A 56,737-nucleotide genomic window follows, 5' to 3' on the forward strand; every position below is an offset into this window, starting at 1 on the left:
GTGGTGGATTACGCGGTGCTCGTGGCGTCCGCGGTGCTCTACGCGGTGGGGATCGTCGCGCAGAGCGTCGCCGCGCGGCGGGCGGGGAACCGGCCGGGCGCGGGACTGGGCCTGCTGGCCCGGCTGGCCGCCGATCGCCTGTACCTGCTGGGTTTCGCCGGCCAGGTCGGCGGGTTCGCGCTCGCGTTCTTCGCGCGCGCTTCGCTGCCGCTGTACCTGGTCCAGGCCGCGTCGTCGTCGGCCATCGGGCTGGCGACGGCGTTCGGCGTCGTCGTCCTCGGCTGGCGGATCCGCACCGGCGAGGCGCTGACGCTGGTGCTGCTGGCTTCCGGCCTCGTCGTGCTGGCGGGCTCGTCGTCGGCCTCGATCGCCACGGACCTGCCGCCCGCCGGGGTGGCGACGCTGGCGCTCGTGGTGCTCGGCACGGGCTTGGCCATGATCCCCGCGGGCCGGGCCGGGACGTTCCTGCCGGCCGCGGTCCTGTCCGGCGTCGCGTTCGCCGTCGTGGCGGTCGCCAGCCGCACGCTCGCCCACCTCGATCTCCTTGCCCTGCCGGGGAATCCGCTGACCTGGCTGATGCTGGTGGCCGCGGTGCTCGGGCAGGCCTCGATGGCCACCGCCCTGCAGCGCGGGCCGGCCGCCGCGGTCGTGGCCACCGCCGACGCGACGACGATCGTGCTGGCGTCGGTCACCGGGATCGCCGCCCTCGGCGACCACGTCGTCGGCGGGCAGGGGCCGTGGGTCGCCGCCGGGCTCGCCGTCGTCGTGTGCGGCGTCCTGCTGCTCGGCGTGCAGTCGCGGGCCGCGGCACCCGTGCTCGCCGGGGAAGCCGCGTGAGGCCGCGTCCGCTCGCGAGCGTCTCGGTCGACCTCGACAACCTGTGGGCCTACCTCAAGACCCACGGTGACCCGGGCTGGCGGGACCGGCCCAGTTTCCTGCCGTCCGCGGTGCCGCGGCTGCTGGAGATCCTCGGCGAACAGGGGCTCACGACGACCGTCTTCGTCGTGGGCGCCGACGTCGTCCGCGAAGACGGCGCCAAGGCGGTCGCCGAGATCGCCGCGGCCGGGCACGAGGTGGCGAACCACTCGTTCGGCCACGAACCCTGGCTGCACCGCTATTCCCGCGAGCGGCTCGAGGACGAGCTGCGCCGCACCGAAGACGCGGTCGTCGCCGCGGGCGCGCCCCGGCCGAGCGGCTTCCGCGGCCCCGGCTACAGCGTCACCCGCGAGCTGGTCGAGCTGCTCGCCGAACGCGGCTACGCCTACGACGCCAGCACCCTGCCGACGTGGGTCGGCCCGCTGGCCCGCGCCTACCACAACCGCACGGCCCGGAGTGCGGAAGAAGGCGCCGACGAGCTGTTCGGCGGCTTCTCCCGCGTGCTGGCGCCGGTGCACGCCTACCGCTGGCAGACGAGCACAGGTCGCGGGCCGGTCGAGCTGCCGGTGACGACGATGCCGCTGCTGCGCACGCCGATCCACGGCTCCTACCTCCTGCAGCTGCACGGGATCTCACCGCGGCTGGCCCGCGGCTACCTCCGGACGGCGCTGCGGCTCTGCCGCCTCCGCGGGGTCTCGCCGTCGCTGCTGCTGCACCCCACCGACGTCCTCGGCGCCGCCGACGCCCCCGGGATGGAGTTCTTCCCGGGCATGGCGGTGCCGGGCGCGCAGAAGGTGGCGTGGCTGGGCTGGGTGCTTTCCGCGCTGCGCGAGCACTTCGACGTCGTCGGCACCGGAGAGTACGTCCGGCGGACGGTCGTGCGGCGCACTCGGCCGGTGACCAGGCTGGACGCGGGGAGATGACCACGTTCGCGGTCGTCAGACCCGCCACGCGCGAGGCCCTGCTGCTGCGGGTCCTCGCGTGTGCGACCGTGGCGCTGGCGCCGGTCGAGGGCTACCTGACGGCCGTGCAGAGCCAGCTCGGCAAGGTCGCGCCCGCCCTGCTCACCGCAGTCTGGCTGGTGGTGCGGATCCGCCGGCGGCAGCCACCGCGCCCGACGCCGCTGCACGCGGTCCTCGCGCTGCTGGCCGTCGTGCTGGCGGCAACGGCGTCCCGGCACGCGGCGGGCGGGTTCACCGCCGAGTACACGTTGCGGTGGCTGCCGTTCCTGGTGGTCACGGCGGTGCTCGCGGACGTGGCGAGCCGCGAGGTACCGATCCGCTGGTTACTGCTGGCGGCGGCCGCGGGCGCCACGGTCGCGGGCGCGGGCGCCCTGTACAGCCTGGTCGCCGAAGGCGAGGCCCGCGCGAGCGGACCGCAACCGGACCCGAACGACCTGGCGTACTTCCTCGTCGCGGCGGTCCCCCTGCTCGCGGCGCTGCACCACCGGGGCCGCGGCGCCATCCCGACCGCCGAGGCTCCCCGGCTCGCCGCGCTGCACCGCCGGGGCCGCGGCGTGATCCTGACCGCCGCCGGCATCATCCTCGTGGCCGGCGCGACCGCGACGTTCTCCCGCGGTGGCGCGCTGGGCCTGGCCGCCGCGGTCGGGTGGCTGCTGCTGCGGCGCGTGCTGCCGTGGCGGGTGGTCGGCGTCGCGGCCGCGGCCGTCGCCGGGCTGGGTGTCGCCGCCCTGCTGTTCGCCGGGCCGCAGCTGGACCGGGCGTTGCAGGAGAAGAGCTTCATCGCTGCGTCCAATGTGGACACCCGGGAGCTGCGCTGGCAGGCGGCGGCCCGGATGCTGACCGCTCACCCGGTGCTCGGCGTCGGCCCCGGCGGGTTCCGCGAGCACTACGCCGCCGAGTCGCACAACGCCGAGGTCGACGAGCAGACCCCGGTGGCGCACAACATGTACCTCGAGGTCGCCGCGGAACTCGGCCTGCCCGGGTTCGCGCTGTTCGCCGGGGTGGTCGGCGTCGCCGCGGTGGCGAGCGAGCGGACGGTCCGGCGGGCCGGGCCCGGGCCGCAGCGGACGGAGGCGGTCGCGATCCAGGCGTCGCTGCTCGCCGTGCTGGTCACCTCGACGTTCCTGTCCGAGCAGTACTACCTGCCGTTGTGGTCGCTGGCCGCGCTCGCCGCCGCGGCCGAAAGCCGGAATTGCCGAGAAGGAGAGGGAAGCGCCGATGCGGGTGCTGCACGTGATCAGTGAAATGGGGGCGGGCGGGGCGGAAACGCTCGTGGCCGGCATGGTGGCCCGCGGCGAGGAGTACGGCTGGGTGTCCGCGGTCGCCAGCGGCGGCGGCTTCCGCGCCGACGCGCTGGCCGCGGACGGCACGCCGACGTTCCCCGTTCCGCTCGCCCGCCGCAGCAAGGCCGGCGTGCTGAAGGCGGCGTGGGCGACCCGCCGCGCGATCGCCCGGTTCCGGCCCGACGTCGTGCTGGCCCACAACGTCGGCGCGAGCCTGGTGACGCGGCTGGCCGGACGGCGGCCGGTCACGGTCTTCCACGGCGTCGCCGACGCGGACCACCCGGCCGCGGCGCGGATCCTGCGTCGCACGTCCGCCCAGGTCGTCGCGGTCTCGGCGGCCACCGCGGACCGGCTGGCGGCGGCGGGCCTCGCGCGGCCGGTGGTGATCCCGAACGCCGTGTTCCCGCGGACGCCGGTGTTCGGCCGCGCGGAGATCCGCGCGTCCCTCGGCGTCCCGGAGCGGACTCCGGTCGCGCTCTGCCTGGCCCGGCTGGAGCCGCAGAAGCGCCACGACGTGCTGCTGGACGCGTGGGCCGCGGTCGACGGCGACGCCGTGCTGTGGCTGGCCGGCGACGGCAGCCTGCGGGGCGAACTGGAACGCCGGGCGCAGGCGCTGGGCCGCCGGGTGGAGTTCCTCGGGACGCGCGCGGACGTGCCGGACCTGCTCGCCGCGGCCGACGTCACGGTGCTGACGAGCGACTGGGAGGGCCTGCCGCTGGCGGTCCTGGAGTCGATGGCGGCCGGGCGGCCGGTGGTCGCGACGGACACCGGCGGCATCGGCGCGGTGCTGGCCGGCGGCGGCGGGATCGTGGTGCCCCGGGCGGACCCGGCCGCGACGGCCGCGGCACTGAACCGGCTCCTGTTCGACCCGGCGGAACGGGAAACCGTTGGCAGGTCGGGAATCCAGGCGGTCGAACGCGACTACGACCCGCACACGCTCATGAAGTCCTACGACGAGTTGCTCCGAGGTGCCCGATGAAGTCTGTTGTCTCGAGCGTCGCCGCGGCGCTGCTGGTGGGTGCGCTCGTGCTGCTCGCCGGCTTGACGCGCGGCGAGGAGTACCAGGGCCGGGTGAGCCTGCTCGCCGGCCCCGCCGCGGCGGACGGCGCGCCTTACGGCGAAGTCGTGTCGCTGGCGTTGCCGGCGCTGGTCGAGCTGGCCCGCAGCCCGTCGGTGCTCGCGGCGGCGGCGCCGGCGTCCGGGTATTCGCCCGACGAGCTGGCCGGGCACGTGTCGGTCGAGCTGGTCCCGGCCTCGGGCCTGGCCCGGGTGTCGGTGCGCGCGGCCTCGGCAGCGCAGGCCGGCGCGACAGCGATGGCACTGGGCAAGGCGATGATCGACGCGGACCTGCTCGCACCGGCCGGGAAACTGCGGACCCTCGACTCCCGCCCCGAGGTGATCACGGTGGCCCCGGACGCCCCCCTGGTGACGGGGCTGGCCCTGGTCGGAGCGGTCGCGGCCGGCCTGGCGACGGCGTCGGTCCGCCGCCTGACCCCGGGCGGCACGGGCCCCCTGCGCCGCGCACTGGCCGCGGCGGGAGTGCACCGTCCGGTGGCGGTGCTGCGCGAGCCGGACCCGTCCACACCGGACAGCCTGGCGGTGCTGTGCCGCGCGGCGGGCCACCCGGTCCGGGTGCTGCCGGTGACCCCGGACCTGACCGAGACGGCGGCCAAGCTGGCGGCGGGGCTGCCGGAGGAGCACGGAGCGGGCACGTCGGTGGTGGCGGTGACCACGGGCGGCCGCAACCAGAAGGCCCTGACCGCAACGGTGAGCGTGCTGCCGGCGGACGCGGTGCTGGTGGCGGTGGTGCTGGCATGAAGCTCGGACACCGCACGGCCCCGGCCACAGCCGGCTCCCGCGGCGCAAGCCACGGCGCCGACCCCGCCGCCGACTCCGACCCCACCACCCCAACCACAACCGCAGCCGACTCCGGCCCCACCACCCCGAAACACCGTGCCGGCCCCGGCCGGCGGCCGACCCTCCTCACCCGCGACTCCGGCCTGTCCCCCAAGCAGCGGCTCGTCCTCCTCCTGGCCACCCTCGCCGGCGCCGCGAGTGCCTGGCACGCCCTCAAACCCTCCTGGCAGGTCCCGCTCCCGACCCCCGCGGTCCTCGGTGAGGAGCGGTTGCAGGACTTCCGCGACGCCCTCTACTTCCCCATCCGCGAATTCCTCGACGGCGGCAACCCCTACGACCCCGCCGCGATGTTCGCGCACTGGCCCGTCCGGCAGGACTTCAACCTCTACCAGCCCTACCACCTCCTGCTGCACGCGCCGTTCGCGCTGCCCGGGTACCGCGTCGGCGCCGTCTCCTTCACCCTCTTCTCGCTCCTCCTGCTCGTCGCGCTCGCCGCGCTGACCGCCCACGCCGTCCGGCGGTACGTCCCGGTTCCGTTCGCCGTCGTCACCGCCGTCGTCGCGGCGCTGCTGGTGACCAGCCAGGTCGGGAAGGCGCAGCTCTACGTCGGCCAGGTCAACCCGCTGATCGCGCTCGGCGCGGCCGGCGCCCTCCTCGCCCGGCGCGACCGGCCCGGCTGGGCGGCCGTCGCGCTCGCGCTCGCGTGGCTGAAGCCGCAGTACGGCTTCCCGCTGGCCGTCCTGCTGTTCGCCCGTGGCTCGCGGCGGGTCGCCCTCACCGGCACCGCGATCGCCGCGGCGGCCAGCCTGCCCGTCGTCGTGCTCCTCGTCGTGCGCAGCGGCGGCGTCGGGCCCTTCCTCGACGTCATCGTCGCGAACCTCGCGCACGCGCGCGGCACGTCCTACGGCGCGGTGGATTCCGTTACGGCGCAACGCATCGACGTCGCCGCGGTGTTCTTCCGCGTCACCGGCTGGGTGCCCGACGGCGCCGAGTTGGCGGTATTGGCCGGGGTGCTGGTGACGAGCGCGCTGCTCGCCCGGCGCACCACCGAACCGGTCGCCGACCTGCTGACCGTGCTCGCCGTCGTGGTCTGTGTCGTGCACCAGCCCGGCGACGTGCTCATCGCCGTGCCCGCGATGGCCGCCGTGGCCGCGCTGTGGTGGCGTCGCCGGGGCGAGGCCGGGTGGACCGCGGCCGGGTTGGCCGTCCTCGCGCTCGCCGTCCCGTTCGCGCATCTGTACACAGTGGACTCGCTGTTCGGTCCGCGGACATCGGTCACTGTGGACGGTGCTGCGGTGGTCGTCGCGTGGGGCCTCGCCGTGGTCGCCGCGAGGCGGGTCGCGTGACGACCGCGCTCGGGACCCGCGCGGTCCGCGGCTCGCTGTGGCTGGGCGTGGTCAACCTCGTCAGCAAGAGCAGCCAGATGCTGGTGACGCTGGTGCTGGCCGCCCTGCTGACCGAGGGCCAGCTCGGTGCCGTCGCACTGGCGGTGGCGCTGGTGAACCTCGGCCAGGTCGTCCAGTCGATCGGCGTCTACGACGTCATCGGCCGCACCGCCCGCGACCCGCGCCGGACGGCGGGCACGGTGCTCACGCTGAGCGTCGGCGCCGGGCTCGTCCTGGCGGTCGCGCTGGTGGCGGCGGCCGGCCCGCTCACGGCGTTGCTCGGCACCCCGGACGCCGCCGGGCTGGTCCGGCTCGCCGCGCTCGGCCTGCCGTTTTCGGCCGCGGGCGGGGTGCAGATGGGGCTGATGCACCGCGAGCTGGACTTCCGGCGACGCCTCCTGCCCGACGGCGGCAGCGCGGTGCTGGGCGCGGCGCTGACGGTCGTGCTCGCCGCGTGCGGCGCCGGCCCGCTGTCGCTGGTGCTCGGCCTGCTGGCCACGGCGGTGTCGCAGCCGCTGCTGGGAGCACTGGCCCGCGGCGGCGTCCGGCCGTGCTGGGACACCACCGCGGCCCGGGAGGTGCTGCGCTGGGTGGCGGTGGTCGGCCCGGCGGCGGTCGTGGGCGCGCTGCTGGTCAACGTCGACTACTTCGCGGTGGGCCACGTGCTCGGCCCGGACGCGGTCGGCGTGTATTCGCTGGCGTACCGGCTCGCCTGGGTGCCGTACATCATGGTGGCGGTCGTGCTCGGCGCGGTGGCGTTCCCGGTGTTCACCCGGCTGCAGCGCGAAGGCGCGCCACTCGGCGGGGCGGTCACCCGGTTTACCCGCGCGGTCCTCGTGGTGACGGCCGGGCTGTACCTGGCACTCGCGGTCCTGGCGGACCACGTGGTGCTGCTGGGCACGCGCTGGGCGGCCGCGGCCGCGCCGCTGGTGCTGCTGTCCGGCTACGGCGTCGGGATCTGCCTGCTGCAGATCTGGTACCAGGCGGTGAAGGCGACCGGCCACGTACGACGATATCTGGCCCTGGAGACGACGCACCTGGCGTTGCTCGCGGCGGGACTGGTGGCGCTGACCCACGCGGGAATCGGGACGGTCGCCCTGGTGCAGTGCGCGGCAGCGTGGCTGGTGGTGCCGCTGGCCTGGCGGGTACTGGCCGGGCTCGGGGTGGCGCCGTCGCCGGCGGAGCTGGGCGGGATGGTGGTTCGCGTCGCGCTGGCTTGCGCGGCGGGCGCGGTGCCGGCGGTGCTGCTGGAGCGGTGGTTCGGGGCGACGCTGCCGGGGGTGCTCGCCGAGGCGGCGGTCCTGGTCGCCGGGTACGCGGGGGCGACGGTGCTGCTGCAGCGAACCGCGCTCGCCGAACTGCGCCGGGGCGGCCTGCGGTGAACCCGCCCAGCCCACCACCACCGTTCTCGCGCACCCGCAGAGGCCGCCGATGAAGTCCGTCCACCCCCACCGCGGAGGCCGTCCGTGAAGCTCGTCCACGTCTCCCAGCCGGTCACCGCGGGCGTCGCCGTCGTCGTCCTCGAACTGGCCCTTGCCCAGCGGGATCGCGGGTGGTCCGTCACCGTCGTCTGCCCGCCCTCCGGCTGGCTCGCCGATCGCGCCCGCGACGCCGGCATCGAAGTACGCGGCTGGAGAGCCGGCCGCGCACCCGGCCCCGGCTCGCTCGCCGAAGCGCTGCGGCTGCGCCGGATCCTCGCCGACCTCGATCCCGATGTCGTGCACCTCCACAGCTCGAAGGCCGGGCTCGCCGGGCGGCTCGCCGTCGGCGGTGGCCGGCCGACCGTGTTCCAACCCCACATGTGGTCCTTCGAGTCCGCGAGGGGGCCCCTGCGCCGCGCTTGCGCCGCGTGGGAGCGCATCGCGTCGCGGTGGACCGACCTGCTCGTGTGCGTCAGCGACGACGAACTGGCCGCCGGCCGGGCCGCCGGGGTGACCGCCGAGGCGGAAGTCGTCTGCAACGGCGTCGACACCACCCGCTTCATCCCCGGCGACCGGACGGCCGCGCGGCGGCGGCTCGGGCTGCCCGAACACGCGCCGATCGCCGTCTGCCTCGGGCGGCTGGCCGAGTTCAAGGGCCAGGACCAGCTGCTGTCGGCGTGGCCGGAGGTGCTGCGGCGGATACCCGGCGCGCAGCTCGTCCTCGCCGGCGACGGGCCCATGGGTCCGGTCTAGCGCGAGCGGCACCCCGTGGCGGGCCACGCGTCCGTGCACTGGCCGGGCCACACCGACGAGCCGGCCGCCTGGTACGCCGCCGCGGACGTCGTCGTCCTGCCTTCCCGCGCCGAAGGCATGGCGCTGGTGCCGCTGGAAGCGATGGCGTGCGCGCGGCCGGTCGTCGGGTTCGACGTCGGCGGGGTGCGCCAGAGCGTCGCGGACGCCGGCGCCGTGCTGCCGCCCGGTGACCTCGGCCGGCTCGCCGACGCCGTCGCCGCGCGCCTCGCCGACCCCGCGCTGGCCCGGCGCGAAGGCGAACGCGGCCGCCGCCGCGCGGAACTGTCCTTCGACCGGGGGCGGATGACCGACCAGATCGCCGCCCTCGTCGACAAACTCACCCCGTCGGAGCGCCTCTCGTGACCCGCATCGCCTATCTGCTCACCCAGGACCGCGGTGGCCCGGTCGACGTCACCGTGCGGCTGGCCGCCACCCTCGCCGCCGACGGCCACGACGTCCGCGTCTTCGGCCCCGTCCCCGCGCGGGGTGCCGCGCTGCTCGAAGGCCGGCACGAGGAACTGGCGGTGTCGGACAAGGAAGACCTCGCCGCGGCGGGCCGCGCGCGGGCGGCGCTCCGGGCGTGGCAGCCGGACGTCGTGCACGCCCAGGACCGCCGGGCGGGGCTGGTGATCACCGGCCTGCGGTTCGCGCGCGGCCCGCGTCCCGCATTGGTCCAGACCTATCACGGCGTACCCGACGACGTCGCCGAGCCGTGGTTCCGCGGGGAGCGCCGGGCGGCCGGGCCCTCGGCGTACACGCGGACGGTGCTGGCCGCGGACGCCGTCGTCGCCCGCGTCCTGGACCGGACGGTCGTGCCGGCGTCGGCGATGGGGGACTTCCTGCACCGTCGGCTGCGGGTGCCCGCGCGGCGGCTGGTGCACGTCGACAACTGCGTCGCCGCCGCCGACCCGGCTCCGCCTCGGGGTCCGGTGCGGCACCTCGTCTTCGCCGGGCTTCTGGTGGAGCGCAAGGGAGTGCTCGGCCTGCTGGCGGCGTTGTCGCTCCCGGGCGTCCTGCCGGCGGACGCGCGGCTGACGGTGATCGGCGACGGCCCGGAGCGGGCGGCCGCGGAACGGGCCGCGCGGCAGCCGCCGCTGGCCGGGCGTGTGACGTTCCTCGGGTTCCGGCCGGACGTCCCGACCCTGCTCGCCGAGGCGGACGCGCTGGTCCTGCCGTCCACAATGGAGCAACAGCCGCTGGTGGTGGCCGAAGCGATGGCCGCGGGCAAGCCGGTACTGGCCACGGCCACCGGCGGCGTCCCCGCCATGCTCGACGTCCCGGGCGCCCCGGCGTTCCTGGCCCCGCCGGGCGACGTCCCGGCGCTCGCCGACCGGCTACGGGCCCTGTTCGCCGAACCGGATCCGGGCCGGCTGGGCCGTCTCCTGGCGGAACGCGCCCGCGCCCGCTACCGCCCGGACGCCTGCGCCCGCCGTCACCTGGCCCTCTACGACCAGCTGACGACCTCGTGTCGTCCCGCCAATCACGGGTGACGACCCTTCAATCACGCGAGATGACCCTCCGGTCACGCGGCTGCACGTGATCCGGGCCGGAACTCGCGTGATTGGAGCCGGGACTCGCGTGATTGAAGGCAGAACTCGCGTGATTGAAGGCAGAACTCGCGTGATTGAAGGCAGAACTCGCGTGATCAGAGGGTCATCACCCGTGATTGGGGGGTCGACACGGGTCAGCGGGCCCAGAGGCGGCCGATGCGGAGCTCGTCGCGGGTTACCCGCTTCACTAGTTGCTTGGGGTCGACCAGGATGACCGCGTCCGCCGCTTCCACCGTGAGCGGGGGTGGGGGCGCGGTCGACGTGGGCGAAGCCGAAGTCGACGGCGAAGCCGTGGGAGAAAGCGTGGGGGTGGGGGTGGGGGTGGGGGGTGGGGTGCCGGGGCGGACCAGGCCTTCGGGGGCGACCACCGTCTGGGTGGCCGCCGTCGTGTTGACCGCGACCCAGCCGTGGGTGAACGTGCGGGTCCACACGCCGTTCGGCAGCCTGCTCGCCGCGTCGACCGCTTCGCCGAGGCCGCTGTCCTGCAGGGTGGACCACTCCGGGTCGCGGTAGTCGTCCGTCGTCGCGCGGGTCCAGCACGTCTGGGGGCCCGCCAGCAGGGCCGCGCTCGCGTAGCCGGACCGCTCCTCGCGCGCGTTGTGCGTCCGCGTCACCAGCAGCAGCCACGACTCGCCGAGGGCGGCCTGCGCGCGCAGCTCCTGGAACTCGTTGCCGCGGAACGTCAGCAGCCCGCCCGTGCCGCCGTTCTCGCGGAACCCGAAGTTCTCCTCCATCGCGCCGCCGAAGCGGGAGTGGGCGGTCCACCGGCCCGGCACCAGGTGCGTCTCGGACACGTTGGGCACCAGGATCTTGTCCGAGTTCGTGAGGGCGTCGCCGGCCTTGGCCAGGAACGCGTCCAGGCCGTCGCGGAGCTTGCGGTCGGTCTCCGCCACGTTCGCCGTGCCCGCCAGCACCGCCGGCGAGTAGTGGCTCAGTGAGTTGAAGTCGTTGTCCGCCAGTACGCCGTCCCAGCCCTCGCGCTTGACCTCGGCGACGACGGCGTCGGTCCAGGCCTGCTGGTAGTCCGGGTTCCACACGGCCATCTGCCAGTGCTTCGGGTACCCCTGCCACTCGATCCGCCGCCCCTTGGTGTCCAGGGCGAACCAGTCCGGGTGGTGCTCCTGCGCGGCGACGTAGCCGATCCCGCTCGGCAGGAACACCGCGTCCTGGCCGCCGTCGACCGCGCCCGGGTAGTTGCGCGTGCTCGACAAGTCCTTGTACACCAGCACCTTCACCCGCGGGTTGAGCTGGCGCAGGCGGCGCATGGCCGTGCCCTGGTCGGCGTTGAGCACGACGACCTGGTACCGCTTGGCCGCCAGCTCGATGTCCCGCGACGTCGGCGGCTCGCCGATCCCGTACCACCACGCGCACGGGGCGAGGGGCTTCGGCGACGGCGCCGAGATCTCCTGCGCCGAGCTGGCGACGCAGCCGGTCAGGCAGCTCGCCGCCAGCACGGCCGCGGACGTCCAGGACACCACCGGGTGCCGTCGGATCAGCGTTGCCTTCGGCACAGCAGTTCTCCCACCGTGAGGATGATGATCTTGACGTCGAGCCACAACGACCAGTTCGCGATGTAGTAGTTGTCGTAGCGCGCGCGGTCGGCGATCGAAGTGTCCCCGCGCAGGCCGTGCACCTGCGCCAGCCCGGTCAGCCCGGTCGGCACCCGGTGCCGGGCCCAGTACAGCTCGTGGACGGCGGAGAACTCGTGCACGAACACCGGCCGCTCCGGCCGCGGGCCGACCAGCGCCATGTCGCCGCGCACCACGTTCCACAGCTGCGGCAGTTCGTCCAAAGAGGACCGGCGCAGGAAGCGGCCGACCGGGCCGACCCGGTGGTCCCCCACCACCGACCAGCGCGTCTGCGAATCGTCGACGGCGGCCTGCCGCACGCTGCGCAGCTTGAAGAGCACGAAGGTGCCGCCGTCCATGCCGACCCGCACCTGCCGGAAGAAGACCGGGAACCCGCTCTCCACCGCGACCGCCAGCGCGCAGACCGCGATGACCGGCGCGAGGACGACGAGCGCGGCCGCGGCCAGCGCCGTCTCGACCGCGCGCTTGACCCACCAGCTCGGACGACGGGTCGGCGCGCCGCCGAGCCACACCAGCGGGTAGCTGCGGAGCCGGTCGACGCCCGGGCCGTCCGGGCACAGCTCGAACAGGTGCGGCAGCACCAGGGTGACGCAGCCGAGGCGGTGGGCGGTGATGGCGGCGTCGACGATCGCGCCGTCGCCCTCGTCGGCGGGGGCGAGGATCACCGTGCCCGCGCGCAGCCGCGCGACGGCTTCGGCGAGGTCGCCGTCGATCCGCTCGACCGGCAGGCCGGCGGGCGCCGGCTCCGGGCCGGAGGCCGCGATGCCGACCGGCAGCAGCCCGAACTCCGGGTGCTCCAGCATGGTCCGCACGAGCTCGCCGCCGATCCGGCCGGAGCCGACGACGACGGCCCGGTCGCACCGCCGCAGCCGGCGGCGGCCCCAGCGGCCGACCGCGAACACCGCCGGGCGGACGGCCTCGCTCAGCACGGCGAAGCACAGCACCAGTTCCTGCATCCGCGCGGTGTCGTCGCCGTCCATCCCGGCCACCAGCCCGGCGCCGGTGACGAGCGCGAACGCCAGCGCGGTCGCGGTGACCGAGCGCGGGAGGTCCTGCAGCCAGGACAGCCAGAGGCGGCGGCGGTGGACGCGGCCGGCCACGCGGGCGCCGGCGAGGGCCACGGCGGTCACCACGGCGCACGCCGGACCGGGCCCGGTCCGCAGCACCGCGGCCAGCCAGGCGGCGCCGTCGACGGCGGCGAGCAGCACGGCCACGGCGTTGACCCGGGCGAGGAGCGGCCGGGAGCGGACGGCGGCGCGCGGCCGGTCGCCCGGGCGCACCCGCCGCTGCGCCGGCACCGTTTCGGTGACGACCGATTCTCTGAGTTCAGTCACCGGTCTCGACCTCTGCTTGACATGAGGATTCCATTCTCGCTTTCTTCACGACTCAGCCATTCGAGGCAACACCGGCTCGATCGAGTGAATTTTCCTGTGCAGCCCCGCAAATCCACCCGATCGGGGCGATCGACCGACCCGATCCGGTGATTTCTGGAAACACCAAGTAGTTCTGATGGCGCGCATCCTTCCGGGGGACTTCCGAGGCCACTAAAGAAACCACACAACATAGCCGAGTAAGACTCGACGGCCCCACCAAACCCGAGTCCGACCGGGTGACGGGCAAAGACGAGGAAAACCAGACGAGGGGAACCGTGGCGCGCGAAGAAACCACCCTGGCCACACTGTCCGAACCGGACCGCACCGAACCGGATCCCACTGAACCGGATCTCCCGAGGGAACGGACCGGCGGACGGGCGCACGTCGTGCTGCCCGCGTTCAACGAAGAAGCGTCCCTGCCGCCGCTGCTGCACCGGCTCGCCGACGTGGCCCGCACCGAGCAGGTCACCGTCTGGGTCGTCGACGACGGCTCCGCGGACGCCACGGTCGCCGTGGCCGAGGCGGGCTACGGCGGGCTCGACGTCCGCGTCGTGCGGCACCTGGTGAACCTCGGGCTCGGCCGCGCGGTGCAGTCCGGGCTCCGGGCGGCGCTGGAAGCCGCGAGCCCCGACGACATCGTCGTGGTGATGGACGCCGACGACACGCACGACCCGTCCCTGATCCGCGCGCTGCACGCGGAGATCACCGCCGGCGCCGACGTCGCCATCTGCTCGCGGTTCGTCCCCGGCGGTGACGACCGGACCGCCCCGTTCGGGCGGCGGCTGCTCTCCCGCGGCGCGGCCCAGCTGTTCCACCGCGCCCTCGACGTCGACGGCGTCCGGGACTTCACCAGCGGCTACCGCGCCTACCGGGCGTCGCTGCTGGCGCGCGCGTCGGCGCACTGGGGCGAGCGGCTCATCGAGGAGCAGGGCTTCGCCTGCATGGTGGAGCTGCTGCTCAAGCTGCGCCACTGCCGCCCGGTGATCACCGAGGTCCCGCTGGCCCTGCGGTACGACCGCAAGCAGGGACCCAGCAAGCTGAAGCTGCGGCGGACCGTCGTGCAATACCTGAAACTGCTCGCCCGCGACCGGCTCAGCCCGGCGCCCTACCGGAAGCTGTGACCCGGTGACCTCTCCCGACTCCCCGCACGTCGCCGTGATCGGCGGCGGCATCTGCGGCCTCGCCGCCGCACACCGCCTCGCCCACCGCGGCACCCGCGTGACCCTGCTGGAGAGCAGCGACCAGCTCGGCGGCCTCGGCACGTTCTTCGCCCACGAAGACCGGTGGATCGAACGCTTCTACCACTGCATCATGCCGTCGGACGCGAGCCTGCTGGCGCTGCTCGGCGAACTCGGCCTGCGGGATGCGGTGCGGTGGCGCGAAACCACGATGGGCATGGTCGTCGACGGCCGTCACCACGCGTTCAACTCCGCGCTCGACCTGCTCCGGTTTTCGCCGCTGCGGCTGCCCAACCGGGTGCGCTTCGGCGTCGTTTCGCTGCTGCTGCGCCGGTTGGGGCGGGGCCGCGACCTCGACACGCTGCGCACCGAGGACTGGCTGCGCGGCCTCTACGGCGACGTCGTCTGGGAAAAGCTGTTCGCGCCGATGTTCGGCTCGAAGTTCGGCCCCGCTTTCGGGGACGTTCCCGCGCTGTACCTGTGGCAGCGGCTGGGCCGCGAGCGCAACGTCGCCACCCGCGGCTACCCGGACGGCGGATACAAGACGATCATCGACGCGCTGCGGGCGTCGATCGAGCGGGCCGGCGGCGTGGTGCGCACCTCGGCGCCCGTCCGGCGGCTGAGCAGCACCGGCGACCGCTCGGTCCTCGCGGTGGCCGACGGCGAGGTCATCGAAGCCCGTCACGTCGTCTCCACCGTGCCGCTGCCCCAGCTGCGGCGCATCGCCGACGACGCGCTCGCCGCCCGGTTGCCGCGGACCGACCTGCCCTACCAGGGCGTGGTCAACGCCGTGTTCTTCCTGCGGCAGCCGGTCACCGAGCACTACTGGACGCCGGTGCTGCACTCGGGCACCGAGTTCGACGGGGTCGTCGCGATGTCGGCGCTGGCCGGCCCGCACGACGGCCGCCACCTCGTCTACGTCATGCACTACACCGACCGGGAGTCGCCGCTGTACCGGGACGACGACACCGCGATCGCGGCCCGCTGGTCGGCGCAGCTGCGCGGCCTGTACCCGCAGCTCGGCGCCGACGGCATCGAGGAGGTGCGGGTGTTCAAGGCGCCGTTCGTGGAACCGGTGTACCCGCTCGGTTACCTGGCCGCGCGGCCGTCGGTGACCGTGGGCGGCACCGGCCTGCTGCTGGCCACCACCGCCCACGTCTACCCGGACGTCACGAGCTGGAATTCGAGCGTCGGCCTGGCGAACTCCGTCGTCGACGCGCTGGCGGTTCAGCCCGCGGCCGCCCCGGCGCGCTGATCGAGCAGGGCGTCCAGCGCCGTCACGATGCGGGCGGTGGCGGACCCGTCGCCGTACGGTGACGGGACGTGGCGGAGGCGCTCGCGGTGGCCGGCGACGTCGTCGAGCCACCGGGCGACCTCCGCGCCGATCGCCGGGCCCGGCAGCACCCGCGTCCCGAACGTCCCGGCGATCTCGGGGCGCTCGGTGCTGCGCCGGACCACCACGACCGGTCGCTTGAGGACACTCGCTTCCTCCTGGATGCCCCCGGAATCCGACACGAGCACCGCGGCTTCCGCGGCCAGCGCGAGGAACGCCGGGTAGGCCTGCGGCTCCAGTTCGACGAGCGGGGCGAGCAGGGGCCGCAGCCCGAACCGCTCGACGCTCTTGGCCGTGCGCGGGTGCAGCGGGAACACCACCGGCAGCGGCAGCCGGCCCAGCTCGTGCAGGATCACCGCCAGCCGCCCGGCGTCGTCGACGTTCTCCGGGCGGTGGATCGTGGCCAGCACGAACCGGTCCCGCTCGAGCCCGCGGGCGGCCAGCACGGCCTGCCTGTCCTCTGTGGACGGCAGCGCGGCCTGCAGCGCTTCGACGACGGTGTTGCCGGTGACGGCGATCCGTTCGGCGGGCACGTTTTCGGCCAGCAGCTGCGCGCGGTTGAGCTCGGTCGGCGCGCAGCACAGGTCGGCGAGGTGGTCGATCAGCACGCGGTTGTGCTCTTCGGGCATCGCGCGGTCGTGGCTGCGCAGCCCGGCTTCGACGTGCACCAGCGGGAGGTCGTGCGCGTTGGCGGCCAGCGCGCCGGCGAGCGCGGACGTCGTGTCGCCCTGGACGACCACCGCCCGGCCGGGCCGGTCGGCCAGTACCTCGTCGACCGCGCTGATCGTCCGGCCGAGCTGGCCGCCGCGACGGCCGGCGCCCACCCCGAGTTCGTGGAACCGGTCGGACGGCGGCAGGTCCGCGCGGATGCGGGAGTACAGCGACCGGTCGTAGTGCTGTCCCGTGTAGACGACAGCGCAGTCTTCGCCGAACGCCCGCATCAGCGGGGCGAGCTTGATCAGTTCCGGCCGCGTGCCGCAGACCAGCGTGATTCCCCCGGTTCCGGCGGGGTGCACCGCCGGGGAACTGGCACGGAGATCTGCGGTGGTCGTCGACATGCGGTGCGGTCCTTTCGGGCGATGAGTTCGCCGCACGCTACTGACCGGAACCGCGAAACCGGTGGCGACTCAGTCGATCGTGTGACAATGCGGTGTCGCACCGGGGAAATGCGGACGCCCTAGAATGGGCCGTCGGAATACCGGACAGGACGGCCCCGCTCTTGCTCAAGAAATTCGCGGCACTGGCGCTCGTGGCGCTGGCGGCCACCGTTTCCGCTTCCGCTCCCCGTGCCGACGCGGCGCCGAACCTGCTGCTCCCCGACCTCCGCCAGGCGCCGCCGGGGTGCGCCGGCGGCAGTTCCGGCGAAGTGCTCCTGTGCACCGCCTGGGACGTCTGCCCGGTGATCGAGCCCGCGGCCCCCAACGGCCGCTGCGTCGCGCCGTCGGTGGCGAAGGCCGTCCGGCTCCGGTTCACCAGCGCGGAAGAGAACATCGGCGACGGACCGCTGCTGCTGTACGGCCGCCGCGACAGCACGAACCAGCCGACGATGGCGGTCCGCCAGGCGCTGCGCAACGGCACGGACGGCTCGATCCCGGGCAGCTACGCGGCGGCGCAGCGCGCGACCGGGGCGTTCACCTACTACGAGCCGGCGCTCGCCCACCAGCACTGGCACCTGATGAACTTCGAGCACTTCGCGCTGGTGTCCCGGCAGGGCAAGACGGTGGTCACCGACCGCAAGAACGGCTTCTGCCTCGGCGACCGGTTCCAGGTCCACGACGTCGGCCGGTGGCCGCACGTCCCGGGCGACACCGGAACCGACGCCGAGCTCGCCGCGAAGCTGCGCGACAACATGTGCCGCCACCACGAGCCCACGGCGCTGGAGGTGATGGAGGGCATCTCGGTCGGCTCGGGCGACGACTACAAGTACACGGTGGACTTCCAGTGGCTGGACATCACGCACGTCCCGAACGGCACGTACGACCTGGTGAACACGGTGAACGCGGACCGGACGCTGGTGGAGACGGACTACCGCAACAACTCTTCGGCGGTGGCGCTGTCGATCGCGTGGCCGCAGGGGGTGCCGGGCGCGGACGGGACGATCCCGGCGGCGCCGATCGTGCGGTTCCTGCGCAGCTGCCCCGGCCAGCCCCGCTGCGCCTGAGCCGGCCGCCCTACCAGGGGCGGCCCGCCGCGAGCCGCGCGGTGAAGCCCGTCTCGTCGCGGTGCAGGGTCACCCCGCTGCAGATCTGGTGGGCGATCCAGAGTCCGCGGCCGCCGATCGTCCGGTCCGCCGGCAGGAGGCCCGCGAACGGGTCGGCGGGGCCTTCTCCCGTGTCGTGCACCGTCACCACCATCTGCCCGGCGCCCGCCCAGATCCGGACGCGCACCGGCGGCCGGCCGTGGCGGAGTGCGTTGTCCACGATCTCGCTGACCGCCAGCACCAGGTCGTCGACCTCGGCCGCCGTCAGGTCCGGCGGGGCCGTCGCCAGCACCGCGCGGCGGGCGTCCCCCGGGCGCGGGTCGGCGAGCTCGGCCAGCGGTGCCTTGCCCTCGATCGGGAACGGCGTCATCGGCCGGGGGTCGGTCAGGAAGGACCGCGGGTCGACGTAGCCGGTGTTCGTGCGGTGGCCGCCGGGGGTGGCGACGAACGGGTGGGTGCGGGTGACGTCGTCGAGGACGTGGCTCGGGGTGGTCCGCGTGTCGTAGGCGCACACGCTGCGCAGCGGGAACTCGTCGTAGGCGTGGTTGACCGCGGCCTCGTAGCGGGCCCACCAGTCCCACGACGTGTCGATCTCCACCCGCGGGAGCTCGCCGAAGACCCGGATCCCGGCGGCGCCGCCGGCGACGAAGCCGGCCAGCAGCTCGCGGTAGGACTTGATCGCCGCCGCGGGCCGGGCGTAGAGGTCGCGCGTCGTCAGGTAGTCGACCCGCGCGGACGACGGCAGGGCAGCGCGCACCAGCTCGGCGTGTTCCGGCTCCATCGACACGAGCGTCGGCTCGCCCGCGGCGAGCCCGCCTTCGAGGAACGGCACGGCGACGGCGAGCAGTTCCTCGTCACAGCCGTAGCGGACGGCGGCGTGGTCGTGGCCCCGGCTCATGCGGCACGCTCCACGCGCACGCCGGTCAGGTCCAGCAGCTCGACGAGCCGGGCGGGGGTGGCCAGCCGCGTCCGCAGGACCACCGTGGTGGCGTGCCGCTCGGCGTAGCCTGCCAGCGCGACCAGGCTGCGGTGGTCGGCGAAATCGAGGCCGGCGGCGTCGAGGACGACCTCGCCGCCCTCGGCACGCAGGCCGGCGCGCTCCAGTGCCTGCGGCCAGAGCTCGCGGGAGTCCAGGTCGAGCTCGCCGCCGAGCGCCGCGGCGCTGCCGTCCCGCGCGTGTCCGTGCAGGTGGAAGGGGGCCCCGCCGTCGTGGGCGGTGGGGTGCATGCACGCGAGCTGCGCGACGACGTCGCCACCGAGCTCGGCCACGTCGTAGCCGCACATGGCCGACATCGGATGGGCGGCCATGTAGTGGTCGACCAGGTGCTCGTAGCGGGCAAAGGCGTCCACCTGGGCCGGCGTGCGCACGAGCGACGTCGCGTCGGCGGCGACCCGCAACCCGGTGAACCCGGCGGCCAGCGCTTCGGACGTCGCGGCGGCGTAGAGCTCGACCTGCCCGGCGGGATCGACGACGGCACCGGTGGTGTAGGTGGCATCGACGGAGGCGACCTGGACCGCACCGCGTTCCAGGCCTTCGTCGCACCGCTCGTCGGCCCGCAGCTGCCCGGTCAGCACGGCCTCGTCACCAGGAGCGACGTAGAGCACCCGTTCCCCGGCGGCGAGCCCCTCGGCCAGGAACTCCTGCGCCCGGCTGACGAATTCGCCGCGGCGCCGGTAACCGCGGCACACGTGGTCGCGAGCCGGCGAAGACGGTGGGCGTTCCCGCTCGGTCGGCATCGGCACGGATCGAGCCTACGCCGCCGTGGCGGGGTGCGGCCGTTCCGCCCGCGCCGCGGGGTCGCGTTCACGACGCGGCGGCGCGGGCGGCCGGGCCGGGTCGCGGCGCTTCCACCCGCACAGCCGGGCCGGGTCGCGGCCCTCCCGCCCGCGCCGCGGGGCCGCCTCACTCCCGCGCCGCCGGGCCGGGTCGCGGCGCTTCCACCCGCACGGCCGGACCGGGTCGCGGCCCTCCCGCCCGCGCCGCGGGGCCGCCTCACTCCCGCGCCGCCGGGCCGGGTCGCGGCGCTTCCACCCACGCCACCCGGCCGGGCCACAGCCCTCCCGCCCGCGCCGCGGGGCCGCCTCACGGCGCCTCGACCCGCAGTCCCGGGTCGCGCACCTCCGCGGCCGGCTTCGCGCACACGCAGAACAGGTTGCCCTCCGGGTCCGCGAGCACCACCCAGTCGTCCGCCGGGTCGTCGTCGACGTGGCGGACGAACCGTGCGCCCAAGCCGATCAGGCGGTCGACCTCCTGCTGCTGGTTGTCCGTGTACAGGTCGAGGTGCATCTGGTCGCGGGCCGAGACCGGCGCTGCCGAGCGCTGCAGGGACAGGTTGACGTGCCGGCCGCGCAGCAGGCGGAAGTCGGCTGCCGCGGAGGTCGGCTCCAGGTCCAAAGCCGCGCTCCAGAAGCGTGTCATCGTGTCCAGCTCCGTGCAGTTGATCACCATGCTGCCCAGCCTGATCGCCATGACCACCCGGCTACCCGCTCCGCCCGGCGCCGAACCCGCGGGCTACCCCCGCCGGTGCAGGTACGCGGCTATCCGGACGCGCAGGGCGCGGACGTCGGCGAGTGCCACCGTGAAGGAACCGGCCTCGGGCGGGTCGCACGGCCCGGCGACGTGGACCAGGCCGTCCTCCGGGTCGTGACGGGGCTCCGCCCAGGCCGGGTCGCCGTCGAGCGTCAGGCGGCCCGCCCTGGCCCGCGCCGTCCAGTACGTCGGCAGCTTCATCACCTCGCCGAGCGCCTTAGCGAAGCCCGGGAGGTCCTCCTCGCGCAGGGCCAGCCCGCGCCCGTCCCGGGCCCGGGACGCCGCCGCCGTGACGTGCGTGAAGGTGGCCTCGTCGCCGGACGTCCGAATCGTCCACTGGGGCAATTCGGTCAATGTGGGCACGCTTGCTCCTCGTCTCGCCGACCCCAGGCGCGCCCATCCTAGTTGATCAGCGTCACCTGCCCAGTGCGAAACTCGGGTGCGGCGGCTGGTTGTACGCCGTGTTCTGCCAGGCCACCGCCTCGCGGTACTGGCGGTCCTGCATCAGCGACACGTGCGAAATGCTCGTCGGGTCCGTGGTCGAATAGATCCGCAGTGCCCGGTTGTCCGACGTCGGCCAGACGACCTCCTCGCGCCAGTCGCCGAACAGGTCGGCCTGCAGGGACGGCGTGTTCTTCGTGCCGTTGTTCGCGTGCACGCCGGACGCCGTCAGCAGCCGCGTGTCGCCGCCGGTGCCGTACTTGTCGATGTGCGTGCCGTCCAGCAGCTCGCGCTGGGCGTCGCCGTCCCAGTAGACGACGAAGTTCGCCGACGACGGCTTGCGCCCGATGTTCTGGCCGCTGGTGTTCAACAGTCCGGACACCGCGGACGACCACGACTCGGCACCGGGGCTGCCGGCGTAGATGTCGTCCGACACCCCGCGGCCGTTGTCGCAGTTGCAGGAACCGTTCTGCCAGATGATCTGCCCGGTCCGTGCGTCGGCCATCCAGGCGGCCGGCTTCGACTTGTCTTCGTCCACTTTGAACTCTTCGAGCCCGGCCCGGCTCGGGATCAGGTCGCCGACGTGCATGGCGTCGCCGTGGCCGTTGCGGGTGTTCCACAGTGGACTGCCGTTGTCGTCGATCGCCATGGCGCCGAAGACGATCTCGTCGCGGCCGTCGCCGTCGGCGTCGGCGATGGCCAGCTGGTGGTTGCCCTGGCCGGCGTACTGAGAGCCGGCCGAGTTCGAGTCGAACGTCCACCGCCGGGTCAGCGCGCCGTTCCGGAAGTCCCAGGCCGCGATCACGGTCCGGGTGTAGTAGCCGCGGCTCATGACGAGGCTCGGCCGGGACCCGTCCAGGTAGGCCGTCCCGGCGAGGAACCGGTCGACGCGGTTGCCGTAGCTGTCGCCCCACGACGACACCGTGCCGCGCGGCGGGTCGTAGTTCACCGTGGACAGGACGGCGCCGGTCTGGCCGTTGAACATCGTCAGGAACTCCGGGCCCGAGAGCACGTACCCGCTGGAGTTGCGGTAGTCGGCGTTCGCGTTGCCGATGACCTGGCCGGTGCCCGAGCGGGTGCCGTCCGCGGTCTTCATCGCGACCTCGGCCCGGCCGTCGCCGTCGTAGTCGAAGACCTGGAACTGCGTGTAGTGCGCGCCGGCCCGGATGTTGCGGCCGAGGTCGATCCGCCAGAGGCGGGTGCCGTCGAGCCGGTAGGCGTCGACGTAGACGTTGCCGGTGTAGCCGGACTGCGAGTTGTCCTTCGCGTTGGTCGGGTCCCACTTCAGCACGAGCTCGTACTGGCCGTCGCCGTCCAGGTCGCCGGCGCTGGCGTCGTTGGCGGTGTAGGTGTAGCCCTCACCGGACGGCGTCGTGCCCCCGGACGGCGGCTGGATCGGGACGTCCCGGGTGTTCGCGGCGAGACCGCTGGTCAGCGTCAGCGACTCCTCCGCCGCGAAGGCGGACATCCGCTCGGTCCCGCCGGCCACCGCGCGCACGGTGTACCGGGCGCCCGCCGGCGCGCCCGCGTCGACGAAGCTCGTCGGGCCGCTGACCGGCGCCGACGTCACCCGGGTGCCGTCGCGGTAGACGTTGAACGCCACGCCGGCCGGGTCGTCGGCGAGCAGCCGCCAGCCGACGGTGTTGCCCTGTGCGGTGTGGACGCTGACCACCCCGCGGTTCAGCCTGTCGAGCTGGGGCGCGGCGGCCGCGCCGGTGGCCGGGGCGGGCACCAGGGCCGCCGCGGCCAGCACGGCGAGGAGGACCGTTCGCTGCCTGAGTGACATGAGGACTCCTTTGTCCCGGACGAGCACTGTGCTTGGTGGTCAGCCTGCGGTGCAGGCGCTGCCGTTGAGCGTGAACGCCGTCGGCGCCGGGTTGCTGCCGCCGTACGTGCCGTTGAAGCCGATGCCGGTGGAGGCGTTCGGGGCCAGCGCGCCGTTCCAGCTCAGGTTCTTGGCCGTCACGGCCCCGCCGGACTGGGCGAAGGTGGCACCCCAGCCGGGCAGCGTCACCTGCTGGCCACCGGCGAAGGTGAAGGCCAGCGTCCAGCCGGTGAGCGCGCTCGTGCCCGTGTTCGTGATGGTGACGTTGGCGGTGAACCCGTTGCCGCCACCCCAGTTCGACGCGGAGTAGGCCACCTTGCACGAACCGGACCCGCCGCCCGCGCTCGTCGTCGCCGTCGCGACGCCCGAGGCGGCCGAGGTGTTCCCGGCGGCGTCCCGGGCCCGCACCTGGTACCGGTAGGTGCTCGACGCGGCCAGCCCGCTGTCGGTGTACGACGTCGTCGCGGTCGAGCCGACCACGGCGAACGTGCCCCCGCTCGCGCCCGGCGCACGCAGGACGTCGTAGCCGGTGACGCCGACGTTGTCGGTCGACGCGGCCCAGCTCAGCGTGGCACCGCTCGACGTCACCCCCGACACGGCCGGCGTGCCGGGGACGGACGGCGCCTGGGTGTCGACCTGGCCGCCACCGAAGATGGTGGCTTCCTTCGAGGTCTGGCGGACTCCGTTGGCACCGTTGAGGAACCGCTCGCCCCACGGCGTCAGGCTCGCCGGGTCGAAGTTGTTCGTCATGTCGAGGTAGCCGACGTCGCTGCTGTTGCCGCTCCACGACCAGCCGAGGTAGCCGAGGCCGCGGGCCTGCGCCTGGGCCATGATCGTGTCCTCGTCCGGGTTGCCGTCGCTGTGCATGTTCCCGAACTCGCCGACGACCAGCGGCAGCCCGGCGGTGCGGAAGACGTCGAAGTAGGCGTTGATCTCGGCGGCGGTGTCGTAGACGCCGTACATGTGGATGGAGAACACCGTGTTGCGCTGCGGGTCGGCGGTGAACACCGTGGCCGCGTTGTCGCGCATGATGTTCTGCCAGTCCTGGCCCCACATCGGCGCGTCGGCCATCAGCAGGTGCTGCAGCCCGGCCGCGCGCAGCCTGCTGATCGCGCTGCTCGTGGCGCTCGCCCAGGTCGCGCTCACCTGCTGGTTGTTGCCGAACGGCTCGTTGCCCAGGTTGATGACGACGTAGTTCTCCTGGCCCTTGAGCGCGTTCGCGACGCTGATCCAGTAACTGGCCGCCTGGTCGAGGGTGGCGGCGCCGCTCTGCTCGCCGTAGCCGGTGGTGTCGTGCACCTCGAGGACGCAGATCAGCCGGTTCTGCTTGCACAGCCCGATGGCGCTGGTGACCTCGGCGGCCGGCGTCGGGCCCCACCGCTGCCCGCTGCCGAGGACGACCCGGACCGTGTTGGCGCCGAAGGACTTGATGTCGGCGAAGGCGCGGTTCTGGCTCGGGTACCAGACGTAGGCGTGGTTCACCCCGCGCATCACGAACGGCGAGCCGTTGGCCTCCAGGATCCGCGTGCCGTCGACGTGCAGGCCGGTCGCCGCGGGCGTGTCCGGGCCGAGCGCCGCCACCAGGGCGGGGTACCAGCGGCCTTCGATCTTCTGGATGCCGGTGGTGGTGTTCGGGTGGACGCCGTCGGTCGTGTCGGCCGCGGTGTCGAACCCGGTCCACTGGTCGACGACGGTGATCGGCGACGCGGCCGTGGAGTTCGCCTGCGCCCAGCCGGGGATGGCGTTGTTCAGGTCGACCACCCGCTGACCGCAGGCGGCGCAGTTGCCCGGGTTCATCGGGATGATCTTCGCGACGATCAGCTTGGTCGCCGGGTTGGCGGCCCGCATCTGGCCCAGCAGCGTGGTGTAGGCGCCCAGGATCGTGCTCGCCGGGATGTTGTTCCAGACGTCGTTGGTGCCCAGGTGCATCAGGACGATGTCCGGGTGCGTCGCCGCCAGCCAGCCGGGCAGCTGGTTGTCCCGGGCGATCCCGGTCGCCAGGAACCCGCCGTGGCCTTCGTTTTCGCCGTCGTAGGTGAAGCCGCAGCCCTGCGCGGGCAACGTGCCGACGAAGTCGACGTCGGTGTGGCCGGTGTCCTGCAGGTGTTTCCACAGCAGCGCCCGCCAGCAGCCGGGCGACCCGGTGATGGAGTCGCCCAGCGCCATGACCCGCGCGGGCGCGGCCGCCTGGGCCGCGGCCGGGGCCACGACGGCACCCGCGACCAGCAGCAGGCCGGCCACGAGCACGCGGAGGAATCGCCAGTTCATTACCGACCTCCTGGAGAACCACTCGACAGGAAAGTTTCAGGCTGGGAGCGCTCCCACGGTAACACGGGAGACACCGGGCGGACATCGGTCGCCAGGACAGAAACCGGTCAACCTGCTTAACGTTAAGCTGCCCGTGCCGGATCGCGAGAAAGCGTTTTCTGGAAAGGTCGTGAGTGTACTCACGGCCGGCCCACCCGCCTGGCCCGCCGCGGACGGCGGCTCGACTCGCGGACCACCAGCTCCGGCGTGAACACCACGTGCCGGTGCTCGTGCTCGGACGGCGACTGCGATTCGGCGAGGAGCAGGGCCGCCGCCGTGCGGCCGATCTCGTGCCGCGGCTGGCGGACCGAGGTCAGCGGCACCGCGGCGGCCGCGGCGAAGTCGATGTCGTCGTAGCCCACGATCGCCAGGTCCTCCGGGACCCGCACCCCCGCGCGGACCGTGGCCTGGAGCAGGCCCAGCGCCAGCAGGTCGTTCACGCAGAAGACGGCGTCCGGCCGCACCGCCCTGGCCAGCAGCTGCTCGCCGGCCCGCAGGCCGCACGCCACGTTGAGGGCCGGGACTCCCAGCACCTCGAGGACCTCGGGCGGGCGGCCGGCCAGCCGGATCGCGTCCCGGGCACCGCGGTGGCGCTCGGCCGACTGGTGCAGGCCGGCCGGGCCGGTGACCACCACGATCCGCGCGCACCCCTCGGCCAGCAGGTGCGTGACCGCGAGCTCGCCGCCCTGGCGGTCGTCCACGGCGACCGAGCACAGGTCCTCCTCGGCCGTCGGGTGGTCGAGCAGGACCACCGAGATCCCCCGCTCCCGCAGCCACCGCACCGGCACCGGCCCGGACGCCACCGGCGTGATCAGCACCCCGTGCACCCGCTGCGCGGCCAGCAGCTCGACGTGCCCGCGTTCCTTGGCGACGGATTCGCCGCTGTTGCAGAGGATCACCGCGTGCCCGGCCTCGCTCGCCGCCTCTTCGACGCCGCGGGCGACGTCGGTGAAGAACGGGTTGCCGACGTCGAGCACGACCAGGCCGATCGTGCGGGCGGTGCCGGACCGCAGCTGGCGGGCCGGCTCGTTGCGGACGTACCCCAGCGCGTCGATGGCGGCGAGGACCCGCGCGCGGGTGGCGGCGGCGACCACGTCGGGGCGGTTGAGCACGTTGGACACCGTGCCGACCGACACCTCGGCCCGGACGGCGACGTCCCGGATCCCCACCGGCGGCTTCACCGGACGGCCACCGCGACCGCGGCCAGCACCAGCAGCCCCGGCGCCACGACCACGAAGCCCGGCGCCTGGACCACGACGACCGCCACCACCACGATCGCGACGACCAGCCCGAGGCTGCCACGCCAGTCCGAGACCGTCCCCCGCCCGGCGTCGGCCAGCACCGCCGGCCAGTGCCGGTCCGGCCGCCACGCCGCCGCGGCCCGCAGGCCGGCCGCCATCAGCGCGGCGAGCACCAGCCCCAGCACGGCCCCGAACACCCGGCCGCCGGGCAGCCCGCCCAGCACCGCGAGGACGTCGACGGCCCCGACCACCAGCAGGCCCGCGGGAGCCAGCAGCGCCACCGGGTGGGCGAGGGCAGCGCGGAACAGCCGGGCGAACCGGCGCACGGACGGCGTCCGGCCGTCCGCGGCGACCTCGGCGAGCAGGACCGAGCCGGCGGCCGCCGCGGCCAAGGACGTCATGACGAACACCGAGGCGGCGCAGGCCAGGAGGCCGACGAAGAGCACCTCGGCCAGCAGCGTCAGCGAGCGGTACTGCGTCTTCATCCCTTCAGCCCCGACGTCGCCACGCCCTCGACCAGGTAGCGCTGGAAGGCGAAGAAGAACAGCCCGATCGGCAGCAGCGCGAGCACCGACATGGCGAACATCGGGCCGAACGCCGACTCGCTCGTCTGGTCGACGAAGATCTGCAGCGCGAGCGGCAGCGTGAACTGCCCGGGATCGTTGAGGTAGATCAGCTGCGAGAAGAAGTCGTTCCAGGTCCAGATGAACGTGAAGATGGCGGTGGTGATCAAGGCCGGCCGAAGCAGGGGCGCGATCACGTACCGGAACGTCCGCACCGGCCCGCAGCCGTCGATCGTCGCGGCCTCGTCCAGCTCCCCGGGCAGGGCGCGGATGAACTGGACCATCAGGAAGACGAAGAACGCGTCGGTGGCCAGGAACTTCGGCAGCACCAGCGGCCAGAACGTGTTGACCATCCCCAGCTTCTGGAAGATCACGTACTGCGGGATGAGCACCACGTGCTGCGGCAGCATGATCGTCGAGAGCATGAACCCGAACATCGGCCCGCGGCCCCGGAAGTGCAGCCGGGCGAAGGCGTACGCGGCCAGCGAGCACGAAACGACGTTGCCGAGCACCGCGCCGACCGAGATCACCAGCGAATTGCCGAAGTAGTGCCAGACGCCGTACCCGGCCACCCCGGCGAACACCTGCGTGTAGTTGTCGCCGGTGGCGTGCACGGGCAGCAGGGACAGCCCGGCCAGCACCTCCTCGGCGGGCTTGAACGACGCCGAAACCAGCCACACGACCGGGTACAGCAGCACCACGAGGATGAGCACCATCAGCGCGTGCCACCCCCACGACCGGCGGGTCACCGGCCCTCCCCCGCGTAGAAGACCCACCGGCGCGAGCCGCGGAACAGCAGCGCGGTGAGCACGCCGATCACCACCAGCAGCACCCAGGCCATCGCCGAGGCGAAGCCCATCCGGAAGTCGGTGAACCCACGCTGGTAGAGGTAGAGCGTGTAGAGCAGGGTCGAGTCGCTGGGCCCGCCACGGCCGCTGCTGACGACGAACGCGCCGGTGAACGACTGGAAACTGTGGATGGTCTCCAGCACCAGGTTGAACAGCAGCACCGGGGACAGCATCGGCAGCGTCACCGACCGGAAGCGGCGGACCGGGCCCGCCCCGTCGAGCTCCGCCGCCTCGTACAGCTCCTTCGGGATCTGCTTGAGCCCGGCCAGGAAGATGACCATCGGCGCGCCGAACTGCCAGACGGCCAGCGCGATCACGGCGAGCAGGGCGAACTGCGGCTGGTCGACCCAGCCGCCGGTGTCGAGGCCGAACGCGGCCAGCACGCGGTCGGCCGTGCCGCCGGTCGAGAACATCGCGCGCCACACCAGGGCGAGGCTCACGCTCGCGCCGAGCAGCGAAGGCGCGTAGAACGCGGAGCGGTACAGCCCGGCGCCGCGGTGCGCGCGGTTGAGCAGCATCGCGACGGCCAGTGCCAGCCCGAGCTTGAGCGGCACCGAGACGCCGACGTACTGCGCGGTGACGCCGGCGGCGTGCCAGAACCGGTCGTCGCGGGTGAACATCGTCGTGTAGTTGTCGAGGCCGACCCAGCGCGGCGCGTCGAACAGGTCGTAGTCGGTGAACGACAGGTACAGCGACGCGAGCATCGGGCCGATCGTCAGCACCAGCACGCCGAGCAGCCACGGCGACAGGAACAGGTACCCGGTGCCCTGGCCGGCGCGGCGACGGCGGGACGCGGCCGGCTCCCGCGTCGCCGGCCTCTCCAGCACAGCCTGTGTCATGCGCTCCTCCGTCAGGATCCGAGTGACTGCTGCGCCGCCTGCACCACGCGCGCGGCCCCGTCGGCGACACTCGTCCGGCCGAAGATCACGTCGTCGTACACGCGCTGGAAGTCGCGCTTGACCGCCGCGGATCCGGTCGGCCACAGGCCGGTCGCCGGGCCGATCCGGTCGGCGACGGACTTCTCGTAGTCGCACACGGCCTTCGTGGCGGCCTGGGCCGCGCCGCAGACCTGCTCGCGGATCGCCGTGTTCGGCGGCAGCCCGCGGGCCACGCCCAGCAGCTTCCCGGCTTCCGGGTTGTTGACCAGGAAGCTCAGCAGCTTGGCGGCGGCTTCCTTGTGCGCCGAGCGCGACGCCACGGCGAAGGTGACCGGTGGCATCGCCGCCATGCCCGACGCCGGCCCGTCGGACGGCAGCGGTGCCGCCTTGATCCCCGGGCCGTAGCTGGAGAGGTACGCGCTGAGGCTGGAGTCGTAGTTGATCTCCGACCCGGCGCGCTTGGTGACCAGGCCCGAGTTCGGCATCGAGCCGTCCATCTTCGTGGTGACCTCGGGCGCGGTGACGGCCTTGGCCGCCCGCAGGCCGCCGGTCAGCGTCCAGAACTGCGTCAGGTCGGCGGCGGTGAACCCGAGCTTGCCGTCCTCGGTGTAGAGCTGCTTGCCGTGCTGGTGCAGCCAGACCTCGAACCAGTCGATCGCCCAGCCGAAGTCGGTCGTGCCAGCCACCCCGGTCGCGGCCACCTTGCGCAGGCCATCGCCGAACTGCGTCCACGTCCAGCCCTTGCCCGGCCCGGACGGCGGCTCGACGCCCGCCTTGGTGAAGATCGCGGGGTCGTAGGCGAGCATCTGCGTGGTCTGGCCGCCGGGCACGGCGTACTGCCTGCCTTCGATCTTGCCGCCGGCCAGCAGCTCGGGCGCGATCCCGGTGACGTCGATCGTCTTGCCCACGAAGGAGCTCAGGTCCTCCAGCACGTGCCGGTGCTGGTACTCGCCGAGCGTCGCACGGTCCAGCTGGACCAGGTCGGGGGACGCGCCGCCGGCGACCTGGGTGGACAGCTTCTGGAAGTAGGCGTCGTACGCGGCGTACTCCGTCTGGACCGTGATGCCCGGGTTGTCCTTCATGAACAGCTCCACCGCGGCCTTGGTGACCTTGGCGCGGTCTTCGTTGCCCCACCACACGAAGCGGATCGTCGTGGGCCCCGCCGCGGCACCGCCGCCACCGCACCCCGTGACCAGCCCCGCCAGCGTGACCGCCACGGCCGCCACCAGGCCGGCGCGCATCCGTCCGTTCATCGGATTTCCCTTCTGCAGACCAGCACCGGGCGAGCTCACCGGAATTTCGGTCTTGAATCGGTTCAAGCACGGTAAGTCCGCGCCGCGGGCGGCGTCAACCAGCAATGATCCCGGCGAAAGTACCGATACTTTCGAATCGGTCGAACGGATTCGGCCGTTCATCCGATGATCGAGAAAGCGCTTACTCACGGACTGGACTGTTCGGGTCGGGCGGGTTGACAGACGCGGAAACGTCTGGTTTGAATCGGTTCATCGAGCTGATCCGGAGGCCGGCGATGTCCCCGCAGTTCCCCCTTTCCCGACGTGTCTTCCTCGGCGGAGTCTCGGCACTGGCCGCCACCGCCGTCACTCCCCCCGCGGCCGCGACGGCGGCGACCCCCACGGCGTCCGGCGGCGAGGTGCGCCTGCACTGGCTGGACGGCAGGCCCGCCGCTCCCGTGGGCTGCGCCTTCGGTGTCCCCTGGCCACGGGGAACGCTGGCCAGGACCGTCCCGCTGGCCCTGCACGCCGGTGACGGCTCGCCAGTGCCCGTGCAGTCGTGGCCGCTGGCGTACTGGCCGGACGGCTCGGTCAAGTGGACCGGCCACGCCGTGACGTCGGCCGCCGGCGCGGACGGCTTCGCGCTGGCACCCGGGACACCCGCGCCGCCACCGGTTCCGGTCACCGTGCGCCGGTCACCGCGCGAAATCGTGGTGACCAACGGAACGGTCGAGCTGAAACTCGCGACGACCGGCACGGTCGCCGTGCCGTCGCTCTCGCGCGGCGGGCGCGTCGTGGCCCGTGACGGCGAGCTCGTGCTGCGGCTGCAGGACCAGCCGGACGACGACTCCCGGGCACCCCGCCGCGAGGACTGGAGCGGCGTCGTCGAACGCGCCGAGGTCGAGCAGGCGGGCCCGGTGCGCGCGGTGGTGAAGCTGACCGGCCGGTACCGGCGCGACCGCGGCCGCGGCACCCGCGCGATCCTGCCCTGGACGCTGCGGGTCTACCTCGGCGCGGGCGACGACTCCCTGCGCGTCGTGCACAGTTTCCGCTGGGACGCCGACGAAAACCACGATTTCGTCCGCGGGCTCGGCCTGCGGTTCGCGGTGCCGCTGACCGACGAGCCGCACAACCGGCACGTCCGCTTCGGCACGGCGGCCGGCGGCGTCTGGGGCGAGCCCGTCCGGGTGCTCACCGGCCTGCGCCGCGACCCCGGCACGGCGGTCCGCAAGGCCCAGACCGACGGCACCGCCACGCCGCCGGTCGCGCAGTGGGGCCAGCAGGTGCGGGACGGCTACCGGAAACTGGCGCTGTGGAACGACTTCACGCTGTTCCAGGAGTCCGCCCGCCACTTCGCCGTGTGGAAACGCACGAGCGCCGCGGGCAGCTGGCTCACGCACGCGGGCCACGGCGACCGCGCGTCCGGCTTCGGCTACGTCGGCGGCCCGGCCGGCGGGCTGGGCTTCGGGCTGCGCGACTTCTGGCAGCGTGCCCCGCGCTCCCTGGACATCCGGGGCGCGGCCACGGACACGGCGTCGGTGACGCTCTGGTCGTACTCCCCGCTGGCGCCCGCGATGGACCTGCGCACCTACGACACCGTCGCGCACGGGCTGGACCTGTCCTACGAGGACGTCCAAGAAGGCTTCGCGACCCCACAGGGCATGGTGCGCTCGGCCGAACTGCGGCTGTGGGCCCTGCCGGCCACGCCGGCCCGGGACACCATCGCCGCGCTGTCGGCGACGTTGACCGCGCCGCCGCAGCTCGTCACCGATCCGGCGACCTACCACGCGGCCGGGGTGTTCGGCCGGTGGAGCCTGCCGGACCGCAGTACCCCGGCCCGCGCGGCCCTCGAAGACGGGATCGCGCGGGAAATCGCCTTCTACGCCGACCAGGTCGACGAGCGCGAGTGGTACGGGTTCTGGCACTACGGCGACGTCATGCACACCTACGACGCCGACCGCCACGAATGGCGTTACGACGTCGGCGGGTACGCGTGGGACAACGCCGAACTCGGCACGGACGCGCTGCTCTGGTACGCCTTCCTGCGCTCGGGCGACCCCCGGACGTTCCGGCTGGCACACGCGATGACCCAGCACGTGTCCGAAGTGGACACCCACCACGGCGGCCGGTTCGCCGGGCTGGGGTCGCGGCACGCCGTCGTGCACTGGGGCGACGGCGCCAAGGAGGCGCGGGTCGGCGAGTCGTTCACCAAGCGGTTCTCCTACTACCTCACAGCCGACGAGCTGCTGGGCGACCTGATCCGGTCGTCGCTGCAGGTGGACGAGACGCTGCGCACGGTCGACCCGCTGCGCGCGGTCCTGCCGCCGCAGACCAAGGCGCCGGCCCGCGTCCGCATCGGACCGGACTGGTACGCGCTGGTCAGCAACTGGCTGACGGAGTGGGAACGCACCGGCGACGTCCGCTGGCGCGACCGGATCGTCACCGGTATGGAGGACATCGCCACGTTCCCGGCCGGGCTCTTCACCGGGGAAGCGGGCGGCGCGGTCGGCTTCGACCCGGCGACCGGCCACCTCGTCAACCTGGAGAAGGGCGACTTCGAGGGCGGCTACAACCTGTCGATGGCCTTCCTCGGCGAGCAGATCCTCTGGGAAACCCTCGACCTGGTCGACGTCCCGGAGTTCCGCCGGACCTACCTGGACTTCGCCCGCTACGCCCAGGCACCGTCGGCCGAGAAGATCGCCCGGTACGGCCGCGACTTCAACCCCGGGCTGTTCAAGACGATCTACTCCCGCGTCACGGCCTGGGCGGGCGAACAGCTCGGCGACGCGAGCCTGCGCAAACGCGGCTGGGACCAGTTCACGAGTGACCCGGCGGGAAAGCCGTGGCCGCCCGCGGAACGCGTCACCGGCTCCGCGGTGGCGAGTCCGGTGACGGAGATCCCCACGCGGACCACGACGAACCCGGCGGGCGACTTCGCCACGTTCGCCACCAACGACTTCGCCCAGCGGAACCTGGCCACCATCGCCCTGCTCGCCATCGCCCCGGAGGAAGCGCCGTGAAGCTCGTCGGGCTCGCCCTGGCCGCCGTGCTCGTGCTCGGCGCGGCCCCGGCGGACGCGTCCCCGCGCTGGACCGTGTGCGACGGCTCGTGCTCGTTCGACGTGCCGCCGGGCGACTACGAGATCGAGGCGCTCCTGACCGGGCAGACCGGTCTGGACGTCGAAGCCCGCCGGATCGCGCTCGCCCCGGTGAACACCCGGCCCGGCCGGTACGTCCACCGGTCGGTGACGGTCGAAGTCCGAACCCCGGAAGGCATGCCGAGCGGCGAGGACGGGCCGGGCACCCCGGGGCTGCAGGTGCGGCTCACCGGGCCGGCGCCGCGGCCGGCCCGGATCGCCGTGACACCCCGGCCCCGGGCGCCGCGCGTGTTCGTCATCAGCGATTCCACCGCCGCCGACTGGACATTCCTCCCGAAGAACGGCTGGGCCCAGGCGCTGCCGGAGCTCTTCCGCGCCGGGCCGAGCGTGCGGAACTACGCCCAATCCGGCGCGAGCACGGTCAGCTACCTCGCCGACCCGCGGTACTTTCCCCGGGTCCGCCCGATGATCCGGCCCGGCGACACGGCGCTGATCCAGCTGGCGCACAACGACAAGCAGACGCCCGAGGACGTCTACCGCGCCAACCTCGCCACCCTGGTCGACGGCGTCCGCGCGCAGGGCGGGGCGCCGGTGCTGGTCACGCCCCCGGTGCGGCACCGGTTCGGCGCGGACGGGAAGCTCACGCCGCTCGGCCTGGTCGTCAGCACCATCGGCGTGGACCTGCCCGCGGTGATGCGGGATGTCGCGGGCGAGCAGAAGATCCCGCTGCTCGACCTCACCGCACGGTCCCAGGCCCTGCTGGAAGGCCTGGGCGAAGCGGCGTCCTGGCCGCTCTACCTGACGCTCGCGCACGACGGCGTCGACGACGCGACGCACCTCAGCCGGTACGGCGCCGAGCAGTTCGCCGCACTCGTCACGCAGGAGATGACCCGGGTCAGGCTGCCGCTCGCGCGGTTCCTGCGCCGCCCCAACGGGTGACGGCCGTTTCTCGCGCGCCCATTGTGGGTATTTCCCCCGCGCCGGCAACCGACCATGCGTGCGTGCGCACTGCGCGAGGTGAGGTCATGGTGACGACGACGGGCGATGGCGTACCCCTTCCGATCAGCATCGAGACCACCGACGTCGCCGAGCTCGAGGCGGCCGTCGGTGTCCTGCGGGCCCTGGACTACCGGCAGGGCGGCGGGTTCTGCCGCGACGCCGTCCGCGTGGTCAAGACGGCGAGCCTCCTGCTCCACTGGGGAACGGTCCCGGATCCGTTGCGGGCCCGGCTGTACACAGTGCTCGCCGACGTGCACAACCTGCTGGGCTGGACCGAGTTCGACATCGGCCGCGGCGAGCCGGCTCGGTACCGCTTCGGGCGCGCGCTGGAACTCGCGGCCGAGGCGGGCAACGACAACCTGGTGGCGAACATCCGCTACCGGCTCGGCCGCCTGTACCTGCACCACCACGACGTCCCCGGTGCGCTGGCGGAGTTCGCCGAGGGCCGGGTGGCGGCGCTGCGCTCGGGTTCCGGCCGAGCACTGGCGATCCTCACCGCGAACGAGGCATGGGCGCACGCCATGGCCGGCGACGAGCGGACGGCCCTGACCCGGCTGGCGGCAGCCGAGGCCGCGTTCGCCACGGCGGATGCGTGGCCGGAACCGAGGCCGTGGGAGGCGTTCTTCCGCGAAACGGACATGGCGGCGATGCGCGGCACGGTCCTGACGGAGCTGGCCACGGCGGTGACGGCCCGCTACAGCGGCGAAGCGGTCACGCAGCTGACGTCGGCGGCGGACCGGTACGGCGCGGACATGGCCCGGAGCCGGTCGCTGACGTTGATCATGCTGGCGCAGAACCACGCGCTCCGGGGCGACTTCGACGAGGCCACCCGGATCGGCGCGGAAGCGGTCGAGCTGGCCGGGCAGGTGGGCTCGGTCCGGCCCAAGGACCGGCTGGTCCCGTTGGAGCGCCTGCTGCGCGAACACCGCGGCAGTGAGGCAGCGCGGGGGCTGGCCGATCGGATCCGGCGTTACCGCGCCGAGCCCCTGCCCTGACCGCCGGGCAGTCGTCGCCCGTCCCTTGCGGACAGCCGGGCTTTCCGATTCACTCCGACCGTGAAACAGCGCGACGAGATCGTCATGTCCGCGGCCGAGATCAGCGCGTTCCTCGACGAGCAGCGCGTCGCGACCCTCGCCACCGTCGGCCCGTCGGGCCAGCCGCACCTGGTCGCGATGTGGTACGCGGTGCTCGACGGTGTGCTGTGGTTCGAAACCAAGGCCAAGTCGCAGAAGGCCGCGAACCTGCGGCGCGACGGCCGCGTCACCGTGCTGGTCGAAACCGGCGACACCTACGACGCGCTGCGCGGGGTCGCCCTCGAAGGCCGCGCCACGATCGTCGACGACCCGGATGCGCTGTGGGCCGTCGGCGTCAACGTCTGGGAGCGGTACACCGGCCCGTACACCGAAGAGGTCCGGCCGATGGTCGAGTTCATGCTCACCAAGCGGGTCGCCGTCCGCCTCGACGTCGAGCGGACGCGGTCGTGGGACCACCGCAAGCTGGGCCTGCCCGCCATGCCGCTCGGCGGCACCACCGCCCCGGCGGCCGATGTTTCGCCGTCACGCGACCGGGGTATCACCGATCCGGAGTGAGCTGTCCGGCGACGGAAAAGGGATCCCACATGCAGACCAGGGGCGATCGTGACCGCTGACGGCAACCGCGTCCGGCCCCAGGACCTCCTGCGCGTGACGGCCCACCACACCGACGGCGCGGTCGTGCTGGCGGTGGCGGGCGAGGTCGACCTGCTCAGCGCCCCGGCGCTCGGCAGCGAGGTCACCGCGGCTCTCGCGGACGCGCCGGATCTGCTGGTGATCGACCTGTCCGAAGTGTCCTTCCTGGCCTCGATCGGCATCACGGTGCTGCTCGAGGCCCGCCGCGAAGCCGGCGCCGGCACGCGGATCCGGGTCGTCGCCCCGGAAGCCGGCGTGGTCCACCGCACCCTCCGGCTGACCGGCCTGCTCGAAGCCCTCGCCGTGACCACCACCCGGGACGAGGCACTCACCGGCTGAGCCGCGGCTCCGGCCTGCCCAACGGCTTCGCCCAGCGGCCACGCCGGTGGTTCCGCACGAGCCGGTTGAAGGCGCCCTGAACCGCCTGCCCAGCGGCGACGCCGGTGGTTCCGCACGTGCCGGTCGAAGGCGCCCTGAACCGCCTGCCCAGCGGCCACGCCGGTGGTTCCGCACGTGCCGGTCGAAGGCGGCCCGGACCGCCCGCCCGGCGGCGACCCTGACCCTCAGCCGTGGCTGGCGGCGAATCCGACCGCCACCCAGCCGTCGCCCTGGCGGCGCAGCTCGAAACCGTAGGCCACCGCGCCCGGATCGTTGCCGTGCAGGGCCTTCACGCTCTCCCACGTGTAGTCGCCCGGCTCGTCCGGGCGGTACGGCGCCGTCCAGTACTGCGGGGTCGTCGAGGCGCCGCAGCTGCGGTGGCCCCAGAACCGGACCGAGCGCGTGCTGTCGGTGAACACCGTGCGGGCCGTGTCGTCGATCGTCCACCAGTCGCGGCAGTCACCGCTGCCCGCCTGCGCGGGCGTGGCGACCAGCACCCCGCCCAGTACCGGAACCGCGACCGCGGCCGCACGAAGACGCCAAGAGCTCATCGAACCCCCCATGTCGATCTTGCCTGCCACCAGAGTACCCGAAATGTCCGGTCCGCTCGCTCAGCCCGCCGTCCCGCCCACCCGGTGGCAGGATGTGCCGGTGAGCATGCGCAGCAGGAACAACGTGACCGTCACCGGCCGGGAAGACGGGTCCACCCTGCTGCTCGCGCACGGCTTCGGCTGTGACCAGAACCTGTGGCGGCTCGTCGTCCCGGAACTCGCGCGGCGGTACCGGGTGGTGCTGTTCGACCACACCGGCGCCGGCCGCTCGGACCTATCCGCCTGGACCCCCGAGCGCTACGGCAGCCTCGACGGTTACGCCGACGACGTCCTGGCGATCTGCCACGAGCTTGACCTGCGGGACGTCGTGCTGGTGGGCCACTCGGTCAGCGCGATGATCGCGGTGCTGGCAGCCAACCGGGAACCGGACCGGTTCGCGAAGCTGGTGCTGCTCACGCCGTCGCCGTGCTACCTCGACGACGGCGGCTACCGCGGCGGGTTCAGCCGGGCCGACATCGACGAGCTGCTCGACTCGCTCGAGTCCAACTACCTGGGCTGGTCGGCGACGATGGCGCCGGTCATCATGGGCAACCCCGAGCGCCCGGAGCTGGGCGCGGAGCTGACGAACAGCTTCTGCCGCACCGATCCCGCGATCGCGCGCGTCTTCGCCAGGGTGACGTTCCTCTCCGACAACCGGGCCGACCTGGCCAAGGTCTCCGTGCCGACGCTGATCCTCGAGTGCGCGAACGACGCCATCGCGCCGCCCGAGGTCGGGCGGTTCACCCACGAGCAGATCGACGGCAGCACGCTGGTGACGCTGCCCGCGACCGGGCACTGCCCGCAGCTGAGCGCGCCGGAGGCGACGGCCACCGCGATCACGGCGTTCGTGAGCGGGCCGTGATGTGCGAGGACCACCCCGGCGCGGGTGGTCGGGAAAGTGCCGCCCCCGAATTCTCGGCCTTGCTGGAGGACAGCGCGGAAGACCTCTACGAGCACGCACCCTGCGGGTACCTCTCGACGCTGCTGGACGGCACGATCGCGAAGATCAACGCCACCCTCCTCGGCTGGCTCGGCTACGCCCGCGACGACGTCGTCGGCCTGCTGCGGTTCGCCGACCTGCTCACCGTCGGCGGCCGGATCTACCACGAGACGCACTTCGCGCCGCTCCTGCGCATGCAGGGCGAGCTGGGCGGCGTCGCCTTCGAGCTGAAGACCGCGGACGGCCGCCGGCTGCCGGTGCTGGTCACCTCGACGGTCAAGACCGGCACCGACGGCCAGGCGCAGCTGATCCGCACGACGATCTTCGACGCCCGCGACCGGCGGGCCTACGAGCAGGAACTGCTGCGGGCGCGCGAAGAAGCCGAGCGCGAACGCGACCGGGTGCAGCGGCTCGCGCGGACCCTGCAGCAGACGCTGCTGCCGCCCGCACTGGCCGAGGTGCCCGGCGTCGAGGTCGCGGCCTACTACCACCCGGCGTCGGCCGACGAGGTCGGCGGCGACTTCTACGACCTGTTCCCGCTCACCGGTGATTCGTGGGGCTTCTTCCTCGGCGACGTCTCGGGGAAAGGCGCCGCCGCGGCCGTGGTCACGTCGCTGGCGCGCTACACCCTGCGCGCCGCCGCGGTGCACGACCCGGACCCGGCCACCGTGCTGGCCCGCCTGAACACCGTGCTGCACCACGAGTACCGCGGCGACGACCCGCGCTACTGCACGGTCGTCCAGGGCCGCATCCGGCCGGACGGCGACGGCGCGGCGGTCACCCTGGCCACCGGCGGCCACCCGCCGGCACTGCTGGTCCGCGCGGACGGCATGACCGAATTCCTGCCCGTACCGGGCGGCCAGCTGGTGGGCGCGCTGCCACGCGCGCGCTTCGCCGCCGCGGACGTCGTGCTGCACCCGGGCGACACGTTGCTGCTGTACACCGACGGGCTGACCGAAGCCCGCACGCAGGGCCGCGTCCGCTACAGCGAAGAGCAGCTGCGCGACTACCTGGCCGGCCTGGCCCCGACGACGGCCCCCGCGGTGATCACGGCGGTGACCGGCCTGCTCGCCGGCTTCGGCGACGGCGTCGAGGACGACACGGCGCTGCTGGCGTTGAGCATCCCACTTCCCGGAGGCGATCGACCGTGACCGGCACCCCGTTCTCCGTCACCACGCGCACCACCGGGGCCGGCTCGGTCGTGACCGTCGCAGGCGAGCTCGACGTGGCGACCGCACCGCGGCTGCGCGCCGGCGTCGAAGGGCTCACCCTGGGGGCCGGGCAGGTGCTGGTGCTCGACCTGGGCGGGGTGACGTTCTGCGACTCCAGCGGCATTTCCGCGCTGATCGCGGCGCACAACGTCGCCGAGGCGGCCGGGGCGGGGGTCGCGCTGGCGGCCGTTCCCGACCGGCTGGGCCGGACCTTCGGGCTCATCGGCCTCGGCGACTTCTTCCCGACCTACCCGAACGCCGAAGACGCCCTCAGGGACTGACGGTCCTCGACGTGGCCGGGGCGCCCAGCTCGGCCAGCACGGCCCGGATCGCCGGGCTCGCCTCCGCGCTCCGCCGCCACACGGCCTGGACCTCCCGCTCCGGCGGCCGGCGCAGCTCCCGCGCCACCAGGCTCTCCCCCAGCGGCGGCCGCGCCAGCCGCGGGATCAGCGCGACCACCTGGCCGGAGGCGACCAGCGACAGCTGCGTCGCGAAGTCGTCGACCAGGTGGCGGACGTCGGGCTGTTCCTGCACGAACAGCCGCCGGAACCACTGGTGGCACACGGTTCCCGGCGGGCTGGTCACCCACGCGTGCCCGGCCAGCGCGGCCTCGTCGAGCGGTGCGTCGAGCCCGGCCAGCGGGTGCGTGCGCGCCACCACCACGTCGCCGACGTCGGTGTGCAGCCACCGCTGCGTCAACGCGGGCGGCACCGGGGCGGGCAGCAGCCCGTCGGCGTCGTGGACGAGGGCGAGGTCGGCCGTTCCCGCGCCGACGCTGTGCAGCGCCTCGGCCGGGTCCTGCTCGGTGAGCTGCACACGCAGCCGCGGGCACCGCGAAGCCAGCCGCGGCATGACCGGCGCGAGCAGGCCGCGGATGGCCGTCGAGAACGCCACCACCCGCAGCGTGCCGCGCGGCGCGCCCTCCGCCACCGACTGGGCCGCTTCGGCGCAGCGCTCCAGCGCCTGGAACACCTCGGGCGCCGCGTCGGCGATGGCCTGCCCGGCCGGGGTCAGCACCACCCCGCGGCCCGCCGGCGCGAGCACCGGCACCCCGACCTGCCGTTCGAGCCGCTTGATCTGCTGCGACACGGCGGACGCGGTGAACCCGAGCTCCTCGGCGGCCCGCGCCAGCGTGCCGAGCGCCGCCACCGCCCGCAACGCCCGCAGCGCCCCGACCTCGATCATGAAGCCAGGCTACGCAATATCGGCAAAAAAGCGTCGCTGGACCACACCAGTCGGCCCCGGCATGGTCGAGGGCATGACCGAATTCGGCGTCAACCTCGTCGCGATGGTGACCCCCATGCAGCCCGGCGGCGGGCTCTGCGCATCCGGCCGCACCCGGCTCGTCGACCACCTCCTGGCCACCGGGTGCGACGGCCTCGTCGTCGGCGGGACCACCGGCGAGTCACCCACGCTCTCCGACGCCGAGTCCGCCGGCCTCGTCCGGGCCGTGGCGGACCAGGTGGGGAACCGGGCGCGCGTGATCGCCGGTGTCGGCACGTACGACACGGCCGCGAGCATCCGCCGCGCCCGCGAAGCCGAGGCGGCGGGCGCCGACGCGCTGCTGCTCGTGTGCCCCTACTACTCGCGCCCGACGCAGGCGGGTGTGCTCGCCCACTGCCTCGCCGTGGCGGACGCGACCGAGCTGCCGGTGATGCTCTACGACGTCCCGGCGCGCACCGGGGTCGCGATGGCACCGTCCACTTTGGCCGAACTGGCGGCGCACCCGCGGATCCGCGCGGTCAAGGACGCGAAGGGCGACCTGTTCGAGGCGATGACGGTCATGTCCCGGACGTCACTGGCGTACTACTGCGGCATCGACGAGCTCAACCTGCCGTACCTGGCGTGCGGCGCGACGGGCCTGGTCAGCGTCGTGGCCAACGTGGCGGCCGACCGCACGGCCGACCTGATCCGCACGGTCCGCGACGGCGACCTGGTCAAGGCGAGGGCCATCCAGGACGCCCTCGGCCCGCTGACGGACCGCATCATGCGCGCCGGGCCGGGCGCGGTGCACGCCAAGGCCGCGCTGGCCGAGCTCGGGGTCATTCCGCACGCGAGCGTGCGCCTTCCGCTGGTGGAAGCCGGTACACCGACACGTGCGACCGCGACTCCGCCGTGAACTCCCCGCCCGTCCAGTCCGCGTGCCGGGACTCCGGCTCGAACCCGGCCAGCCGGCCCATCAGGTCGAGCTCGGCCGGCCAGACGTAGCGCTGCGGGCAGCGGCTCAGCCGCGCCTCCCGCCCCGAACCGAACGTGAAGTGGTGGGACACCAGGTGCTGGCGCACGGTGTCGTAGGTGTCCACCCCGAGAGCCCCATCGCCGGTGCCGAACACCAGCGCGTCCTGTCCCGGCGGGAGCCGCCGCAGCTCGGGGACGCCCAGCTCGATCACGAACCGGCCGCCTGGCTCCAGGTGGCGGGCGGCGTTGCGGAAGCACTCCACCTGCTCGTCCTGGGTGAGCAGGTTCCCGATCGTGTTGTAGACCAGGTAGACCAGCGAAAACCGGCCCTCGACCCGGGTGGTCGCCATGTCGCCGGCGACCACCGGGATCGCCGCCTTCGCCCGCAGCCGGTCGAGCATCGGCTCGGACAGCTCGATGCCGGTCACGGGCACCCCGCGCTCGGCGAGCGGGATCGCCACCCGGCCGGTGCCGATCGCGAACTCCAGGGCCCGGCCACCCCCGGCCAGCTCGGCCAGCCGCGTCACCATCGGCGCCACCACTTCCGGCGCGAACACGCCCGCACCGGGGGTGTCGTAGCGTTCGGCGGCCTCGGCGTCCCAAATTTCGTCCTGTCGCACGCCCTCCACCATCGTAGGCCACCCCTAACCTTGTCCAACCCTTAAACTTGCCCGATTTCGGGCAAGAATTTGGGCCTCGGACACCCCGCAGGGCATGATGGCTCGCGTGGAGGACACCGACATCGTCGAGCGCGTGGCCGCGTCCACCGGGCTGCCGCCCGGGGTCGCCGCCCGGGTCGTCGACGACGTCCTGGCCTTCTACCGGACTCCCACCGAGGACTACGTGCGCCGCCGGCACGCCGAGCTGCAGGCACAGGGCCGGAAGAACCCCGAAATCTTCCCCCTGATCGCCGCCGAGCTCCGCGGGCGGCTGGTGGCCGCGCCCGTCCTCTCCGAGCGGCAGCTGCGCCGCCTCGTCTACGGCTAGGAAGAGGTCTCCCCATGTGCGGAATCGTCGGCTACATCGGCGGCCAGAACGCCGCCCCCATCCTGCTCGAGGGCCTGACCCGGCTCGAGTACCGCGGCTACGACTCCGCCGGCATCGCCGTCCTCGGCGCGAAGGGCGCCCCCCAGGTCCACCGGGTCGTCGGCCGGGTGCGCAACCTCGCCGCCGCGCTGCCGAAACGACTCGCCGGCAAGGTGGGCATCGGGCACACGCGCTGGGCCACGCACGGCCCCGCGTCGGAGGCCAACGCGCACCCGCACACCTCCGAGGACGGCCGGATCTGCGTCGTCCACAACGGCATCATCGACAACGCCGACACGCTGCGCGCCCAGCTCGCCGACGCCGGCGTCACCCTCACCTCCGAGACCGACACCGAGGTCCTCGCCCACCTGATCGCGCGCTCGGCCGCCGAAACCCTCGAAGACGCCGTCGTCGAGGCGGTCTCGCGGGTCACCGGCACGTACGCGATCGCCGTCACCGACAGCGCGCACCCGGACCGCCTGGTCATCGCCCGCAACGGCTCGCCGCTGATCATCGGCGTCGGCGAGCGGGAGATGTTCGTCGCCAGCGACCTCGCCGCGCTCGTCCGGCACACCTCGCAGGTCGCGCACCTCGACGACGGCGAGTTCGCGACGGTCTTCGCCACCGGCTACCGCACCTTCACCGTCGACGAGAGCGACACCACCAAGCCGGCCACCGAGATCGACATCGACGCCGAGGACCTCGACCTCGGCGGCTACCCGCACTACATGGCCAAGGAGATCCAGGAACAGCCCGAATGCGTCGAGCGGATCATCCGCGGCCGGCTCGACGACCGGTTCGGCGTCGCCCGCCTCGACGGGCTCAACCTGACGCCGCGCGAGCTGCGCGGGTTCGCCCGCGTGAAGATCCTCGGCTGCGGCTCCGCCTACTACGTCGGCCAGATCGGCGCGACGATGATCGAGGAGCTGGCCCGGATCCCGGCCGACGCCGAAGCCGCGTCGGAGTTCCGCTACCGCAACCCGATCATCGAGGCCGACACGCTCTACATCGCGGTCAGCCAGTCGGGCGAGACGATCGACACCGCCTTCGCCGTCGAGGAGATCAAGCGCAAGGGCGGCCGGGTCGTCGGCCTGGTCAACGTCGTCGGCTCGACGATCGCCCGCGCCTGCGAAGGCGGCGTCTACCTGCACGCCGGCCCGGAGATCGCGGTCGCCTCGACCAAGGCGCTGACCAACATGGCCGTCGGGTTCGCGCTGATCGCGCTGGCGCTGGGCCGGGTGCGCGACCTGTCCAACGCGGACGGTCAGCGGATCATCGACGCGATCCGCGCGCTGCCGGGCCAGATCAAGTCCATTCTGGACTTCGAGCCCGAGATCGCCGAGCACGCGAAGACCGTCGCCGCCGCGAAGAGCCTGTTCTTCGTCGGCCGCGTCCGCGGCTACCCGGTGGCCCGCGAGGGCGCGCAGAAGTTCAAGGAGATCTCCTACCGGCACGCCGAGGCGTACCAGACCTCCGAGCTCAAGCACGGCCCGCTCGCCCTGATCGACGAGTCGCTCCCGACGGTCGCCGTGGTGCCCTCGGACGAGCTGACCGAGCGCAACCTGGCCGCGGTCCAGCAGATCAAGGCCCGCGGCGGCGCGGTGCTGGCCGTCACCCACGAGAACGTCGACTTCGGCGAGCTCGACGTCCCGCGGATCGTGGTGCCCAAGACCGAGCCGGAGCTCGACCCGATCCTGCTCACCATCCCGCTGCAGCTGCTCGCCTACCACGCGGCGCTGACCCTGGGCTACGACATCGACAAGCCGCGGAACCTGGCGAAGTCCGTCACCGTCGAGTAGGGCTTCAGCCCAGGCGGAAGTCGGCCACCCGGATCGGCGAAGGCGTCGTCCCGCTCGAGGTCTGCTGGTACATCACGGAGATCACGCCGTCGGCGGCCAGCCGCGAGTCGTCGACGTCGACCTCGCCGAACGCGTTCAGGTCCGGGCTGTACACGGTCTTCCAGTCGGTCCAGCCGCTCGCCCTGGTCGCCGCGACGATCCGCCCGTACGGCATCACGAGGTAGGCGTTGTCGCCCCGGTCGAAGACGAGTTTCGTGCGCTGGCTGGACTCCGGGGCGACCGGCACCTCGCGCTTGGTCCAGGTGCCGTCGGCCGCCCGGCTGAGGAAGAAGGTGCGGCCGTACTGCCTGCGCTGCGCGGCGTAGTTCGTGACGCACTGGGTGAACCGGCCGGGCACGTAGCTGATCACGGCGTGCGGCTGCCCGGCGGAGTCGACGGCCTGGCTTTCCTGGTTCATCAGCGCGTGGTCGACGCCGAGCGGGTCGACGACCGTGCCCGGCGAGGACACGGACACCGGCGTGCCGCCCGTCGTCCCGACGACCGCGCCGGCGTTGTTGCGCCACGTCCGGCCGCGGTCGTCGCTGTAGGCGTAACCGGTGTCGTGGTTGGCCAGCCCGCCGGAGTTGCACAGCACCCCGGTGTTGCCTTCGCGCCAGGTGAAGGTCGTGTGCAGCCGCCCGCCGGGCCCGTAGGTGATGCCGTGCAGGTACATGTTGCGCGTGGTGCTGGTGACGCCGTTCGCCGTCCAGGAACCGGTCGCCGACGACCACTTCCCCAGCTTGCGCCAGCTGCCGCCGCTGTACTCCGCGAGCTCGTTGGTGCCGTTGCCGGAGCCGCCGGTGCGGTAGCTCAGCTGCAGCTTCCGCTCCGGCGTCACGACGAACTGCGGGTAGGTGATCGCCCCGAGGTCGACGCCGTCCAGCGTGCGCTGCACCCCGCCGAACGCCGACGCCGTCCAGTCGTGCGACGCGGGCGCGGACAGCAGCCCGGCCACCGACTCGACGTAGTAGACCTGGTTGTTGTGGGTGTCCATGGCCACGTGCAGCCGGCCGTCGTCGGGCGAGACGCCCATCGAGATGACGTTGTGCGAGTCGTCGACGGTCAGCTTGTGCGGCAGTTTCACGGTCTGCCACGCCCCCGCGCCACCGGCCCGCCGGGCGACCACGGCACTGCGGTCGGCGGTGTACCAGGTGGCGTACTGGTAGCCCGCGTAGCTGAAGATGCCGCTCTGCTGGAAGGAGTCGTTGTTCACCAGCCCGTCGTAGGAGACGAAGTACAGCGCGGTCGCGTCGAGCCGGGTATCGGCGATCTTGACCACGGACACGGCGGCTTCGGCGGGCGCGGCGGGCACCAGCGGCACCGCCGCGGCCACCAGCACGCCGAGGATCCGAGAAAGCGCTCTCTTCGTGGCCATGGCCGTCCCTTTCCGCGTGTTAACGTGAACAAGGATCGGCCCCCGCCCGACCGCCGTCAACCGACGGATGGCGGGTTTCGCATTCCGCTAGGGCCGCCCGGCGAGGACAGCTCCGGCGATGTCCTGGCGGCGCAGCCGGGCCTGCTTGGGCATGTTCCAGCCGAGCACGCCGGTGACGGCACCCCCGCGGCGGTACTGCGCCACGAACCGGCCCTCACGCGGGTCGCCCTCCACAATGGACACCTCAGCGTCGGCGGACAGCGTTCCGTGCACGTGGATCCGGGCGTCGAACTGGTTGGTCCAGAAGTACGGCACCGGCGTGTACGGGCGGTCCTCGTCGAGGATGTTCCCCGCGACGGCGACCGCCTGCTCGGTGGCGTTGGTCCGGTTTTCCAGCCGCAGCAGCGCGTCGAGGCCTTCGTGGTGCCAGCGGGCGACGTCGCCCGCCGCGTAGATCCCGTCCGCCGCGCGGCAGCGGGAGTCGCAGACGACGCCGTTGTCGCACAGCACCCCGCTGCCCGCGAGCCACTCGGTCGCCGGGGCAGCGCCGAAGGCGACCACGACGACGTTGGCCGGCAGCACCTCGCCGGTCGCCAGGCACACCCCGGTGACGCGGCCGTCCTCCGCGGCGAGCCCGGTGACCGCGGAGCCGAGCCGCAGGTCGACACCCCGGCTCGCGTGCAGTTCGGCGAGCAGCCCGGCGGCCAGTGGCCCGAACTGGTAGGCCAGCGGCGCGGGCTGGGGACCGGCCAGGGTGACCGGCACGCCCGCCGCGCACACGGTCGCGGCGATCTCCGCGCCGAGCACGCCGTCCCCGACCACGACCACCCGCCTGTCCGGCGTGAGCTCCGCACGCAGGGCCAGCGCGTCGTCGAGGGTGCGCAGCACGTGGACGCCGCCGAGGCCGTCCTGCCCGGGCAGGGTGCGCGGCCGCAACCCGGTGGCGAGCACGACGGCGTCCGCGGCCAGGGCCCGCCCGGCCGCCGTGTGCACGGTCCGCGCGGCCGCGTCCAGCCGCACCGCCGGGTCGCCGAGCACGAACTCGGTGTCCAAAGCGGACAGTGCCGCGGGCGTCCGCAGCTGCGCCTGCTCGGGTGCCCAGCTGCCGCCGAGCACCTGCTTGGACAGCGGCGGCCGGTCGTAGGGCAGGTGCGCCTCGGCGCCCAGCACGGTCACCCGGCCCGCGTAGCCCTTGCGGCGCAGGGCTTCCACGGTCGCGAGCCCGGCGGCCGAGGCGCCGACGACCAGGACGTCGCCGGGAGTGGTCACGCGTCCTCGCTGACCGAGATCGCGACGCCCGGGCACACGCTCGCCGCCTCGCGGACGGTGGCGTACAGCTCTTCGCCGGGGTGTTCGTCGAGCAGGATGACGATGCCGTCGTCGTCGCGCTGGTCGAACACGTCCGGGGCGAGCATCACGCAGGTGCCCGCTCCGCAGCACTTGGCTTCGTCCACGGTGACCTTCATGGTGGTTCCTTTCGTTCGGATTGCTTCGTGACCGGCGCGAGCCGAGTCCGTCACCAGCGGACGGGCAGTTCCCGCAGGCCGCCGACGGCGAGCCCCTCGATCCGCCGCAGCTCGCCCGCCGGGACCGCCAGCTCCAGCGTCGGCAGCTTGCGCAGCAGCACCTCCAGCACGACCTGCAGCTCGGTGCGGGCCAGCGGCTGCCCGAGGCACGCGTGCGCGCCGGCACCGAAGGCCAGGTGCGGGTTCGGACTGCGGCCCAGGTCCACGCCGGCGGCGTCGGCGAAGACGCCCTCGTCGCGGTTGGCCGCGGCCATGCTGCACATCGCCGTGGTGCCCGCCGGCAGCACCGTGCCGCCGACCTCGAAGTCCTCGGTCAGGTAGCGCGTCATGCCGACACCCGCGTTGGCGTCCGCCCGCAGCGCCTCCTCGACCGCCGTGCGCACCAGCGACGGGTCGGCCAGCAGCCGCTCCCACCGGCTCCGGTCGGCCAGCAGCATCGCCGTCATCTTCGCGATCATGTTCGCGGTGGTCTCGTGCCCGGCGATGAGCAGGCCGATGCCGGTGGCGGCGAGCTTCGCGTCGGACCAGCCGTCGCCGTCGGCGATCAGCGCGCTGAGGATGTCGTCGCCCGGCTCGGCCCGCTTGGCCGCGATGTGCCCGCCCATGTACCGGCCGAACTCCGCCTGCGCCGCGTCGAACTCGGCCTGGGTGTAGCGGGTCATGCTGAGCATGACGTCGGACCAGTGCGCGAACCGGTCGCGGTCGGTGTCCGGCACGCCGAGCATGTCGCAGATGACCCAGACCGGCAGCGGGAAGGCCAGGCCCGCCTTGAGGTCACCGGGCGCGCCCTTCGCGACCATCTCGTCGATGAGCTGCTCGGCCATCGCCGCCATCCCGGGCCGCAGCGCGTTCATCCGCTTGGCGGTGAACCACTTGCCGATCATGCGGCGCCACGTCAGGTGGTCTTCGCCGTGCTGCGGGAGCACGGACGCCATCTCGCTGTTGAACACCCCGCCCGACTCGGTGTCCGCGACCCGGGCCGCGTTGTCGCCCGCGGTCGGCCGGGTGAAGCGCGGGTCGGACAGCACGCTCTTGACGTCGTCGTAGCGGGTGATCAGGGCGGCTTCGTCGCCACTGGCCAGTGCGACGCGCGCGACCGGGCACTTCTCGCGGAACTCGGCCCACTCGGCGGGCGGCTCCAGCGCCGAGGCGGCCTCGAACGGGAAACGCGGCAGCTGGTCGGTGTGGCTTGGCGTCATCACGGGCCTCTCGTTGGTGAATGTCCCCTGTCCCGAGGATGGCGGCCTTCCACGATTAAGTCAAGCAGTTGACTTAATCTCCCGCCGCGGCGCTGCCCGAAACCGCCCGAACGGGAGTTATTCGCGCTCGACCTTGCGCAGGCCGCCGCCGGGCGTCCACCACTCGACGACGAGCAGCGTCGCGGCCGCGTTCAGGTGGGTGTGCACAACCTCGGCGACGTCGGCCACGAACCGCTCGCCGTCTTCGGTACGCGCCCGCCCGGCGATCTTCGCCTCCCCCGGCCACTGCGCCTCGGCGCCCTCGACCGGGTCGACCGTCGCGCTGTGCAGCGCGAACCGCGGGTCCCGCCGCAGGTCCGCGCCCTTGCGCGCGTTCGGCATCGACCCGAAGGCGAGCTCGCCGTCCTCGAAGACCGTTTCGATCCCCGAGATCCGCGGCGAGCCGTCCGCCCGCAGGGTCGCGATCGTCTTGTGCTTGTGCGCGTCGAACAACGCGCGCACCCGTGCCGCGAACTCCGGTTCCGCCGCTTCGAACTCCCGCCACGCCGTCATGCGTCCATGGTCCCGCACCGCAGCCCGGCCGCGAGCAGCTTCACCATCCCCCGCGCGTCGTAGCTGGGGTCGTCCGCGCCGACGCAGAGGTTGCCGACCCCGCGCATGAGGTTCAGGGGCGCCACCTCGGCCCGGACCTCGCCGGCGGCGATCGCCGCGTCGAGCAGTTCGCCGCACGCCGGCACCAGCCGGTCCAGGAAGTACGCGTGCAGCGCCTCGAAACCGGTGTTGTCGGCCTGGAGCACGCCGGCGAGCCCGTGCTTGGTCACCAGGAAGTCGACGAACAGGTCAATCCACCGCACCAGCGCCGCGTACGGGGTCGGGCTCGACGCCAGCAGGGCCGGGCCCGCCTCGACGCAGGCGTCCACCTGGTGCCGGAAGACGGCGATGATCAGGTCCGCCCGGGTCGGGAAGTGCCGGTAGATGGTGCCCATCCCGACGCCGGCCTTGGCCGCGATGTCACGCACCGGCGCGTCGACGCCCGAGGCGACGAAGACCGCCGCGGCCGCGTCGAGCAACGCCTTCTCGTTGCGCCGGGCATCCGCGCGCTTGGGCTTGCTCACCCGATCCTCCTTGCTAAGCGGAACCGTGTTCCGTATCGTTAGCGGAGCAACGTTCCGTTTGCTCATCCTGCCACGGAGGCATCCCCCATGCAGTACCGCACCTTGGGCCGCACCGGCGTCCAGGTCAGCACCCTCGCGCTCGGCGCGATGAACTTCGGCGCCATCGGGAACACCGGCCAGGACGAGGCCACCGCCATCGTCGACGCCGCACTGGCAGCCGGCGTCAACCTGATCGACACCGCGGACATGTACGGCCAGGGCGAGTCGGAGGTGCTGGTCGGCCGGGCGATCGCCGGCCGCCGCGACGACATCGTGCTGGCCACGAAGGCGACCATGCCGATGGGCGAGGAGCGCAACCACCGCGGCAACTCGCGCCGCTGGCTGGTCCGCGCGCTCGACGACAGCCTGCGCCGCCTCGACGTGGACCACGTCGACCTCTACCAGATCCACCGCTGGGACCCGGCGACGAGCGACGAGGAAGCGCTTTCCGCCCTGACGGACCTGCAGCGCGCGGGCAAGATCCGCTACTTCGGGTCGTCGACGTTCCCCGCGTACCGCATCGTCCAGGCGCAGTGGGCGGCCCGCGAGCACCGCCTGGGCCGGTACGTCACCGAGCAGCCGAGTTATTCGATCCTGCAGCGCGGCATCGAAGCCCACGTGCTGCCGGTGACGGAGGAGTACGGCATGGGCGTGCTGGCCTGGAGCCCGCTGGCGTCGGGCTGGCTGTCGGGCGCGGTCCGCGCGGGCCGGGAGTTCAGCGGCAACCGCGCCAAGGTCCTGCCGCAGCGCTTCGACCTCGGCATCCCGGCCAACCGCGCCCGGCTCGACGCCGTCGAAAAGCTGGTCAAGGTGGCCGACGCGGCGGGCCTCACGCTGATCCAGCTCGCCCTCGGCTTCGTCACCGCACACCCCGCCGTGACGAGCGCGCTCATCGGCCCCCGCACCCTCGCCCACCTGCATTCCCAGCTCGCGGCGGCCGACACGGTGTTGTCGGCGGACATCCTGGACGAGATCGACACCATCGTCGCGCCCGGCGTGGACCTGGCCCCGGACGAGAAGTTCGACACCCCACCGGCCCTGCTCGACCCGACCCTGCGGCGGCGCCGATGAGCTTCGGCATCATGACCGCGCCACAGCAGGTGGGCTACGACGAGATCCTGCGCGTCTGGCGCGAAGCGGACAAGGTCCCGGAGATCGAGCACGCGTGGTTGTTCGACCACCTGATGCCGATAGCGGGCGACCCGTCAGGCCCGATCTTCGAGGGCTGGACACTGCTTTCGGCCCTGGCGGCCCAGACGGCACGGATGCGAGTCGGCCTCTTGGTCACCAGCAACCGCTTCCGCCCCCCGGCAATGCTGGCAAAGATGGCAACAACGGTCGACATCATCTCGGGCGGCCGCCTGGACTTCGGCATCGGCGCAGGCTCCCGGCCAAGCCACCCCCTGGCCCGGCGAGAGTACGACGCACACGGCCTGCCGTACCACGACCAGGCCGACGCGGTAGCGGCACTGGCGGAGGCATGCACGGTGATCCGTCGCTTGTGGACATCCGACTCACCGTTCGACTTCTCAGGCAAGCACGTTTCGTTGACCGGAGCGTACGGAAACCCCCACCCACTGCAGAGCCCCCACCCACCCATAGTGATAGGCGGCCGAGCAAGCGCAACATTGCGAGTAGCGGCCAAGCACGCAAACATATGGAACATCCCAGGCGCCGGCGACATAGCAGACCTGGCAGCCAGAAGCCGCGCCCTGGACGGCTATTGCACGGAGATCGGCCGCGACCCGGCCCAGATAACGCGATCGATCTTCCTCCCGGTGAGCTACGAGCACCCGGCGAAAACACGGGAGAAGATAGCGGAGGCACGCGACGCGGGCTTCGGACATTTCGTGCTGGGGTTGGCGGACCCGTATCCACAGGGGGCGGCACAGTGGGTGGCGGACGAGGTGATCCGCCCCGCGGGAGCTTGACCCCATGAAGGAGCTTGGTGGTCATCCCGTCGCCTGAGGCCGTGAAATGGCCTCGTCCAGGCGACGGGATGACCACCCAGCGGCCCACCTCGCCAACGTGAGATGGCAGCGAGACGGGTGGCCATCCCGGAGCCTGCCCGTCCGGCGAGGACAGCTTTTTCTTTTCTGCCGCGGCAGGGCTGCGGGTCCGACCTCCCCCGCCCCTCCTCTCGGATTGTCAGTCGCCGCCCGGGTTTGTCAAGGCGGGAAAGTGATGTGCTCCGAAGATTTCGGACGCCGCTCAAGCAGACTATATCATGCTGCTTGGTGTTGGGTGAACCATTCGTCGAGTACTTCGCGTGGTGGCCGGTATTCGAGTGCTGAATGTAGCCGGCGTGTGTTGTAGAAGCCTTCGATGAACTTGATGATCTCGCGGCGGGCTTCGGTCCGGGTGGCAAAGGTGCGGTGGTGTATCCATTCTGCTTTGAGTTTTCCGAAGAAGGATTCGGCCATGGCGTTGTCGTAACAGATCCCGGTCCGCCCGACCGATTGCCGGATATTTTCCTGACCCAGCAGGCGAGAGAACGCGTAGGAGGTGTATTGGCTGCCGCGGTCGGAGTGGAATATCGCCCCCTCGGGCAACGGGATACGGTCGGCGGCCATTGTCATGGCCGCGGATACCAGGCCGGTGTCGTAGCGCTTGTCCACACTCCATCCCAGAATGGTTTTCGAATAGCAGTCGATCACTGTCGCGAGGAACAGCGGGCCTTCGCCGGTGTTGACCTGCGTGATGTCACCGACCATCTTCGCCCCCGGCGCCGGCGCGGTGAAGTCCCGCCCGAGCAGGTCCGGGATCGTGCCTGCGGCGCGGCCGGCTACGGTCAGCCCCCGCCAGGGCTTGACCTGCACCGGAAGCAGGCCGGCGGTGCGCATCAGGCGCCGCACCAGCTCGTCGTCCACCCGCACGCCACTGCGCTGCAGTTCCGCATGCACCCGCCGATACCCGTAGGTGCGATGCGAAGAGTCGAACACCGCCCGAATCTGCGCCGTCAGCATTTCCCGGCGCCGCGCTTGCGCCGACACCACCCGGCGCTCCCAGTCATAGAACCCCGAACGGGACACGCCGAGCAACCGGCACATCCAGGTGACATCGAAATGGGCCTTCTCCGCCGCGATACACGCGTAGCGTCGCGCTACCGTTGTTCCTTCGCGAAGAAGGCCGCCGCTTTTTTCAGGAACGCGTTTTCCTGTTCCAGCTCCTGGACACGCCGTTCCAGTTCAGCTTCCCGGCCCCCGGCCCCGGCCGGCCGGGCCGCGTCTCTCCTCTTTTTCTCCGCGGTCACCCAGTTATGCACCGTCTGCGGGACCAGGTCGAAATCCCGGGCCGCCTCACTGAAACTTGACCCGCCCTCGAGGACCGCCTTGACGACCTCCGCCTTCAACTCCGGCGAATACCTTCGCTGTCTCCTGACCATGAAACACTCCTCCGGATCCTCCAGCAGTCTACTTGGAAGACGTGTCCGGAAACATCGGAGCACTTCAAAAGCGTGCCTTGACAAACCCGGTCGTCGACTTAACTGCGGCTGGGATGAGGGGCGGGGGAGGTCTGGTGACGTCGTTGGCCGGCTTGCGTCGCCGGCCGCCGGTTTCGTTGACTCAGTGGCCGGCCTGCGCCGCCGGCCGCCGGTTCGTGCGTGGCTGTGGCCAGCTTGCGCCGCCTACCGCCGGCTTCGTTCCCTTCGATGGCCGGCTTGCGCCGTCGGCCGCCGCCGGTGCCGTCAACCCGAGTTGGCCAGGTGCGCCAAGGCCGACCGCAGTACCCGGCGAGTCTCCGGCGGCAGACCCGCCAGCTTCGCGTCCTCCACCTCGCGGATCGCCGATCGCACCGCCGCGTGCCGCTCGATGCCCTCCGGTGTCAACCGGACCACTCGCGCACGGCGGTCGGCCGGGTCCGGCGCGCGGACCACCAGGCCCTCCGCCTCCAAAGCGTCCAGCAAGGCGATCAACCGGGTCTTGTCGTAGCGGATCTGCTGGGCCAGCACCAGCTGGCTCGGCGCCGCCCCCGCGGCCAGTGCCGACAGCACGACGTACTGCCACATCGAGAGCCCGTACCTCGCCAGCACCGGGCGCTCGGCTTCGGCCAGGCTGCGGCCCGCCCCGGCGCAGAGGGCTCCGAGATCGTCGTCCTCGTTCACCGGGAGGATTTTACGCGTCGACAAATCATACGCAGGTGCGTATCGTTTCCGGCATGAACCCAGGACGCGCCCAGACGCGCACCATCTCCGTCGCCGCCCCGCCCGCGCGGGTTGTCGAGTACCTCTCCGATCCGCGGCACATTCCCGAATGGGCGCCGGGCTTCGCCACCGCCGTCGACCATGACCATGACGACATCTGGCGCGTCCACACCGAGAACGGCCCTCAGCGGGTTGCCGTGCGTGTGGCGGCCGAACACGGCGTCGTCGACGTTGTCAGTGCCGATTCCCCGAACCTGGGCCTGTTCACCCGCGTCGTGCCGAACCTGACCGGCGCCGAACTGATCTTCAGCCTGTTCTTCCCCGCGGACACCGACCCGGCGGCGGTCGCCGCACAGATGGCGGTCGTCGGCGAGGAGCTGCGGGCCGTGCGCGACCGCGTCGAGAGCCGCCGGTGAACCGGGACGTCCGCACCGTCGACGACCTGCTGCGGCTGCTCGACGGCCTGTTCGACGACCGCGCCGCCCCGGACTGGTGGGACCGCTTCTACGCCGACCGCGGCCGGCCCGTCCCGTTCTTCGCCGACCTCCCCGACGAGAGCCTCGACACCTGGCTCCGCAACGGCCCCCTCCACGGCGGCCGCGCCCTGGAGCTCGGCTGCGGGCCGGGCCGCAACGCGCTCCGCCTCGCCGCCGCAGGGTACGAAGTGGACGCCGTCGACCTCTCGCCGGCCGCGATCGCCTGGGCTCGGGCATCTGGCCAGGACCCGCCCTCCCAGGGGGTCCGTCCCCGCTCCAGCGTATCGGGCCCATCCGACGAGAAGTTGCCCGAAGCCGCCGTTCGACTCCACTAGTCCACAGCCCGGCCCGGTTGTGGACAAGGGGGCTCCGAGGCAGCCTCACCTGCTTCGCCGCGGGCACCGGCGACCCCGACTCGGGCACCGAAGTCCCCGACGCCCAGCTCTACCGGGACGGCAGCCTCCACGGCGGCCTCGCCTACACCCCGGACGACCTGCGCCACCTGTTCGACGGCTACACCGAAGTCGAACTGCGGGCCATGAACAGCGAACCCGCCGACGGTCTGTTCGGCGTGCCCTTCCTCCTCACCGGCCTCTTCCGCCGCCCGACGTCCTGAATGACGGCGCGGACGATCGGCGGACAGCTCTACAGCGCCGACGACATGGTCGACACGGGCGACGGCGTGGTGGCGCTGGAAGGCTGGGTAGTCAGGGCGGTGGGTTCCTGCTGGCGATGGGGTTGTTTCCCGAACGTGGGCTGGGGTGAACCGCCCGTGGGTGTGGGCCCGTAGCCGTGTGGCTGCGGGCCTTTCCCGTGTTCAGGCTGCGAATGGCAGGGGTTCGTGGATGTTGTTGCGTCGGGGTTTTCGGCGTCGGTCGATGAATGCGGGTGGGAGGAATTCGGGGAGGCCGTCGGTGGCGATCCGGACTTCCCAGCCGGAGCGGTGCAGGAGCCGGTGGTGGTGGGCGCACATCAGGATCAGGTTGTTCAAGTTTGTGGGGCCGCCGTCTGCCCAGTGAGAGTCGGCAGGGGGCGCGGTGTCCGGATTTCGCCGGGTCGTTTCCCCCTGCCGCTCTCCCGAACCCGGCGTACCCGTTTCCGAGTACCGGGCTCTCCACGAGTCGCCGTCAGGCAGGCGAGACGCCTGGTTTGTCCCATGGTGTCGGTATCCGGTGGCCCCGGTAGCGATAACGCTGAATGGTCATCGTGGCGGGTTGCCAGAGTGCGACACTGTTGTATTCCGGCCACCACCGGTTGTAGTAGCGGCGGATGATCCACCGTCTGCTAGTGCGGGGGTGTTTGTTCTTCAGCCATTCCCAGACCCGCCACCACAGGTAGTGCTGGAGATGGTGGTAGGCCTTGCTGGAGGAACTGTGCCGGAAGTACTGGGCCCATCCGCGGGTCATCGTCCCGAGTTGCCGGAACAGTCGGTCCGCGTCCTGATGGGTGATCCGCTTGGTCGCTGCCTTCACCTTCCGTTTGATTGAAGTCATCGACTTCTTCGACGGATAGGTGTAGATCAGTTTCCGGTCGCTTCCGTATTGAGTGTGCCGCTGGATGCGGAATCCCAGGAAGTCGAATCCCTCGTCGATGTGCACGATCTGTGTCTTTTGCGGGGCGAGCCGAAGCCCGATCCGGTCCAGGATCGCACCGATCTCATCCCATAGTTTCTCCGCGTGGTCTCGGGTTCCGTTGACCAGGACGACGAAGTCGTCGGCATAACGGGTCAGCCGGAATGTTGCGCCGCCGCGTTGGCGATGGCGCGCCCGGGTCCAGGAGTTCCTGTGGTTCTCCCAGATCTGGTGGAAATAGTCGTCCAGTTCGGAGAGAGTGATGTTGGCCAGCAGCGGCGACAGAATGCCGCCCTGAGGGGTTCCGGAATGGGTGTCCCGGTCGGCGCCGTCCTCGCTGAGGATTCCCGCGCGCAGGAACGCCTTGATCAGCTCCAGGATCCGCTTGTCCTTGATCCGTTTCCGCACCAGCCCGAGCAGGGCGGTGTGGTCGATCTCGTCGAAACAGGCGGCGATGTCGCCCTCGAAGACCCACTCATAGCCCTGCTGGGCATAGTGGCGGATCTCCTCGACGGCGTCCTGGGCCCGGCGCCTGGGCCGGAAACCATAACTAGAGTCCCGGAACCCGGCCTCGAAGATCGGTTCCAGGACCAGCTTCAGCGAGGCTTGAACGACCCGATCGGTCACGGTCGGTATCCCCAGCCGGCGCGTCTTCCCGCCGGTTCTGGGAATGTGCCGTTCCCGGACCGGGAGCGGACGGAACGCCCGAGCCTTCAGATCAGCCCGGATTTCCTCCAACAACCCGACAACACCCAGCTTCGATTCGGTGATCGAGCGGACAGTCCGCCGATCGACACCCGCGCTGCGTGCTCCGGTGTTCCCCGACACCCGTTCCCACGCCGTGACGAGGAATGCGGGGTCGGCCACGAGGTTATAGAGATCATCAAACCGGCGGCCGGGATCGGCCGCCGCCCAACGGTGCAGCTTCGTTTGCATTCCCAGTACCCGCTGCCCTGCGGTGAACGGCACCAACAGCAGATCACCGATGTTCACCGGTGAGGCTTCTTCTGGCATTACCTCAACTTCCCTGCTTCGTCTCGCTGCCGCCCTTCCCCATGTGGACGGCTTTCCCGTCCTCGGAGTACTACGGCGACTCCGCCCCATCGCAAGCCTCTCGGCAGGCAATGCGCCTATCCGTCATCAGACCACCGGCTGTGACCCGTTTATGGAAGGCTTGCGGTGGTTCCCATGTTCACGTGTTCCCGATCGACGAGTGAGGCACCCAGCTTTACCCCGGCAGTCCCTGTGAATACGCCACAGACTTTCTCCACAGGCTGCCCGAGAACAATTCCCGGGCGGACGCTACCCCTACCACTTGGTTCACGCGCACTGCACTACCGACCCATATCCGCCAGGTTCGAGTCGGCTCCACATAACGAGGCTTCAGACACTGATTCCTATTCGTATACCTTCTCGTCTCGCTCACCGAGCCCGCACCATCTGGCGATACTGGCACGACTCGACTTTGTCAGGGCCGCTTGCCACCTCAACCTGCCCATTCCCGCAGGTCAGGCTGCCCTCAGCTTCACCGAACCGCTGTGACGATCCAGCGTCGGAGGTCTTGCACCTCCGATCGGATAAACACGCGCCTCATGGCGCACGTGGCGGATGTGGTGACCTTGGCAATGCCGGGGTGGCCGGTGGCATCCGGGGAAGGCGCAGCCTCGGTCGCGGAGGAAGAGGGCCCGGCGCAGCCCAGCAGAG

General features: G+C 72.5%; 53 protein-coding genes and 4 pseudogenes (1 of these 57 cut by a window edge). 28 read left to right on the forward strand and 29 right to left on the reverse strand.

From position 1 onward, the window contains the following. The 9 genes and pseudogenes from BLW76_RS38690 to BLW76_RS38730 all read left to right on the forward strand — a co-directional run bounded on the left by BLW76_RS38690 (position 1) and on the right by BLW76_RS38730 (position 10,066). Positions 1-837: a DMT family protein gene (locus tag BLW76_RS38690; protein ID WP_091316890.1), complete on the forward strand. Its 837-nt coding sequence runs from the start codon at positions 1-3 to the stop codon at positions 835-837. After that, positions 834-1,799 (forward strand): polysaccharide deacetylase family protein, encoded by a 966-nt coding sequence (locus BLW76_RS38695; protein ID WP_091316891.1) that lies wholly within the window; start codon positions 834-836, stop codon positions 1,797-1,799. Before BLW76_RS38690 ends, BLW76_RS38695 begins: the two co-directional genes overlap by 4 nt. Next, positions 1,796-3,082: an O-antigen ligase family protein gene (locus tag BLW76_RS38700; protein ID WP_091316893.1), complete on the forward strand. Its 1,287-nt coding sequence runs from the start codon at positions 1,796-1,798 to the stop codon at positions 3,080-3,082. Before BLW76_RS38695 ends, BLW76_RS38700 begins: the two co-directional genes overlap by 4 nt. Continuing rightward, positions 3,057-4,100 (forward strand): glycosyltransferase, encoded by a 1,044-nt coding sequence (locus tag BLW76_RS38705; RefSeq protein WP_244170511.1) that lies wholly within the window; start codon positions 3,057-3,059, stop codon positions 4,098-4,100. Before BLW76_RS38700 ends, BLW76_RS38705 begins: the two co-directional genes overlap by 26 nt. Beyond that, the gene (locus BLW76_RS38710) at positions 4,097-4,939 is read left to right on the forward strand and encodes a hypothetical protein (protein ID WP_091316895.1); all 843 of its coding nucleotides are present in this window, start codon (positions 4,097-4,099) and stop codon (positions 4,937-4,939) included. The genes BLW76_RS38705 and BLW76_RS38710 overlap by 4 nt, the downstream gene beginning before the upstream one ends. Continuing rightward, on the forward strand, positions 4,936-6,324 hold the full coding sequence (locus BLW76_RS38715) for a glycosyltransferase 87 family protein (RefSeq protein WP_244170512.1): 1,389 nt from the start codon (positions 4,936-4,938) through the stop codon (positions 6,322-6,324). Before BLW76_RS38710 ends, BLW76_RS38715 begins: the two co-directional genes overlap by 4 nt. Further along, complete coding sequence (locus tag BLW76_RS38720; RefSeq protein WP_244170513.1) at positions 6,321-7,745, forward strand: oligosaccharide flippase family protein; 1,425 nt, start codon at positions 6,321-6,323, stop codon at positions 7,743-7,745. The genes BLW76_RS38715 and BLW76_RS38720 overlap by 4 nt, the downstream gene beginning before the upstream one ends. Before the next feature lie 84 nt (positions 7,746-7,829). After that, positions 7,830-8,939: pseudogene (locus BLW76_RS50855) on the forward strand (glycosyltransferase). Further along, entirely contained in the window at positions 8,936-10,066 is a 1,131-nt protein-coding gene (locus tag BLW76_RS38730; RefSeq protein ID WP_091316898.1) for a glycosyltransferase family 4 protein, read from the forward strand. The pseudogene BLW76_RS50855 and the gene BLW76_RS38730 overlap by 4 nt, the downstream one beginning before the upstream one ends. Before the next feature lie 194 nt (positions 10,067-10,260). Here BLW76_RS38730 and BLW76_RS38735 read toward each other — a convergent pair whose 3' ends face one another. After that, entirely contained in the window at positions 10,261-11,637 is a 1,377-nt protein-coding gene (locus BLW76_RS38735; protein ID WP_091316900.1) for a putative glycoside hydrolase family 15 protein, read from the reverse strand. Further along, positions 11,619-13,049, reverse strand: a complete 1,431-nt coding sequence (locus BLW76_RS38740) for an exopolysaccharide biosynthesis polyprenyl glycosylphosphotransferase (protein ID WP_091316901.1) — start codon at positions 13,047-13,049, stop codon at positions 11,619-11,621. Before BLW76_RS38740 ends, BLW76_RS38735 begins: the two co-directional genes overlap by 19 nt. Positions 13,050-13,363: 314 nt before the next feature. Here BLW76_RS38740 and BLW76_RS38745 point away from each other — a divergent pair, with 314 nt between their 5' ends. Together BLW76_RS38745 and BLW76_RS38750 are read left to right on the forward strand one after the other, a co-directional pair. Continuing rightward, entirely contained in the window at positions 13,364-14,209 is an 846-nt protein-coding gene (locus BLW76_RS38745; protein WP_091316903.1) for a glycosyltransferase, read from the forward strand. Between the two features lie 4 nt (positions 14,210-14,213). Then, the gene (locus BLW76_RS38750; RefSeq protein ID WP_091316905.1) at positions 14,214-15,521 is read left to right on the forward strand and encodes an NAD(P)/FAD-dependent oxidoreductase; all 1,308 of its coding nucleotides are present in this window, start codon (positions 14,214-14,216) and stop codon (positions 15,519-15,521) included. Here BLW76_RS38750 and wecB read toward each other — a convergent pair. Next, entirely contained in the window at positions 15,494-16,657 is a 1,164-nt protein-coding gene (gene wecB / locus BLW76_RS38755; RefSeq protein WP_091316906.1) for a non-hydrolyzing UDP-N-acetylglucosamine 2-epimerase, read from the reverse strand. The two genes, BLW76_RS38750 and wecB, sit on opposite strands and share 28 nt — an antisense overlap. A gap of 161 nt (positions 16,658-16,818) precedes the next feature. Between wecB and BLW76_RS38760 the strand changes: the two genes are divergently transcribed. Continuing rightward, positions 16,819-17,760 carry a lysyl oxidase family protein gene (locus BLW76_RS38760; RefSeq protein ID WP_091316908.1) on the forward strand — a complete coding sequence of 314 codons (942 nt, stop codon included), beginning with the start codon at positions 16,819-16,821 and terminating at the stop codon, positions 17,758-17,760. Positions 17,761-17,770: 10 nt separating this feature from the next. On the opposite strand, the gene BLW76_RS38765 is transcribed toward BLW76_RS38760, so the two are convergent. The 11 genes from BLW76_RS38765 to BLW76_RS38815 all read right to left on the reverse strand — a co-directional run bounded on the left by BLW76_RS38765 (position 17,771) and on the right by BLW76_RS38815 (position 29,685). Then, complete coding sequence (locus BLW76_RS38765) at positions 17,771-18,697, reverse strand: sensor histidine kinase (RefSeq protein WP_091320404.1); 927 nt, start codon at positions 18,695-18,697, stop codon at positions 17,771-17,773. Beyond that, the gene (locus BLW76_RS38770) at positions 18,694-19,536 is read right to left on the reverse strand and encodes an MEDS domain-containing protein (protein ID WP_143060816.1); all 843 of its coding nucleotides are present in this window, start codon (positions 19,534-19,536) and stop codon (positions 18,694-18,696) included. Before BLW76_RS38770 ends, BLW76_RS38765 begins: the two co-directional genes overlap by 4 nt. A gap of 346 nt (positions 19,537-19,882) precedes the next feature. After that, a complete protein-coding gene (locus BLW76_RS38775) occupies positions 19,883-20,269 on the reverse strand; it encodes a VOC family protein (RefSeq protein ID WP_091320406.1) in 387 nt (128 codons plus the stop codon). Between the two features lie 42 nt (positions 20,270-20,311). Continuing rightward, positions 20,312-20,692 (reverse strand): hypothetical protein, encoded by a 381-nt coding sequence (locus BLW76_RS38780; protein ID WP_091316909.1) that lies wholly within the window; start codon positions 20,690-20,692, stop codon positions 20,312-20,314. A gap of 52 nt (positions 20,693-20,744) precedes the next feature. Then, complete coding sequence (locus BLW76_RS38785; RefSeq protein WP_091316911.1) at positions 20,745-22,556, reverse strand: rhamnogalacturonan lyase; 1,812 nt, start codon at positions 22,554-22,556, stop codon at positions 20,745-20,747. A 39-nt stretch (positions 22,557-22,595) separates the two neighbouring features. Further along, positions 22,596-24,863 (reverse strand): cellulase family glycosylhydrolase, encoded by a 2,268-nt coding sequence (locus tag BLW76_RS38790; protein WP_091316912.1) that lies wholly within the window; start codon positions 24,861-24,863, stop codon positions 22,596-22,598. Between the two features lie 179 nt (positions 24,864-25,042). After that, a complete protein-coding gene (locus tag BLW76_RS38795) occupies positions 25,043-26,083 on the reverse strand; it encodes a LacI family DNA-binding transcriptional regulator (RefSeq protein ID WP_091316914.1) in 1,041 nt (346 codons plus the stop codon). Continuing rightward, the gene (locus tag BLW76_RS38800; protein WP_091316915.1) at positions 26,080-26,628 is read right to left on the reverse strand and encodes a hypothetical protein; all 549 of its coding nucleotides are present in this window, start codon (positions 26,626-26,628) and stop codon (positions 26,080-26,082) included. The genes BLW76_RS38795 and BLW76_RS38800 overlap by 4 nt, the downstream gene beginning before the upstream one ends. Next, complete coding sequence (locus tag BLW76_RS38805) at positions 26,625-27,455, reverse strand: carbohydrate ABC transporter permease (RefSeq protein WP_091316917.1); 831 nt, start codon at positions 27,453-27,455, stop codon at positions 26,625-26,627. Before BLW76_RS38805 ends, BLW76_RS38800 begins: the two co-directional genes overlap by 4 nt. Continuing rightward, positions 27,452-28,393 (reverse strand): carbohydrate ABC transporter permease, encoded by a 942-nt coding sequence (locus BLW76_RS38810; protein WP_091316918.1) that lies wholly within the window; start codon positions 28,391-28,393, stop codon positions 27,452-27,454. Before BLW76_RS38810 ends, BLW76_RS38805 begins: the two co-directional genes overlap by 4 nt. Positions 28,394-28,404: 11 nt before the next feature. After that, positions 28,405-29,685: an ABC transporter substrate-binding protein gene (locus BLW76_RS38815; protein ID WP_091316920.1), complete on the reverse strand. Its 1,281-nt coding sequence runs from the start codon at positions 29,683-29,685 to the stop codon at positions 28,405-28,407. 275 nt (positions 29,686-29,960) lie between these two features. On the opposite strand from BLW76_RS38815, the gene BLW76_RS38820 reads away from it, so the two are divergent. The 5 genes and pseudogenes from BLW76_RS38820 to BLW76_RS38840 all read left to right on the forward strand — a co-directional run bounded on the left by BLW76_RS38820 (position 29,961) and on the right by BLW76_RS38840 (position 35,766). Further along, positions 29,961-32,684, forward strand: coding sequence for an exo-rhamnogalacturonan lyase family protein (locus tag BLW76_RS38820; protein WP_091320409.1), 2,724 nt, complete (start codon positions 29,961-29,963; stop codon positions 32,682-32,684). 254 nt (positions 32,685-32,938) lie between these two features. Further along, positions 32,939-33,601 (forward strand): annotated as a pseudogene (locus BLW76_RS38825) (GDSL-type esterase/lipase family protein); the annotation flags it as partial. Then, positions 33,547-34,755, forward strand: a complete 1,209-nt coding sequence (locus tag BLW76_RS38830; RefSeq protein ID WP_482746701.1) for an NsdA family TPR-like regulatory protein — start codon at positions 33,547-33,549, stop codon at positions 34,753-34,755. The pseudogene BLW76_RS38825 and the gene BLW76_RS38830, both read left to right, overlap by 55 nt. 60 nt (positions 34,756-34,815) lie before the next feature. Continuing rightward, positions 34,816-35,349: a pyridoxamine 5'-phosphate oxidase family protein gene (locus tag BLW76_RS38835; RefSeq protein WP_244170516.1), complete on the forward strand. Its 534-nt coding sequence runs from the start codon at positions 34,816-34,818 to the stop codon at positions 35,347-35,349. 48 nt (positions 35,350-35,397) lie between these two features. Then, positions 35,398-35,766, forward strand: a complete 369-nt coding sequence (locus tag BLW76_RS38840) for an STAS domain-containing protein (protein ID WP_244170517.1) — start codon at positions 35,398-35,400, stop codon at positions 35,764-35,766. A gap of 224 nt (positions 35,767-35,990) precedes the next feature. On the opposite strand, the gene BLW76_RS38845 is transcribed toward BLW76_RS38840, so the two are convergent. Next, positions 35,991-36,356, reverse strand: coding sequence for a hypothetical protein (locus BLW76_RS38845; RefSeq protein WP_143060767.1), 366 nt, complete (start codon positions 36,354-36,356; stop codon positions 35,991-35,993). Between the two features lie 100 nt (positions 36,357-36,456). Here BLW76_RS38845 and BLW76_RS38850 point away from each other — a divergent pair, with 100 nt between their 5' ends. The 3 genes from BLW76_RS38850 to BLW76_RS38860 are packed head-to-tail and all read left to right on the forward strand — an operon-like array spanning position 36,457 to position 38,827. Next, complete coding sequence (locus BLW76_RS38850) at positions 36,457-37,257, forward strand: alpha/beta fold hydrolase (protein ID WP_091316930.1); 801 nt, start codon at positions 36,457-36,459, stop codon at positions 37,255-37,257. Then, positions 37,257-38,486: a PP2C family protein-serine/threonine phosphatase gene (locus BLW76_RS38855; protein WP_244170519.1), complete on the forward strand. Its 1,230-nt coding sequence runs from the start codon at positions 37,257-37,259 to the stop codon at positions 38,484-38,486. The genes BLW76_RS38850 and BLW76_RS38855 overlap by 1 nt, the downstream gene beginning before the upstream one ends. Beyond that, complete coding sequence (locus BLW76_RS38860; protein ID WP_091316933.1) at positions 38,483-38,827, forward strand: STAS domain-containing protein; 345 nt, start codon at positions 38,483-38,485, stop codon at positions 38,825-38,827. The genes BLW76_RS38855 and BLW76_RS38860 overlap by 4 nt, the downstream gene beginning before the upstream one ends. Here BLW76_RS38860 and BLW76_RS38865 read toward each other — a convergent pair. Continuing rightward, entirely contained in the window at positions 38,817-39,731 is a 915-nt protein-coding gene (locus BLW76_RS38865; RefSeq protein WP_091316934.1) for a LysR family transcriptional regulator, read from the reverse strand. The genes BLW76_RS38860 and BLW76_RS38865 overlap by 11 nt on opposite strands. A 73-nt stretch (positions 39,732-39,804) precedes the next feature. On the opposite strand from BLW76_RS38865, the gene dapA reads away from it, so the two are divergent. Next, positions 39,805-40,665 (forward strand): 4-hydroxy-tetrahydrodipicolinate synthase, encoded by an 861-nt coding sequence (gene dapA / locus BLW76_RS38870; RefSeq protein ID WP_091320414.1) that lies wholly within the window; start codon positions 39,805-39,807, stop codon positions 40,663-40,665. On the opposite strand, the gene BLW76_RS38875 is transcribed toward dapA, so the two are convergent. Continuing rightward, the gene (locus BLW76_RS38875) at positions 40,589-41,344 is read right to left on the reverse strand and encodes a class I SAM-dependent DNA methyltransferase (RefSeq protein ID WP_091320411.1); all 756 of its coding nucleotides are present in this window, start codon (positions 41,342-41,344) and stop codon (positions 40,589-40,591) included. The genes dapA and BLW76_RS38875 overlap by 77 nt on opposite strands. A 94-nt stretch (positions 41,345-41,438) precedes the next feature. Here BLW76_RS38875 and BLW76_RS38880 point away from each other — a divergent pair, with 94 nt between their 5' ends. Both BLW76_RS38880 and glmS read left to right on the forward strand, forming a co-directional pair. Next, entirely contained in the window at positions 41,439-41,711 is a 273-nt protein-coding gene (locus BLW76_RS38880; RefSeq protein WP_091316936.1) for a hypothetical protein, read from the forward strand. A 14-nt stretch (positions 41,712-41,725) separates the two neighbouring features. Further along, entirely contained in the window at positions 41,726-43,549 is a 1,824-nt protein-coding gene (gene glmS / locus BLW76_RS38885; RefSeq protein WP_091316937.1) for a glutamine--fructose-6-phosphate transaminase (isomerizing), read from the forward strand. A 4-nt stretch (positions 43,550-43,553) separates the two neighbouring features. Here glmS and BLW76_RS38890 read toward each other — a convergent pair whose 3' ends face one another. The 6 genes and pseudogenes from BLW76_RS38890 to BLW76_RS38915 form a co-directional block, all read right to left on the reverse strand. Further along, complete coding sequence (locus tag BLW76_RS38890) at positions 43,554-44,963, reverse strand: BNR repeat-containing protein (protein ID WP_091316939.1); 1,410 nt, start codon at positions 44,961-44,963, stop codon at positions 43,554-43,556. An 87-nt stretch (positions 44,964-45,050) separates the two neighbouring features. Next, a complete protein-coding gene (locus BLW76_RS38895; RefSeq protein WP_091316940.1) occupies positions 45,051-46,232 on the reverse strand; it encodes an NAD(P)/FAD-dependent oxidoreductase in 1,182 nt (393 codons plus the stop codon). 65 nt (positions 46,233-46,297) lie between these two features. Continuing rightward, a pseudogene (locus BLW76_RS38900) lies at positions 46,298-46,429 on the reverse strand (ferredoxin); the annotation flags it as partial. Between the two features lie 50 nt (positions 46,430-46,479). After that, entirely contained in the window at positions 46,480-47,688 is a 1,209-nt protein-coding gene (locus tag BLW76_RS38905) for a cytochrome P450 (protein WP_167385057.1), read from the reverse strand. A 117-nt stretch (positions 47,689-47,805) separates the two neighbouring features. Next, positions 47,806-48,240, reverse strand: coding sequence for a pyridoxamine 5'-phosphate oxidase family protein (locus BLW76_RS38910; protein WP_091316945.1), 435 nt, complete (start codon positions 48,238-48,240; stop codon positions 47,806-47,808). Then, entirely contained in the window at positions 48,237-48,803 is a 567-nt protein-coding gene (locus BLW76_RS38915; protein WP_244170520.1) for a TetR/AcrR family transcriptional regulator, read from the reverse strand. Before BLW76_RS38915 ends, BLW76_RS38910 begins: the two co-directional genes overlap by 4 nt. Positions 48,804-48,890: 87 nt before the next feature. Between BLW76_RS38915 and BLW76_RS38920 the strand changes: the two genes are divergently transcribed. Together BLW76_RS38920 and BLW76_RS38925 are read left to right on the forward strand one after the other, a co-directional pair. Beyond that, positions 48,891-49,913: an aldo/keto reductase gene (locus BLW76_RS38920; protein WP_091316948.1), complete on the forward strand. Its 1,023-nt coding sequence runs from the start codon at positions 48,891-48,893 to the stop codon at positions 49,911-49,913. Continuing rightward, the gene (locus BLW76_RS38925; RefSeq protein ID WP_091316950.1) at positions 49,910-50,773 is read left to right on the forward strand and encodes an LLM class flavin-dependent oxidoreductase; all 864 of its coding nucleotides are present in this window, start codon (positions 49,910-49,912) and stop codon (positions 50,771-50,773) included. The genes BLW76_RS38920 and BLW76_RS38925 overlap by 4 nt, the downstream gene beginning before the upstream one ends. Positions 50,774-51,067: 294 nt before the next feature. Here BLW76_RS38925 and BLW76_RS38930 read toward each other — a convergent pair whose 3' ends face one another. From BLW76_RS38930 to BLW76_RS38940, 3 genes are all read right to left on the reverse strand, one after another. Continuing rightward, on the reverse strand, positions 51,068-51,928 hold the full coding sequence (locus tag BLW76_RS38930; protein WP_244170719.1) for an IS3 family transposase: 861 nt from the start codon (positions 51,926-51,928) through the stop codon (positions 51,068-51,070). Between the two features lie 17 nt (positions 51,929-51,945). Beyond that, positions 51,946-52,227: a transposase gene (locus BLW76_RS38935; RefSeq protein ID WP_091316954.1), complete on the reverse strand. Its 282-nt coding sequence runs from the start codon at positions 52,225-52,227 to the stop codon at positions 51,946-51,948. Positions 52,228-52,530: 303 nt separating this feature from the next. Next, positions 52,531-52,947: a MarR family winged helix-turn-helix transcriptional regulator gene (locus tag BLW76_RS38940; RefSeq protein WP_091316955.1), complete on the reverse strand. Its 417-nt coding sequence runs from the start codon at positions 52,945-52,947 to the stop codon at positions 52,531-52,533. Between the two features lie 53 nt (positions 52,948-53,000). On the opposite strand from BLW76_RS38940, the gene BLW76_RS38945 reads away from it, so the two are divergent. From BLW76_RS38945 to BLW76_RS49335, 3 genes are read left to right on the forward strand one after another with little or no spacing between them, the layout of a single operon-like run. Then, positions 53,001-53,402, forward strand: a complete 402-nt coding sequence (locus tag BLW76_RS38945; protein WP_091316957.1) for an SRPBCC family protein — start codon at positions 53,001-53,003, stop codon at positions 53,400-53,402. Next, a complete protein-coding gene (locus BLW76_RS49330) occupies positions 53,399-53,797 on the forward strand; it encodes a class I SAM-dependent methyltransferase (protein WP_091316959.1) in 399 nt (132 codons plus the stop codon). The genes BLW76_RS38945 and BLW76_RS49330 overlap by 4 nt, the downstream gene beginning before the upstream one ends. A 17-nt stretch (positions 53,798-53,814) precedes the next feature. After that, complete coding sequence (locus tag BLW76_RS49335; protein WP_091316960.1) at positions 53,815-54,078, forward strand: hypothetical protein; 264 nt, start codon at positions 53,815-53,817, stop codon at positions 54,076-54,078. Between the two features lie 201 nt (positions 54,079-54,279). Here BLW76_RS49335 and BLW76_RS50165 read toward each other — a convergent pair. The 3 genes and pseudogenes from BLW76_RS50165 to BLW76_RS38965 form a co-directional block, all read right to left on the reverse strand. Then, positions 54,280-54,480 (reverse strand): annotated as a pseudogene (locus tag BLW76_RS50165) (HNH endonuclease signature motif containing protein); the annotation flags it as partial. A gap of 109 nt (positions 54,481-54,589) precedes the next feature. Next, positions 54,590-56,047, reverse strand: coding sequence for a group II intron reverse transcriptase/maturase (gene ltrA, locus BLW76_RS38960; RefSeq protein WP_167384878.1), 1,458 nt, complete (start codon positions 56,045-56,047; stop codon positions 54,590-54,592). Between the two features lie 494 nt (positions 56,048-56,541). Continuing rightward, positions 56,542-56,737, reverse strand: the end of a protein-coding gene (locus BLW76_RS38965) for an HNH endonuclease signature motif containing protein (protein ID WP_091316964.1). Its footprint extends 932 nt past the window's final position; 196 of the gene's 1,128 nt are visible here — the last part of the coding sequence; its start codon lies beyond the right edge, outside the window; its stop codon occupies positions 56,542-56,544.

It is taken from the genome of Amycolatopsis tolypomycina, from assembly GCF_900105945.1.
GTDB classification, from domain to species: Bacteria; Actinomycetota; Actinomycetes; order Mycobacteriales; family Pseudonocardiaceae; genus Amycolatopsis; species Amycolatopsis tolypomycina.

Coding starts and splice junctions, on each gene's coding strand:
- BLW76_RS38855 (WP_244170519.1), top strand. CDS start 37,257: ATGTGCGAGGACCACCCCGGCGCGGGTGGTCGGGAAAGTGCCGCCCCC.
- BLW76_RS38775 (WP_091320406.1), bottom strand. CDS start 20,269: ATGGCGATCAGGCTGGGCAGCATGGTGATCAACTGCACGGAGCTGGAC.
- BLW76_RS38705 (WP_244170511.1), top strand. CDS start 3,057: ATGCGGGTGCTGCACGTGATCAGTGAAATGGGGGCGGGCGGGGCGGAA.
- BLW76_RS38770 (WP_143060816.1), bottom strand. CDS start 19,536: ATGCCGACCGAGCGGGAACGCCCACCGTCTTCGCCGGCTCGCGACCAC.
- BLW76_RS38790 (WP_091316912.1), bottom strand. CDS start 24,863: ATGAACTGGCGATTCCTCCGCGTGCTCGTGGCCGGCCTGCTGCTGGTC.
- BLW76_RS38785 (WP_091316911.1), bottom strand. CDS start 22,556: ATGTCACTCAGGCAGCGAACGGTCCTCCTCGCCGTGCTGGCCGCGGCG.
- BLW76_RS38910 (WP_091316945.1), bottom strand. CDS start 48,240: ATGACGGCGTGGCGGGAGTTCGAAGCGGCGGAACCGGAGTTCGCGGCA.
- BLW76_RS38945 (WP_091316957.1), top strand. CDS start 53,001: ATGAACCCAGGACGCGCCCAGACGCGCACCATCTCCGTCGCCGCCCCG.
- BLW76_RS38890 (WP_091316939.1), bottom strand. CDS start 44,963: ATGGCCACGAAGAGAGCGCTTTCTCGGATCCTCGGCGTGCTGGTGGCC.
- ltrA (WP_167384878.1), bottom strand. CDS start 56,047: ATGCCAGAAGAAGCCTCACCGGTGAACATCGGTGATCTGCTGTTGGTG.
- BLW76_RS38865 (WP_091316934.1), bottom strand. CDS start 39,731: ATGATCGAGGTCGGGGCGCTGCGGGCGTTGCGGGCGGTGGCGGCGCTC.
- BLW76_RS38800 (WP_091316915.1), bottom strand. CDS start 26,628: ATGAAGACGCAGTACCGCTCGCTGACGCTGCTGGCCGAGGTGCTCTTC.
- BLW76_RS38765 (WP_091320404.1), bottom strand. CDS start 18,697: ATGAGCCGGGGCCACGACCACGCCGCCGTCCGCTACGGCTGTGACGAG.
- wecB (WP_091316906.1), bottom strand. CDS start 16,657: ATGTCGACGACCACCGCAGATCTCCGTGCCAGTTCCCCGGCGGTGCAC.
- BLW76_RS38880 (WP_091316936.1), top strand. CDS start 41,439: ATGATGGCTCGCGTGGAGGACACCGACATCGTCGAGCGCGTGGCCGCG.
- glmS (WP_091316937.1), top strand. CDS start 41,726: ATGTGCGGAATCGTCGGCTACATCGGCGGCCAGAACGCCGCCCCCATC.
- BLW76_RS38905 (WP_167385057.1), bottom strand. CDS start 47,688: ATGACGCCAAGCCACACCGACCAGCTGCCGCGTTTCCCGTTCGAGGCC.
- BLW76_RS38700 (WP_091316893.1), top strand. CDS start 1,796: ATGACCACGTTCGCGGTCGTCAGACCCGCCACGCGCGAGGCCCTGCTG.
- BLW76_RS38935 (WP_091316954.1), bottom strand. CDS start 52,227: ATGGTCAGGAGACAGCGAAGGTATTCGCCGGAGTTGAAGGCGGAGGTC.
- dapA (WP_091320414.1), top strand. CDS start 39,805: ATGACCGAATTCGGCGTCAACCTCGTCGCGATGGTGACCCCCATGCAG.
- BLW76_RS38925 (WP_091316950.1), top strand. CDS start 49,910: ATGAGCTTCGGCATCATGACCGCGCCACAGCAGGTGGGCTACGACGAG.
- BLW76_RS38815 (WP_091316920.1), bottom strand. CDS start 29,685: ATGAACGGACGGATGCGCGCCGGCCTGGTGGCGGCCGTGGCGGTCACG.
- BLW76_RS38710 (WP_091316895.1), top strand. CDS start 4,097: ATGAAGTCTGTTGTCTCGAGCGTCGCCGCGGCGCTGCTGGTGGGTGCG.
- BLW76_RS38820 (WP_091320409.1), top strand. CDS start 29,961: ATGTCCCCGCAGTTCCCCCTTTCCCGACGTGTCTTCCTCGGCGGAGTC.
- BLW76_RS38810 (WP_091316918.1), bottom strand. CDS start 28,393: ATGACACAGGCTGTGCTGGAGAGGCCGGCGACGCGGGAGCCGGCCGCG.
- BLW76_RS38715 (WP_244170512.1), top strand. CDS start 4,936: ATGAAGCTCGGACACCGCACGGCCCCGGCCACAGCCGGCTCCCGCGGC.
- BLW76_RS38920 (WP_091316948.1), top strand. CDS start 48,891: ATGCAGTACCGCACCTTGGGCCGCACCGGCGTCCAGGTCAGCACCCTC.
- BLW76_RS38845 (WP_143060767.1), bottom strand. CDS start 36,356: ATGAGCTCTTGGCGTCTTCGTGCGGCCGCGGTCGCGGTTCCGGTACTG.